At 67.3% G+C, this 57671-nt stretch carries 6 protein-coding genes (2 of these 6 only partly in view); all 6 read left to right on the top strand.

What is annotated here, in order from left to right; translation table 11 throughout:
- Positions 1-7224 carry the 3' portion of an amino acid adenylation domain-containing protein gene (locus tag ACQP1G_RS42170; protein ID WP_433195712.1) on the top strand. Its footprint begins 192 nt before the window's first position, so only the last 7224 of its 7416 coding nucleotides appear in the window; its start codon lies off the left edge, out of view; its stop codon occupies positions 7222-7224.
- A 94-nt stretch (positions 7225-7318) separates the two neighbouring features.
- Entirely contained in the window at positions 7319-21721 is a 14403-nt protein-coding gene (locus ACQP1G_RS42165) for an amino acid adenylation domain-containing protein (protein WP_433195710.1), read from the top strand.
- A gap of 212 nt (positions 21722-21933) precedes the next feature.
- Entirely contained in the window at positions 21934-29358 is a 7425-nt protein-coding gene (locus ACQP1G_RS42160; RefSeq protein ID WP_433195708.1) for an amino acid adenylation domain-containing protein, read from the top strand.
- 196 nt (positions 29359-29554) lie between these two features.
- Positions 29555-45190 carry an amino acid adenylation domain-containing protein gene (locus ACQP1G_RS42155; RefSeq protein ID WP_433195706.1) on the top strand — a complete coding sequence of 5212 codons (15636 nt, stop codon included), beginning with the start codon at positions 29555-29557 and terminating at the stop codon, positions 45188-45190.
- A 222-nt stretch (positions 45191-45412) separates the two neighbouring features.
- Positions 45413-56500, top strand: coding sequence for an amino acid adenylation domain-containing protein (locus tag ACQP1G_RS42150; RefSeq protein ID WP_433195704.1), 11088 nt, complete (start codon positions 45413-45415; stop codon positions 56498-56500).
- Positions 56501-56776: 276 nt separating this feature from the next.
- Positions 56777-57671, top strand: the 5' portion of a protein-coding gene (locus tag ACQP1G_RS42145; protein WP_433209296.1) for an alpha/beta hydrolase. 95 nt of this gene lie beyond the right edge of the window; 895 of the gene's 990 nt are visible here — the first part of the coding sequence; it begins with the start codon at positions 56777-56779; its stop codon lies beyond the right edge, outside the window.

Here is a 57671-nt window from a genome sequence, read left to right as displayed (position 1 = left end):
GCCAGGGAGCTGATCGCGCGCGGCATCGGCCCTGGTGACATTGTCGCCACCGCACTGGCCCGCTCGATCGAATCCGTCCTCGCGGTGTGGGCGATCGCGAAGACGGGTGCGGCCTATGTTCCGGTCGATCCGGCCTATCCCGCGGAGCGGATCGCGCATATGGTGTCGGATTCCCGCGCCGTACTCGGTCTGACCACAGCGGCGCATCGGGCGGCGCTCGGCGACGCGGTCGACTGGATCGAACTGGACGATCCGGTGATGGCCGCGCGGATCGCCGCCCGGCCCGAACGGCCGATCTCCTATGCCGATCGGGTGCGTCGCCTGGATGAACGGCATCCGGCCTATGTCATCTACACCTCGGGATCCACCGGTCGGCCGAAGGGCGTCGTGGTGACGCACGCCGGATTGGCCGGATTGGCCGCGGTCGGGCAGCGGTACGCGCTGACCGATACTTCGCGGGTCACCCATCTGAGCTCGCCGAGCTTCGACTTCTCGCTGATGGAACTGCTGTTCACCTTCTCGGCGGGTGCGACGCTGGTGATCGCGCCGCCGACGGTGTTCGGCGGTGTCGAACTGGCGGATCTGCTGCGCCGGGAGCGGGTGACACATCTGCTGATTACCCCGGGTGCGCTGGAATCGGTCGATCCGGTCGGGCTGGACGAGCTGCGGGTCGTGGTCGCCGGTGGCGACAAATTGGGCACCGAACTCGTCGACCGTTGGGCTCGCGATGGGCGGGCCGTCTTCAATGCGTATGGCCCGACCGAGGTGACGGTCATGGTCACCACCGGGGAGATGATGCCCGGTGCGCCGGTCACCCTCGGCGGCACTGTCGCGGGCGTCGCGGCTTTTGTGCTGGATTCGCGCCTGCGTCCGGTGCCATCGGGGGTGGTCGGTGAGCTGTATCTGGCCGGACCCGCGCTCGCGCAGGGCTATCTCGGACGGCCCGGACTGACCACGGAAAGGTTCGTGGCCAGCCCGTTCGGTGCGGAAGCCGATAGTCCGGGCGCGCGTTTGTATCGCACCGGAGATCTGGTGCGGCGCAGCGACGGCGGCGTCCTGGAGTATCTGGGCCGCACCGATTTCCAGGTGAAGATTCGCGGCCTGCGGATCGAACTCGGTGAGATCGATAACGCGCTCACCGCGCATCCGGATGTGGACTTCGCGGCCACCCTCGGCCGGAGTTTGCCATCCGGTGCGACCGCGCTGGTGTCCTATGTACTGCCGTGCACCGGGGCCGTCGTGGATACCGCCGATCTCGTGGCCGCGCTCGAGCGGTCGCTGCCCGCGTACATGGTGCCCGCGGCCATTGTGGTGCTCGACGAGATTCCGTTGACGCCGGTGGGCAAGCTGGATCGGGCCGCACTACCGGATCCGGTCTTCGAGTCGCGCGCATTCCGCGCGCCGTCGACGCGGGCGGAGCAGGTCGTCGCCGAGGTGTTCGCGACGCTGTTGCTCGCCGACGGTGCCGCGGCGCGCGCGACGGGCACGGAGGCGGCTGGTGGTGGGGGGCCGTCGACGCCGGGTACCGGAGGGGATACGCGCATCCACGCAGGGCACCGGGAGCGCCGCGAATCGGACACCGTCGCGCGCGTCGGTGTCGACGACGACTTCTTCGCGCTCGGCGGTAACTCGCTATTGGCCGCGCAGGCCGCCGCTCGCATCGGTGCCGCATTGGGGACGCGGGTACCGGTGCAGTTGGTGTTCGAGGCACCCGGCGTCGCTCAACTCGCGCAGCGCGTCGCGGCACATATCGGTGCCTCGGCCGGACACATCCTGCGTGCGCAGCCGCGCCAGGACCGGATTCCGCTGTCCTATGCGCAGCAGCGCATGTGGTTCCTGAACCGTTTCGATCCGGCCAGCGGTGTCGACAACATTCCGCTCGCGGTGCGGTTGTCCGGTGCGCTCGACATCGAGGCATTGCGGGCCGCGGCGCGCGATCTGGTGCTGCGGCACGAGGTATTGCGGACGGTGTACCCGGAGATCGATGGTGCTGGCACCCAGCTGGTATTGCCCATCGACGACGCCCGCGCGGTGCCGGAACTCGAGATCGCCGCCGCGACCGCGGCGGAGTTGCCTCGGCTGGTGACCGCAGCGGCCGTCGCCGGTTTCGATGTCAGCGCCGCGCCGCCGATTCGCCTGCGACTGGTGCGGCTCGGCGAATCCGACCACGTGCTGGTGTGCGTGGTGCACCACATCGCGGCCGACGGATTCTCCATGGGGCCGCTGGCGCGTGATCTGATGTCCGCCTATTCGATTCGGGCGGGCGGTGCGCGGCCACAGTGGGAACCACTCGAGGTGCAATACGCCGACTACGCGATCTGGCAGCGGGAGATACTGGGTGCGCAGGACGATGCGCAATCGCTGCTCGCTCAGCAGATCGGCTTCTGGCGCACCGAATTGGCCGGACTGCCCGAACAATTGGCGCTGCCCACCGATCGGCCGCGACCCGCGGTGTTGTCCAGCCGCGGTGCGGTCGTCGCCTTCGACATCGATGCCGACGTGCATGCGGCGCTCGACCGGCTCGCGCGGAGCCATAATTCGACACTGTTCATGGTGGTGCACGCCGCGCTGGCGGTGCTGCTGTCGCGACTGGCCGGAACCACCGATATCGCCGTCGGCACCCCTATTGCCGGGCGCGGGGAGACCGCGCTCGACAATGTGATCGGGATGTTCGTCAATACGCTGGTGCTGCGCGGCGATGTCGATCCCGAACTGTCGTTCGACGAGTTGCTACGCACCTTCCGGCGCGCCGATATCGCGGCCTTCGGACATGCCGACGTGCCATTCGAGCGACTGGTCGAACTGCTCGATCCGGCGCGGTCGATGGCGCGGCATCCGCTGTTCCAGGTGATGTTGACCTTCCAGAACATGCCCCAGCCGGAGCTGGAACTGCCCGGACTGACCGTATCGGGCATCGATCTCGGTGTGGTGCAGGCGAAGTTCGACCTCGAACTGACCGTGGTGCCACGCGAGGACAATGGCGCGGCGAACGGTCTGGCGGCGTCGTTCACCTATGCCACCGATCTTTTCGACGAGACAACCGTGGCGGGCTTCGCGCAGCGCCTGAACCGGGTGCTCGCCACCGTGGCCGACGATCCGCACCGGGCGGTGGGGGAGATCGAGTTGCTGGCGCCCGCGGAGCGGCAGCGAATCCTGCGGGATCGGAACGACACCGCGCACCCGGTTGCTCCGGAACTCTTGCTCGACGGGTATCGACGTGCCGCGCTGGCGTATCCGGATGCGGTCGCGGTGGCCTACGAGGGGACCGAACTCACCTATCGGGAATTCGACGAGCGCGTCAACCGGCTCGCGCGACTGTTGATCCAGCGCGGTGTCGGCGCGGAATCCCTGGTGGGACTGGCGGTTCGGCGTTCGGTCGACCTGGTGGTCGGCATGTATGCGATTGTCACCGCCGGTGGCGCGTACGTGCCGTTGGATCCGGATCACCCACGGGAGCGGATCGCGCACATCCTCGACACGGCCGCACCCCTGTGCGTGCTGACGACCTCGGATATCGCTGTGGTCTCCGACGATATCCCGGTTGTGTACCTGGATACCGTCGAGCTGGGGGCATTCTCGGGAATTCCGGTGGCGGCGCGGGAGCTACGGCGACCGGTATCGCAACACAACCCGGCCTACGTCATCTTCACCTCGGGATCCACCGGCCGCCCGAAAGGTGTTGCGGTCACCCACGCGGCCATCGACAACCAGATCGAGTGGATGCTCGCGCACTACCCACTCGGTCCCGATGATGTGTACCTACAGAAGACCGCCACCACGTTCGACGTATCGCTGTGGGGGTATTTCATGCCGCTGCGGGCCGGTGCGAAGCTGGTGGTCGCCACGCCCGAGGGTCACCGCGATCCGGCCTATCTCGCGGAAATGATTGCCGCGCAACGCGTTACCGTCACCGACTTCGTGCCGTCGATGCTGACCGTATTCGCCGCGCACCTGAGGTCCGGATCCTGTCCGACGTTGCGCGAGGTCTTCGTGATCGGCGAGGCACTGCCGCCGGAGACGGTGAGCGCACTGCGCGCGGTCTCGGATGCGGCCGTGCACAACCTGTACGGGCCGACCGAGGCCGCGGTATCGGTGACCGCATGGCGGGCGCAGGCGGTCGAGCAGACCAGTGTGCCGATCGGCCTGCCGCAGTGGAACTCTCGGGTCTACGTGCTGGATTCACGATTGCGGCCGGTGCCGGCCGGTGTCGTCGGTGAGCTGTATTTGGCAGGCACCCAGCTGGCGCGCGGCTATGTCACCCGACCTGATCTGACGGCGGACCGCTTCATCGCCGATCCGTTCACCTCGGGTGCGCGGATGTACCGCACCGGTGACCTCGTCGTCTGGCGTGAGCGCCCGCACAGGTTGGAGTACTTGGGCCGCACCGACTTCCAGGTGAAGTTCCGTGGCCAGCGCATCGAACTCGGTGAGATCGAAACGGCGCTGCTCGCCCAGCGTGCGGTCAGTCAGGCGGTGGCCGTAGTCACCCCGACAGGTGATCAGCTGGTCGGGTATGTGGTGCCGCTCCCGGGACAGCGGGTCGAGCCGCAGGAATTGCTGACCGCGGTGGCCGAAGTGCTTCCGACGTACATGGTTCCGGCCGCCGTCGTGGTGCTGGACGCCTTCCCGCTGAACACCAGCGGCAAGCTGGATCGTAAGGCGCTGCCCGCTCCGACATTCACCGCGCGCGAGTTCCGCGCTCCGATCACTCCTGTGCAGGAGATCGTCGCGGCCGTCTTCGCCGAGGTGCTCGGTGTCGAGCGGGTCGGTCTCGACGACGACTATTTCGCGCTGGGCGGTAATTCGCTGCTGGCCACCCGGGTCGTCGCGCGGATCAACGATGCGCTCGATACGAATGTCGCGGTGCGCGACCTGTTCGAGACCTCCACGGTCACCGCATTGGCGGCCGGGATCGTCCCCGGCAGCGGCCGCGACGCTGCCGCCCGCCTGCCGCTGACCCGGGCCGAACGACCTGGACGGGTGCCGCTTTCCCTTGCCCAGCAACGGATGTGGGTGCTCAACCGGATCGACCCGCGGTCCCCGGCGTACAACCTGCCCTTCGCGATCCGGCTGACCGGCGCGCTCGATATCGCGGCGCTGCGCCGGGCCGTCGAGGACGTGCTGGTACGGCACGAAGCGCTGCGCACCCGGTTCCCGACGGCGGGCACCGGCGGGCAGGCGTATCAGGAGATATTGCCCGCCGCCGAGGTGCTGCCCGGCGGACTCGAAGTCGAGCACACCGCCGATATCCTCGGTCGGGTCGTCGAGCTGACATCGGCCGGATTCGATGTCACCGAACAGGCGCCGGTGCGGGCTCGGCTGCTGGCCGATGTCGCGGCCGACGAGCACGTACTTGTCGTTGTCGTGCACCACATTTCGGCCGACGGCGCCTCCCTCGCGCCGCTGGCCCGGGATCTGGTGACCGCCTATCTCGCCCGCATCGGCGGCACTGCGCCCGGGTGGTCACCGCTCGCGGTGCAGTATGCGGATTTCGCGCTCTGGCAGCGCGCGGTCATCGGTACCGATGACGAGGAAAACTCGGTGGCCGCACGGCAATTGGCGTACTGGCGCGAGCAGCTTTCCGGACTGTCGACGGCACAGGTGCTGCCGCTGGATCGCCAACGCCCGCCAGCACCGTCGGGTCGTGGTGCCTCGGTCGGCTGGACCGTATCCGCCGGGGTGCACGAAGGTCTCGTCCATATCGCGCGCGAGCACCGATCCTCGCTGTTCATGGTGGTGCACGCCGCACTGGCGGTACTGCTCGCCCGGCTGTCGGGCGGTTCGGATATCGCGATCGGCACGCCGATCGCCGGTCGCGGTCAGCGGGCGCTGGACGATCTGGTCGGCATGTTCGTCAACACACTGACCTTGCGCACCGCGGTTGACCGTGGCATGGCCTTCGACGAGCTCGTCGAGCGGACGCGTGCGACGGATCTGACCGCGTTCGCGCATGCGGACCTGCCGTTCGAGCGGGTGGTCGAGGCGGTCGCGCCCGGCCGGGGTGCGGCGTCGCAGCATCCGCTGTTCCAAGTGATGCTGGCCTTCCAGAATCTGGAACAGCCCGGTCTGGAACTGCCGGAGCTGACCGTCGCGGCCTTGGATGCGGGCGAGATCGCCGCGAAATTCGATCTGCAGGTGGTCGTCGAACCGCGTCGGCTCGCGGACGGAACGCCCGGTGAGCTGGTCATCGTATTCACCTATGCCACCGACCTTTTCGAGGAATCGACGGTGCGTGGGCTCGGGCGCATGTTGGAGCGCATTCTGGCCGCGGTGGTCGCGGATTCGGGGGCGCGCATCGGCGGCATCGATATTCTCGACGCCGACGAGCGGGACGAAGCGCTGACCGCGGGCGGTGCCGCGCAGGCCGACGCATCCACTGGCGGCACCGAGCTGACCCACCTGCTGACCGCCGCGATGGAGGACGATCCGGACGCACCAGCACTGGTGTGGGGCGAGCAGGAAATGCCGTATCGGGACCTCGACGCCCAATCGTCGCGGCTGGCCAGGGTGCTGATCGGATACGGCTGCGGACCGGGCACCGGTGTCGCGATCCGGTTGGATCGTGGTGCCGACTGGGCGGTGGCGGCCTGGGCGGTGCTCAAGGCGGGCGCGGCGCTGGTGCTGCTCGCCTCGGCCGAGGAAGCCATGCCCGCCGGGCCCGCGGTGCGGATCGGGTTGACCACCGGTGCCGATCCGGTCGGCGGTGACGGCGTCGAATGGCTGCGGCTCGACGATCCCGCGATCAGCGCCGATATTGCCGCGCAGTCGTCGCGACCGGTCAACCACGCGAATCGGACCGAGGTGTTGAGCGGGTCCGATCCGGCCCTCGTCATCGCGGCGACCGGGGAGCGGATGAGCTATGACGAAGTGGCGACCGCGGCGGACCGCTTGCGCATCCGCACCGGGCTGACCTTCGAATCACGCACCTTCCAACACGGTCGCTCCGATTCGGCGGCGGCGCTGCTCGAGGTGGTGGTCGCGGGCGCGACCGGGGCCGGTCTGATCGTGGTACCGGGTGCGGAGACCGATCTGGGTGCGTCGCTCGCCGAAGAGTGGGTGACGCATCTGATCGCCGATCGGGCCGGGCTGGATGCCATCGATACGACCCAGCTCGCGGATCTGCGGGCGGTGGTGCTCGAGCGAGGATCATCCGCCGGGGTCTCGCTGCCGGGGTCGTCCGAGGTGGTTCTGTTGGACGAGTTGCTGTCGGTGGGGTGGCGCTAGGGGTTCGACAAGCGTGGGGGTGGTGATCTTGCGCGGGGGTGGCGATGTAACGACAAACCCTAGGAAGTAGCTCCCTGATGGTCGGCCTGTTCGAATGTGTGTTGGTGGCGCTCACGCGCGGTGCGCGGCAGGGGTTCGGCGCATGACGCGGCCGAATCGCGAGCGGCCCAACCGGACTCGACGCCCACGGATCAAAACCCTGCCGCAGTTGATGACCACCGCCGTCGAGGCCAATCCGGCCGGAGCCGCGGTTGTCCTCGCGGCTGCGACAACGACATTGGCGCAGGTGAGCTATGCCGAACTGGATGATCGCTCGACCCGCTTGGCGCGCTTGCTGATCGACCGCGGCGTGGGTCCGGAGGATCTGGTCGCGGTCGGTATTCCGCGGTCGGTGGAGTCGGTCGTCGCGGTGTGGGCGATCGCGAAGACAGGCGCCGGATTCGTGCCGGTCGACCCGAACTATCCGGCGGATCGCGTCGCCCATATGCTGTCGGACTCCGGTGCGGCACTCGGTCTTACCGTCGCCTCGGTCGGCGCGCAGCTGCCGGGCGGGCTCGAATGGCTCGCGATCGATAGCGTGGAGTTCGGGCAGCGGGTCGCGGCGTATTCGGCGGAGCCGATCACCTACGCGGACCGGGTCCGGCAATTGCGTGCCGAACATCCGGCCTATGTCATCTACACCTCCGGATCGACCGGCACACCCAAGGGCGTGGTCCTCACCCAGGCCGGTCTCTCGAATTTCTGCGATGAGCAGCGCGAACGCTATCGGCTGACATCCGATTCGCGCACACTGCATTTCGCCTCGCCCTCGTTCGACGCATCGGTGTTGGAATTGCTGCTCGCGCTGAGCCGGGGCGCGACCATGGTGGTCGCCGCGCCCACGGTTTACGGCGGTGCGGAACTGGCCGCGCTGCTGGGCCGGGAGCGGGTGACCCACGCCTTCATCACCCCGGCCGCGCTCGCCTCACTGCCGCCCGAGGGGTTGGACGAGTTGCGAGTGGTGGTCGCGGGTGGTGAGGCATGTCCGCCGGAGTTGGTGCAGCGCTGGGCAGTGCCGATCGCGAATGGCGTGACTCGGGAATTCTTCAATGGATACGGCCCCACCGAGACCACCATCATGACCAATATCAGTGCACCGATGGCACCCGGGCAGCCGGTGACCATCGGTGCGCCGATCCGCGGGATCACCGAATATGTGTTGGATGAGGAGCTTGCGCCGGTACCCGGCCGGGTCGTCGGCGAACTGTATATTTCCGGTGCGCAGGTGGCCCGCGGCTATCACGAACAGCCGGGACTGACCGCCGCCCGGTTCGTGGCCGATCCGTTCGGCGCGCCCGGCGCCCGGCTCTACCGCACCGGCGATCTGGTGCGCTGGACCGCGGAACGAGAGCTGGAATACCTGGGGCGCAACGATTTCCAGGTGAAGATCCGCGGGTTCCGGATCGAACTCGGTGAGATCGATGCGGTGCTGGCCGGGCACGACAGTGTCGGATTCGTGGTCACCACCGGATACGAACGCGACAGCGGCGCAACGATTCTGGTGTCGTATGTGCGCGCCGCCGACGGTATGTCGGTCGATACCGCGGAATTGGCCGCGCTGGCCGCGCAGAAGTTGCCCGCCCATATGGTGCCGAGCGCCATTATGGCGCTCGATGAGATTCCGCTGACCCCGGTCGGCAAGTTGGATCGGCGGGCGCTGCCCGCACCTCGATTGGGTACCAAGACCTTCCGCGCGCCATCGGGTGCGGTGGAGCCGGTGCTCGCCGAGCTCTTCGCCGAGGTCCTGGCACTGGATGTGCCGGTCGGCGCGGATGACGACTTCTTCGCACTCGGTGGCAACTCGCTGATCGGCACGCAGTTGATGGCACGTGTCGGGGAGGCGCTGGATGCCCGGGTGCCGGTGCGCCTGCTTTTCGAGGAGCCGACCGTCGCCGGGCTCGCCGCTGCGGTGGCGCAGTACGCGGGAACCGGCGACGGCAGGGCGTTGCGCGCCGGTCCGCGACCGGAGTCCATTCCGCTATCGCTGGCCCAGCAGCGGATGTGGTTCCTGAACCGCTTCGATACGGCGTCGGCGGCCTACAACATTCCGATCGCGGTGCGGCTCACCGGTGCGCTCGATGTGGCGGCGTTGCGGGCGGCGGTCACGGATCTCGTCGCACGTCATGAGGTGCTGCGGACGGTGTATCCGCAGACCGAAGCCGGTCCGGTACAACGGATCCTGCCCTCGGACGAGGCGGTACCCGAGCTGATGGTTCGCACGGTGGTGGTCGAGCAGCTCGAATCCGCCGTACGCGAACTGCTGTCGACAACCTTCGATGTGACCGCCGAAGTGCCGCTGCGGGCCGCGCTCTTCGCGGTCGAGAACACGGACGCGCCAGTCGAATTCGTGCTGGCGCTGGTGGTGCACCATATTGCCGGTGACGGCAGCTCGATGGGGCCGTTGACCAGGGATCTGATGACCGCCTACGCCGCTCGCTCGGCGGGTTCGGAGCCGGGCTGGGAGCCGCTGCCGGTGCAGTACGCGGATTACAGCATCTGGCAGCGCGAGCTATTGGGCAGTGAGGACGATCCGGAGTCGTTGGCGGCCGCGCAGATTGCCTATTGGCGTGACGCGCTCGCGGAGCTGCCGGATCAGCTGGAGTTGCCGACAGATCGGCCACGGCCCGCGGTGCAGTCCTTTGCCGGTGGCAAGGTCGCGGTGCACATCGATGCCGAAACCCACCGGGCGCTGGTCGAATTGGCGCGCGCCGAGGGTGCGACGCTGTTCATGGTCGTGCATGCGGCATTGGCGGTATTGCTGGCCCGATTGTCGGGCACCGATGACATTGCCGTCGGCACGCCGATGGCCGGTCGCGGTGCGGCGGCGTTGGACGAGCTGATCGGCATGTTCGTCAATACCCTGGTGTTCCGGACCCGGGTGCAGGAGTCCGCGCCGTTCACCGAACTGCTCGCGCGGCAACGCGAGACCGATCTCGCGGCCTTCGCGAATGCGGATGTGCCGTTCGAACGACTCGTCGAGGTGCTCAATCCGGTGCGCTCGACGGCGCGACATCCGCTGTTCCAGGTGGGATTGTCGTTCCAGAATCTGGCCGCGACGAATGTGGAGCTACCCGGACTGGCCGTCTCGGGGGTGGATTTCGATGCCGCGGTGTCGCAGTTCGATCTGCATTGGATCATCGGCGATCACTACGACGAGGCCGGTCGGCCCGCCGGTATCCGGGGTGCTGTCACCTACGCGCAGGATCTGTTCGACGAGCAGACGGTGGCGCGTTTCGTGGCGTGGTTCGCGCGGTTGTTGCGCGAGATCAGCGCCGCGCCCAGCGTGGTCGTCGGTGACCTGGCATTGCTCGACGCCGCCGAATGGACCGAGTTGGTGTCCGGACGGAACGCGACCGACCACGCGGTGGATGCGACGACGACGCTGGTGTCGCTGCTCGATGCGACCGTCGCCGCGACACCGGGGGCGGTGGCGCTGATGGGTGCCGACGGTGAGCCGGTGACCTATGCCGAGTTGGACGCCAGGGCGAACCGTCTTGCGCGGCATCTGATTTCGCGAGGTGTCGCACCGGAGTCCCGGGTGGCGCTCGCGTTGCGCCGGTCGGTGGATCTGGTCGTGGCGATGTACGCCGTGGCCAAATCCGGTGCCGCGTACGTGCCGGTGGATCCGGACCAGGCCGCCGCGCGGACCGACTACATACTGGGCACCGCGGCACCGGTGTGCGTGTTGACCAATGCCGAGTCATCTTTCGATACCGGGATCGCGCCGATGGTTCGACTGGACCGGCTCGACCTCGGCCGGTTGGCTGCGACACCGATCGAGGACGGCGATCGGATCGCCCCGCTGCGCGCGACGAATACCGCGTATGTGATCTTCACATCGGGCTCGACGGGGCGCCCGAAGGGCGTCGCCGTATCGCACGGCGCGATCGTCAACCAATTGCTCTGGAAGACCGGTGAATTCGCGCTCGGTCCGGGTGATGCGGTGTTGTTGAAGACGGCCGCCACCTTCGATCTGTCGGTGTGGGAGTTCTGGTCGGCGGCCGTCTGCGGCGGCCGATTGGTGCTCGCCGCGCCGGACGGGCACCGCGACCCCGCCTATCTCAACGACCTGATGGCACGGGAATCGGTGACCACCCTGCACACGGTGCCGTCGATGTTGGATGCGCTGCTGACCGGTCGGCTGCCGTTCACGCTGCGGCGGTTGCTGGTGATCGGTGAAGCGCTGCCCCCCGCGCTGGCACAGCGGTTCCGTGCGACCTATCCGCAGAAGGAACTGTTCAATCTGTACGGTCCGACCGAGGCGGCGGTGTCGATCACCAGCCATCGGGTGACCGATGCCGATGTGGTGTCGGTGTCGATCGGTGCTCCGGAGTGGAACAGCCGTGTCTACGTGCTGGATTCGCGTCTGCATCCGGTGCCGGTGGGTGTTTCGGGTGAGTTGTATCTGGCCGGGGCGCAATTGGCGCGCGGCTATTTCGGGCGGGTCGATCTGACCGCGGAGCGGTTCGTGGCCAACCCGTTCGAGTCCGGTGTGCGCATGTACCGCACGGGTGACCTGGTGGCATGGAATGCCATCGGGGAGTTGGAGTATCGCGGCCGCACCGACTTCCAGGTGAAGATCCGCGGGTTCCGCATCGAGTTGGGCGAGATCGAGGCGGCATTGACCGCCATGCCGGAGGTCGCGCAGGCGGCGGTCATCGCCGATGCCGATCCGCGGACCGGCGACCGGCTCGTCGCGTACCTGGTTCCCGCGACGACCGATGTCGATGTGACGCGGGTGAAGTCGGCGTTGGGCGGTGCGCTGGCGTCTTATATGGTGCCCGCCGCATTCGTAGTCTTGGCCACGCTCCCGCGCACCGCCAACGGCAAGCTGGATCGAAAGGCATTGCCCGCACCGGAGTTCGAGACTCGGGTATTCCGTGCGCCGTCCACGCCGATCGAGGAGATCGTCGCCCGGGTGTTCACCGATGTGCTCGGGGCCGATCGCGTCGGGATCGACGATGATTTCTTCGCGCTCGGCGGCAATTCACTGATCGCCACCCAGGTGGCGGCGCGTCTCGGTGCGGCGCTGGATACGCAGGTGCCGGTGCGGATGTTGTTCGAGGCGACCACCGTCGCCGCGCTGGCGGTCCGGGTCGAGCAGCGGGTGGGGACCGGTCGGCCGCCGTCACCGACGGCCGGTCCGCGGCCGGAGCAGGTGCCGTTATCGCTGGCACAGCAGCGAATGTGGTTCCTGAACCAGTTCGATACCGCCTCGTCCGCGTACAACGTGCCGGTGGCGGTACGGCTGACCGGCGCACTGGATATCGACACACTGCGGTTGGCCGTCGCCGATGTCGTGGCCAGGCACGAGGTGCTGCGTACCGTGTACCCGGCCCGCGACGGTGTCGCTCACCAGGTGATCCTGCCCGCCGGGCAGGCGGTTGCCGACCTCGTTGTGGACGATGTCACGGCGGATGAGCTGCGGGATCGGATCGCCGGTCTGGTCGGTGCCGGCTTCGATGTGACCGCCGAGGTGCCGGTGCGCGCCGCCCTGCTGCGCTGCGACGGCGAATACGTGCTGGTGCTGGTGGCCCATCACATCAGCGCCGATGGTTGGTCGATGGGCCCGCTGACCCGTGATCTGATGCTCGCCTATGTCGCGCGCGGCGGCGGATCGGCTCCGGCATGGGCACCGCTGCCGGTGCAGTACGCCGACTTCGCGATCTGGCAGCGCGCCGTACTCGGCTCGGAATCGGATCCGGATTCCCTTGCCGGACAGCAGGTGTCGTACTGGCGGCAGACGCTCGCGGAGCTACCGGACGAGCTCAGTGTGCCGTCGGATCGGCCCCGGCCCGCGGTCCGCTCGTTCGTCGGTGGCCACTGCGATATCGCGATCGATCCGCACTTGCACCGGGCGCTGACCGATATCGCCCGCCAGCACAATGCCACGTTGTTCATGGTGGTCCACACCGCCCTCGCGGTATTGCTCGCGCGACTGTCGGGCACCGACGATATCGCCATCGGTACACCGGTCGCCGGACGCGGTGCGGCCGAACTCGACGACGTCATCGGCATGTTCGTCAATACGCTGGTGCTGCGCACCGAGGTGCCGGGCTCGAGCACCTTCACCGAACTGCTCGCGCACGTCGAAGACGTTGACCTACAGGCATTCGCACATGCGGATATCCCTTTCGAGCGTCTGGTGGATCTGCTGGAGCCGCAGCGATCGACGGCGCGGCATCCGTTGTTCCAAGTGGCGCTGTCGTTCGAGAATCTGCCGGACAGCTCCTTCGAGCTGCCCGGATTACGGGTCGCCCCGGTCGATTTCGATATCACGACCGAGAAATTCGATCTGTCGCTGGCAATTCGCGAGTCGAGTGCGGGCATGGTGGCCGCGTTCTCCTACGCGCGTGACCTTTTCGACGATGCGACAGTGCGGGTGTTCGCGAATCGGTTCGTGCGGCTATTGGCGGGGATTGTCGCAAGCGCGGACGTTCCGGTGGGTGAGCTGCCGATCCTCGCCGAATCCGAGGTCGAGTCGCTGACCCGGGTGCATCCGGATCAGGTGATGGCCGGTGGATTGTTGCCCGATCTGCTGGTGCGCGGACTGCGTCACGGTGCCGATCGCACAGCGGTTCGCTATCAGGGTCACTCGATCAGCTACCGCGAGCTCGATGCGTATTCGTCGCGGTTGGCCAGGGTGCTGATCGATCGAGGTGTCGGGCCGGAAAGCCTGGTGGCGGTTGCGCTGCCGCGGTCCTATGCGATGGTCGCGGCGGCGTTGGCGGTCGCGAAGGCCGGTGGTGCGCATGTGCCGGTCGATCCGAATTATCCGGTGGATCGGGTGCGGTACCTGTTGATCGATTCGGCCGCGGTCATCGGGCTCACCACCGCCGATCACCTATCCGGCCTACCCGATGACGTGCAGTGGCTCGCGCTGGATGACGCCGAGACGGATGCGTTGTGTGCCAGCCGATCTGCCGCACCGCTCACCGATGCCGACCGGATCGCGCCGCTACGGCTGCATCACCCGGCCTACGTCATCTACACATCCGGTTCAACGGGTATGCCCAAGGGTGTCACCGTAACCCACGCCGGACTCGGCGGCCTGCTCGATCACGCGGTGAAGCTGTACCGGCTCGAGCCGCACCATCGCTTCCTGCACATCTGCTCGCCGAGCTTCGACCCATCGGTGCTCGAATGGCTGTGTGCCTTCTCGACCGGCGCGACACTGGTCATCGTGCCGTCGAATGTGATCGGTGGACACGAACTCGGCGACCTGCTGCGCGTCGAGCAGGTGACGCACGCGATCATCACTCCGGCGGTGTTGGGTACGGTGGATCCGGCGGGGTTGGATCGGCTCGAAATGCTGTCGGTTGGTGGTGATGTCACCACGTCGGAGTTGTTGGGCAAGTGGCAGCCGGGTCGTCGGTACTACAACGGGTACGGCCCGACCGAAACGACCATCATCTCCTCGTACGCGGAACTGACCGCAGGACAGCACATTACGATCGGCGAGCCGGTACACGGCATGTCCGCCCTTGTGCTCGACGCACGGCTGAATCCGGTTCCGCCCGGTGTGACGGGTGAGCTGTATCTGGCTGGCGGTGCGCTGGCGCGCGGATACCGGAATCGAGCCGGACTCTCCGCGGAACGCTTCGTCGCCAACCCGTGGGGCGCACCGGGCGCACGGATGTATCGCACCGGTGACCTGGTCCGCTGGTACGCGCCAGCCGGTGCTGCCGCGACCGAGTTGGATTATGTGGGGCGCAGCGACTTTCAGGTGAAGGTCCGCGGCTTCCGCGTCGAACTCGGTGAGATCGATGCGGCGCTCGGCGGACACGACGATGTCGAATTCGTCGTCACCATCGGCCGCGAAACGGCGGCGGGTGCCACGGTGCTGGTGTCCTACGTGCTCGCGGCGACCGACCGCATTGTCGATCCCCAGGGGCTCACGGAGTTCGCGGCGCACGTGCTGCCGTCGCATATGGTGCCGTCCGCCATCGTCGTCCTCGACGAGATCCCGTTGACCTCCAACGGCAAACTCGACCGTGACGCATTGCCCGAACCGCGGTTCACGGCCACGGTGTCGCGGGCACCGTCCGGTCCGGTGGAAGTCCGGATCGCCGAGCTGTTCGCCCAGGTCCTCGGCGTACCGCAGGTCGGCGCCGACGACTCCTTCTTCGCCATCGGCGGCGATAGCATCGTCTCGATCCAGCTGGTCGCACGGGCCAAAGCGGCCGGAATCGGATTCACCCCGCGCGAGGTGTTCGAGCAGAAGACCGTGGCCGGGCTGGCCCGGATCGCGATCCTCGGGACCGCATCGGCGCCAACGGTATTGGCCGAGCTACCCGGCGGCGGTATCGGCGAAATCCCGCTGACCCCGGTACTCGCCGGATTCCTGGAAGCCGGTTCGTTCGGCCGATTCGCCCAGACCATGGTGCTCGCGCTGCCGGAGGGTATCGATCACGCCAGACTGGTCGCCACACTCACCGCCGTGCTGGACCACCACGACATGCTGCGCGCCCGAGTATGGCGCAGCGAGGGCCGGTGGCGGCAGGAAGTACCCGCACCGGGCACCCTCGACGCGTCGGCACTGGTATCGCAGATGCGCGTGCCCGGCGATGCCGACCTGAATCGAATCGGCAACGCCGCCATGGCCGCCGCGCTGGCGGCCCTGGATCCGACTGCTGGCCGGATGGTCGCGTGCACCTGGCTGCACCGGCCGCACGCGCGCGATCTGCTCGTCGTCGCGGCGCACCACTATGTGATCGACGGGGTGTCGTGGCGGATCCTGATCCCGGATCTCATCACCGCGTGGGCACAGCGCGCAGCCGGGATGACGGTCGCGTTGCCCGCGGTCGGCACCTCCTTCCGACGCTGGGCACACGGTCTGGCCGAGGCATCGGGCGAGCCATCGCGGACCGCTGAACTCGACTACTGGCGTGACGTGCTGGCCACCCCGGATCCTTTGCTCGGCGACCGCGCACTCGATCCCGCTGTCGATATCCATGCGACCGTGCGACAGTTGACGGTCGACGTGCCCGTCGAGGTCGCCGACGCGGTGTTGACCACGGTGCCCGCGCGCTACCGGGGCGGCGTCAACGACGGTCTACTCGCGGCACTGGTCATGGCGGTGCGGACTTGGCGGGCGCGCCGCGGCATCGATGCCCCGGTCACCAGAGTGCGGCTGGAGGGCCACGGCCGCGAGGAAGCCACCGTGCCCGGCGCCGATCTGACGCGCACGATCGGCTGGTTCACCAGCGTGTACCCGGTGGCGCTCGATCTCACCGGTATTGCCGAGGAGACCGCGGCGGTATTGCGGTCGGTGAAGGAACAACTACTCGCGGTGCCGGATCGGGGCATCGGCTTCGGTCTACTGCGCCAACTGAATTCGGCGACCGCCGATGCCTTGGCCGGTGATCTCGGACAGATCGGCTTCAACTATCTGGGCCGAGTCGCCACCGGCGGTGCGCCGGAGGGGCTGACCGATCCGGGCTGGCTGCCATCCGGTGAGCTGGGGGAGTTGGACGGCGGCCAGGATCCCGCACTGCCAGCGAACGCCGTGATCGATATCAACGCGATCGTCGTCGACACCGATGCGGGACCACGTATGGATGTGGTGTTCCGGTACGCGGGCGAGATCCTCGGCGAGGCGGCGGTGCGCGAACTGGCCGACGACTGGCTGGCCGCGCTGACCGCGGTAGCCCGGCATATATCGGACCCGTCCGCCGGTGGCCTGACGCCATCGGATGTGCCGCTGATCCGCGCCACCCAGCACGAGCTCGACACCTGGCGCGCGGACTATCCGCACCTGGCCGACGTGCTGCCATTATCGCCGCTGCAAACCGGCCTGCTGTTCCTGATGGAAATGCTGGCGGATTCGGTGGACCCGTACGTCATCCAGGTATCGGTCGAGCTCGCGGGCGAATTCGAACTCGATCGCCTGCACCGCGCGGCCCAGGCGGTACTCGACCGGCACGCGAATCTGCGCAGCGCCTTCACCATCGGCGCGGACGGCAAACCGGTACAGCTGATCGCCGATGACGTGCGGGTGCCGTGGCGCGTGGTCACCGAGGTGCCCGATGCCGATCTGTCAGATCTGCTCGCCGCCGACCAGCGCACCGGATTCGACCCCGCCATCGCGCCACTACTGCGATTCACGGTGTACCGCACCACATCCGGGGACACCCACCTGGTGCTGACCGCACATCACATCCTGCTCGACGGCTGGTCGATGCCGCTACTGATGAAGGATCTGCTGGTCCTCTACGCGACCAGGAGCGATACCTCGCTGCTGCCCGCTGCGCGGCCGTACCGCGACTACCTGACGTGGTTGACGCGCCAGGACCGCGAGACCACATTGCGCGCGTGGGATACCGCGCTCGCGGGCGCCGAGCCGACGCTACTCGCCCCCGGGCTGGTGCGACCGGCGGTTCCGGACAACGGTTTCGGCAGATCCGCATTCGAGCTGTCGGCGACGGAAACGGCGGCGCTGACCGCCTGTGCCGCCGCCGCCGAGGTCACCGTCAATACGGTGCTGCAGGCGGCGTGGGGTGTGGTCATCGCGGGTATCACCGACCGCGACGATGTCGTCTTCGGTGTCACCGTATCGGGACGGCCGCCGCAGCTCGACGGGGTCGACGCGATGGTCGGCCTCTTCGTGAACACCATCCCGGTGCGGGTTCGATTCGATTCGGCGACGACGGTTTCGCGGCTGCTCACCGATCTGCAGGCGGAGCAGGCGGCACTGCTCGAGCATCACTATCTCGGTTTGGCCGAGGTCCAGGGTGTCGCGGGCGGGAACGAGCTGTTCGATTCGCTGCTGGCCTACGAGTCGTATCCGATCGACGCCGATGGCCTGCGTCAGGCGGGCAGTGCCGTCGACGGGCTGCAGGTCACCGGAGTGCATTCGGTCGACTACACCCACTATCCGGTCACGGTGCGGGCCGAACTGGGCGCTGGGCTGCGGGTGGAGGTGCTGTACCGCAGCGACACCGTCGCCGAATCCGCGGCGCGGGCGCTGACCCGCCGGTTGCGCGGTGTGCTCGGCGAATTCGTCGCCGCGCCACAGCATTCGATCGCGGCGGTGCGCGATGGTGTCGGCGCCGACGTGCTCACCCAGGTTCGGTACTGGCGCGCCGCATTGGCGGGTCTGCCGGATGAGTTGACGCTGCCCATGGACCGACCGCGCTCGACCGTGCCGTCCAGTGCCGATGCACAGGTCGGGTTCGAGATCGGCGTGCACCTGCACCACGGGCTGCGTCGACTCGCCGAGACCCGCAACACCTCGATGTTCGTGGTGACGCACGCGGCATTCGCGGTGCTGTTGGCGCGGCTGTCCGGTACCACCGATATCGCGATCGGTACCGCGGTGCGCGGTTGCGCTTCGGCCGAAACCGATAATGCCGCAGGCGCTTTCGGCAACACCGTCGTGCTGCGGACCGAATATGACGCCGGTGCGACCTTCGACGAGCTGCTCGCCGCGATCGGTCCGGTCGACGCCGCGGCATTCGAATATGTCGATGTGCCGTTCGACCAACTCGTCGAGGTGCTCGACCCGGTCCGGGTTCCCGGCCGGCATCCGCTGTTCCAGGTCGCGATGGGCTTCCACGATGACGCCGATCCGATCGCGGTGGATTTGCGCCTCGCACTCAGCGAGCGGGTCGGTCCGCGCGGTGACACGCGGGGCATCCTGGCCGAATTCACCTACGCGACAGATCTGTTCGATGCCGCGACCGCGCAGGGTTTCGCCGATCGCTTCGGCCGGATCCTTACCGCGGTCGTCGCCGATGCCACGGTGACCGTTGGCGATATCGATCTGCTCGGCCCGGATGAACGTGGCAGCGTACTGCGCGCATGGAATTCGCGCGGCGCGTGGGTGCCCGCCGCGACGCTGCCCGAGCTGATCGCCGATCAGGCCCGGCGCAGACCGGATGCGGTGGCGGTCCGCTTCGGCGAGACCACACTGAGTTTCGCCGAGTTGCGTCGGCGCGCGAACCGGGTGGCCAGGGCGCTGATCGCCGCCGGTGCCGGACCGGAATCGCTGGTGGCCGTCGCGGTTTCGCGCACGGAGGAGCTGCCGGTCGCCCTACTCGGCGTACTTACCGCCGGTGCGGCCTATCTGCCGATCGATATCACCTACCCGGCGCAGCGACTGACCTTCGTCCTGTCGGACGCGGCTCCGGTCTGTGTGCTCACCACTGCGGCGCAGCGCGCCGATGTGCCGGTCGGCGACCAGCCGGTGATATTGCTCGAAGAGACAAGGGAATTCGCCGACGGTCCGATCAGCGATGCCGACCGCATCGCCCCGCTGCTCCCGGATCACCTGGCCTACGTCATCTACACCTCGGGGTCGACCGGTGTGCCCAAGGGCGTCGGTGTGGCACATCGCAATGTGGTCGAGCTGTGCGCGAATACCCAGCCGCTATTCGGTTTCGACGGGACCGATGTGTGGACGCTGTTCCACTCCTTCGCGTTCGACTTCTCGGTGTGGGAACTGTGGTGCGCGCTGGCGACCGGCGGCACCGTCGTCGTGGTCGACTATGCGACCTCGCGCGCACCGGAGCTGTTCCGCGAGTTGCTGATTCGCGAGCGAGTGACGGTGCTGAATCAGACGCCGTCGGCGTTCTACCAGCTCATCGAGGCCGACCGGGCCGCACCGGATTCCGACGGTGACTACGCACTGCGCCACGTCGTATTCGGCGGCGAGGCACTGGATCTGCGCCAGTTGCGTCGCTGGTACGACCGCCACGGCGCGGATGCGCCGCGGCTGGTCAATATGTACGGCATCACCGAAACCACGGTGCACGTGTCGTTCCTGGCGCTGGACAAGCAGATCGCGGACGACCCGAACAGCCTGATCGGGCGCGCACTGCCCGGACTCGACGGCTATGTCCTCGACGGGCGGTTGCATCCGGTGCCGGTCGGCACACCGGGCGAGATCTATGTGGCCGGGGCCCAGCTGTCCAGGGGATACCTCGGCAGGCCGGGGCTGGCCGCCGCGCGGTTCGTCGCGAATCCGTTCGGCGCGTCGGGTTCTCGCATGTACCGCACCGGTGACCTCGGGCGCTGGGGCCACTTCGATGAGGTGACTGGGCTGGCCTACGCCGGACGCGGCGATCAGCAGGTCCAGTTGCGCGGCTTCCGCATCGAGCTCGGCGAGATCGAATCGGCATTGCTCGCCCAGCCTTCGGTCAGTCAGGCCATCGTACTGGTCCGTTCGACCGAACGCCTCGGCGATCAGCTCGTCGGCTATGTGGTGCCCGCCTCCGGTACTCGCCTCGATCCGGATGAACTGCGCACGCAGGTGGCCGAATTCCTCACCGGCTATATGGTTCCCGCCGCGATCGTGGTGCTCGATGTGATGCCGCTGACACCGAACGGCAAGCTGGATCGACGCGCACTGCCCGATCCGGCATTCGCGGCACGCGAGTACCGCGCGCCGGCCACCCCGATCGAGGAAACCGTCGCCGCGGCCTTCGCGCAGGTGCTCGACCTCGATCGATTCGGTATGGACGACAACTTCTTCGAACGCGGCGGCAACTCGCTGATCGCTACGAAGCTGACCGCGCGGCTGAGTTCGGCCCTCGGCGAAAAGATTCCGGTGATGCGGGTGTTCACTGCGCCGACGCCGGGCGAGTTCGTCGCCGAACTGGCGCGCCGGGCCAGCGGTCAGGTCGAGGGCGAGGCGGCCTTCGACGTGGTGCTGCCGCTGCGCGCGACGGGTTCGGCCGAACCGCTGTTCTGTATCCATCCGGTGTCCGGTATCGCGTGGTCGTTCGCCGGTCTGGCCGCCTACCTCGATCCGGACCGGCCGATCTACGGCGTGCAGGCGCCGACGCTGGCCGCGGCGGCGGTCTTGCCGGACACCATCGAAGAATGGGCGCGGATCTATGTCGAGGCGATCCGCTCGGTCCAGCCACAGGGGCCGTATCACCTCATCGGTTGGTCGATGGGCGGTGTCTTCGCGCACGAGATCGCGGTCCAGTTGCAGCGCGCGGGACAGCAGGTGGCCACGCTCGCGGTGATGGACAGTTATATGGCCGATCCGCCCGACGAACGCGCCGAAGGGGCGGGCGCACCGGTGCCGGTGGCCGAGTTGATCGGCGGATTGCTCGGTGAGCAGGCCGGTGACCTCGGCTTCGATACCGATGTGGACTGGGACGCGCTGGCCGAACGACTGGTCGAGCTGCCCGAGCCGTTCGCCTCCTTCGGCTCCGACCGGTTCACCAGGGTGCTGGATACCGCCGTACATTCGGTCGTCCTGCGCAATGACTATCGCCCGGCGCGGTTCCACGGCGATGTCATCTACTTCACTGCGGCGCTCGACGACGCCACCGGTTCGATCGGCGCGTCGATCTGGGCCGAGGTGGTGGACGGCGCGGTGGACAATCGCGCGGTGCCGACCACGCACTGGCGGATGACGGCCGCCGCAGGTCTCGCCGAAATCGGCAGCGTATTGACCGCAGTATGGCGCGAACGGGTGCTCGCCACCGGCTCCGGAGGGCGATGAGGAATGTGAGCTAGTTCACCCGCGAACCGCTGGTTCGCAACATCATCGGGTCGAGTCCGATACACATCTGTCACGCCTGCGCCCATGTGGCGGAGGCGCGACCGTGCATGCTGCAGGCTTATATGATGGCTCGGACTGTGCCCCCGGCGCTTTATGCCCTTGAAGGAGGGCGGGGCACGTCTTAGCTCGACGCGAGAGGTAAATGCACTCGAATGGAAACTGCCCGTCGTTCCGTCCGTGGTAGTCGTCGCCGCAGGTCGGGCAGCCCGCTGTTCGCTCAGCTGCTCACCGCTGCGGTGGAGTCCGCGGCCACCTCGGTCGCGCTCCGGTTCAACCCGACCGGCGATACGGCCGATCAGCGTGAACTCACCTATCGCGAACTCGACGCCACATCCTCGCGGGTGGCGCGCGAGCTGATCGAGCGCGGGATCGGTGCGGGCGACTACGTCGCGATGGGCATTACCCGTTCGGTCGAATCGATCGTCGCGCTCTGGGCGATCGCGAAGACGGGTGCGGCCTATGTGCCGGTCGATCCCAACTATCCGCCGGAGCGGATCGAGCACATCGTGACCGATTCGGGCGCCGAATTCGGCCTGACCACCTCGGCGCATCGCGCCAAGCTCGGCACCTCGACGTATTGGATCGAACTGGACGATCCGGTGGTATCCGAGCGGATCGCCGCCAAACCAGACCATCCGGTCTCCTATGCGGACCGGGTACGCGCGGTGAACGAACAGCACCCGGCCTATGTCATCTACACCTCGGGTTCCACCGGTAAGCCGAAGGGCGTCGCGGTCACCCACACCGGTCTGGCCGGTCTGGCGGCGGTCGGTGAGCACTATCTGATCGATGCGGATGCGCGCGTCTCACATCTCAGCTCGCCCAGCTTCGACTTCTCGATCATGGAGACATTGTTCACCTTTTCGGTGGGTGCGACGCTGGTCATCGCGCCGCCGACGGTGTTTGGCGGTGTCGAACTCGCCGATCTGCTGCGCCGCGAGCAGGTTAGCCATCTGCTGATCACACCGGGTGCGCTGGAATCGCTGGATACCGACGGTCTCGATGATCTGCAGGTCGTGGTGGCCGGTGGCGACCGGCTCGGCGCGGATCTGGTCGCCCGCTGGGGCGATCACGGCCGATCCATGTTCAACGCCTATGGGCCCAGCGAGGCGACCGTCATGGTCACCAGCACCGCGGCGCTGCAGCCCGGTGAGCCCGTCACCGTCGGTTCTGCCATTTCCGGCGTCGGCGCCTTCATTCTCGACGCGCGATTGCGTCCGGTGCCCACGGGTGTCGTCGGCGAGCTCTATGTCTCGGGTGCGGTGCTCGCGCAGGGCTATCTCGGCCGACCGGAGCTGAGCGCGGAACGCTTCGTCGCCAGCCCGTTCGGCACGGAGGCCGATAACCCGGGCGCACGCCTGTACCGCACCGGTGATCTGGTGCGGCGCACCGAAACCGGAGTTCTGGAGTATCTCGGCCGCTCCGATTTCCAGGTCAAGATTCGCGGCCTGCGTATCGAACTCGGTGAGATCGACAATGTGCTCACCGCGCATCCGGATGTCGACTTCGCGGCCACCCTCGGCAAGACACTGCCCTCCGGCACGACCGCGCTGGTGTCCTATGTGCTGCCGCGCGCCGGTACCACCCTCGATACCGGTGAGCTGGCGGCCCATATCGGGGAATCATTGCCCGACTACATGATTCCGGCCGCCATCATGGTGCTGGACGAGATCCCGCTGACCCCGGTCGGCAAGGTGGACCGCGCGGCGCTGCCCGAACCGGTCTTCGCGGCACGGCAGTTCCGTGCACCGTCGACCCCGGTCGAGGAGATCATCGCCGAGGTATTCGCGGCCCTGCTGCTGGGCGGTCGTGTTGTTTCGAGCGACCTGCAAGCAGTCGCCAGCGGCGAGGACGCGCGCGTCGGCGCGGATGACGATTTCTTCGAACTCGGCGGCAACTCGCTACTGGCCGCGCAGGCGGCCGCACGCATCGGTTTCGCACTCGACGCGCGGGTGCCGGTGCAGCTGATCTTCGAGGCATCCACGGTATCCGCACTGGCCGAACGGGTTGAACAGCATGCGGGTTCGGCCAGCGGCCGGGCGCTCACCGCGCAGATCCGCCCCGACCGGATTCCGCTGTCCTACGCGCAGCAGCGCATGTGGTTCCTGAACCGGTTCGATATCACCAGCGCGGTCAACAACATTCCACTCGCGGTGCGGCTGTCCGGGCGACTGGATATCGATGCGCTGCGCGCCGCGGCGGGTGATCTGGCCGATCGGCACGAGGTGCTGCGCACCATCTATCCGGATATCGACGGCGAGGGCTTCCAGGTGGTGCTGCCCGCCGGTGCGCCGCACGCGGTGCCGGAACTCGCGGTGACCACCGCTGCCGCACCCGAACTTTCCGATCTCATCGGTGCGGAGGTGCTGGCCGGATTCGATGTGACGACCGCACCGCCGGTGCGCCTGCGGCTGTTCCAACTCGGCGAATCCGAATACGTGCTGGTGTGCGTGGTGCACCACATCGCCGCGGACGGCTTCTCGCTCGGCCCGCTGGCCCGCGATCTGATGTCGGCCTACTCCGATCGCGCACGCGGCGAGCGCCCGGAATTGCCGCCACTGGCGGTGCAATACGCCGACTACACCATCTGGCAGCGCGAAACCCTCGGTAGCGAGGATGATCCGGAATCGGTCTTCGCGCAGCAGATCGCATTCTGGCGCGACGAATTGGCCGCGCTGCCCGAACAATTGGATCTGCCCGCGGATCGACCGCGTCCGGCCACGGCGTCCAACCTCGGCGCCGTCGTCGCCTTCGATATCGACGCTGTGATCCACGCGCGACTGAACCACATCGCGCACGAACACAATTCGACGCTGTTCATGGTCGTGCACGCGGCGCTCGCCGCGCTGCTCGCCCGGCTGTCGGGCACCCGCGATATCGCGGTGGGCACTCCGGTGGCCGGTCGCGGCGAGGCGGCGCTGGACGATCTGATCGGCATGTTCGTCAACACCCTGGTGCTGCGGACCGAGATCGATCCCGCCATGACCTTCGACGACCTGCTGCGCGCGGTGCGCGAGGTCGACGTCGCGGCCTTCGGACATGCCGATGTGCCGTTCGAACGGCTGGTGGAGCTGCTGGATCCGGTGCGCTCGGCCGCGCGGCATCCGCTGTTCCAGGTGATGCTGGTCTTCCAGAATCTGGCGCGCACCGAACTGGAGTTGCCGGGGCTGACCGTCTCGGGTGTGGATCACGCGGTATCGCTCGCCAAGTTCGATCTGCAGCTGGAGATGGCCGAGAAGACCGACGCATACGGTGCGCCACAAGGGATGTCGGCGACCTTCACCTATGCCACCGATCTGTTCGACGCCGCGACCGTGCAGGACTTCGCCGATCGCTTCCTGCGCGTGCTGTCCGCGGTGGCGGCCGACTCCGATGCGGTGCTCGGCGATATCGATCTGCTGGCCCCTGGCGAGCGCGATCTGGTACTGCACGAATGGAATTCGGACGGCGCGACGGTGCCCGACGTGACGTTGGTCGACCTCATTCAGGAGCAGGCGCGCCGCCGTCCGGATGCGATCGCGGTCCGATTCGGCGATACCCCACTGAGTTTCGGTGAACTGCAGCGGCGCGCGAACCGGGTGGCACGGGCGCTGATGGCGCGCGGTGCGGGTCCGGAATCGCTGGTGGCCGTTGCCGTCGGACGGACCGAGCAACTGCCCATCGCACTGCTCGGTGTACTCACCGCCGGTGCCGGATACCTGCCGATCGACACCACCTACCCGGCACAGCGGCTCGAGTTCATGCTCACCGACGCACAGCCGACCTGTGTGCTGACCACTGCCGATCTGCTGGCGGACATTCCGGCGACGGACGTTCCGGTCGTGCTGCTCGAGGACACCGCGGGCTTCGGCGAATCGTCGATCACCGATATCGAGCGCACGGCCCGTCTGCGTCCGGACAACCTGGCCTACGTCATCTACACCTCGGGCTCCACCGGTGTCCCGAAGGGCGTCAGCGTGGCCCACCGCAATGTGGTCGAGTTGTTCGCCAATACCCAGCTGATGTTCGAATTCGACGAGACCGATGTGTGGACGCTGTTCCACTCCTTCGCGTTCGACTTCTCGGTGTGGGAACTGTGGTGCGCACTCGCCAATGGCGGCACCGTCGTGGTCGTCGACTACCTGACCTCCCGCTCCCCGGAACAGTTCCGCGAATTGCTGATTCGCGAACAGGTCACGGTGCTGAACCAGACGCCGTCGGCGTTCTATCAGCTCGCCGAGGCCGACCGCGCCTCGCATGCGGGCGATCAGGGCAAATTCGCGCTGCGCTATGTCGTATTCGGCGGCGAGGCACTGGATCTGCGTCAGCTGCGGCGCTGGTACGAGCGGCACGCCTATAACGCGCCGTGGCTGGTCAATATGTACGGCATCACCGAAACCACGGTGCACGTATCGTTCCTGGCGCTGGACGAACAGCTCGCCGAGAATCCGGCAAGTGCCATCGGCCGCGCGCTGCCCGGCCTCGAGAGCTACGTGCTCGACGATCGCCTGCATCCGGCACCGGTCGGGGTGGCCGGTGAAATCTATGTCAGCGGTGCGCAGTTGTCCCGCGGCTACCTCGGTCGGCCCGGACTAGCCGCGACCCGCTTCGTGGCGAATCCGTTCGGTGCGCCCGGATCGCGCATGTATCGCACCGGCGACCTCGGCCGCTGGGCCGGTTTCGGTGGCAAGGCGAATCTCGAATACGCCGGTCGCAGCGACCAGCAGGTGCAGTTGCGCGGCTTCCGCATCGAACTCGGTGAGATCGAAGCGGCGCTGCTCGCCCAGCCTGCGGTCAGTCAGTCCGTCGTACTGGTGCGCTCCGACGAACATGCCGGTGACCGGCTGGTCGGATACGTGGTGGCCGAGGCCGATGCGCAGGTGGACGCTACCGAACTGCGCGCCGCGGTCGCCGAATTCCTCACCAGCTATATGGTTCCCGATGCGATCGTCGTCCTGGACGCGCTGCCGCTGACGCCGAACGGCAAGCTGGACCGAAAGGCGCTGCCCGCACCGGAATTCGTCGGCAGCGCCAGCTATCGCGCCCCGCAGACCCCCATCGAGCAGGCCGTGGCCGGGGTATTCGCCGGATTGCTCGGTGTCCGCGATGTCGGCCTCGACGACGACTTCTTCGGCCTCGGCGGCAACTCGCTGCTGGCGACCAGGGCGGTCAGCCGGATCAACGAGGCGCTGGACGCGAATGTCTCGGTGCGTGAACTGTTCGAGGCCTCGTCCGTCGCGGCGCTGGCCGCGCGGATCGTGCCCGGGTCGTCCACCGGTTCCCGGGCGCCGCTGGTTGCGGCGGTGCGCCCCGACCGGGTGCCGCTGTCGCTGGCCCAGCAGCGCATGTGGGTGCTCAACCAGTTCGATCCGCGGTCGTCGGCCTACAACATCCCGTTGGCCATCGGCCTGAGCGGTGTACTCGATGTGCAGGCGCTGCGCGACGCGGTCGCCGATGTCCTGGATCGGCACGAGGCGCTGCGCACCCGCTACCCGGCAACGGGTCCGGGTGGGCTGCCGTATCAGCAGGTTCTGCCGGTCGCCGAGGCATGGCCGGGCGGGCTCGCGGTCGAGGCGACCACCGAACCCATCGTCCGCATCACCGAGCTGATGTCGGCCGGATTCGATGTGACCGAACAGGTTCCGGTACGCGGTGTGCTGCTGCGCGGCGAGACCGAGAACCGTCATCTGCTCGCCATGGTGGTGCACCACATTTCGGCCGACGGCGCCTCGATGGCCCCGCTGGCCCGTGACCTGATGCTCGCCTACGCCGCGCGCTGTGCGGGCGATGTCCCGACGTGGACGCCGCTGGATGTGCAGTACGCCGACTTCGCGATCTGGCAGCGCGAGGTCATCGGCACCGACGATGACGAAGACTCGGTGGCCGCACAGCAATTGGCCTACTGGCGTGACCAGCTGGCCGGACTTTCCGGCGCGCTCGAGCTGCCGCTGGACCGGCCGCGTCCCGCGGTGCCCTCCATGCGCGGTGCGTCGGCCGGCTTCACGCTCTCGCCCGAGGTCCATGCCGGGCTGATCCGCATTGCCCGCGAACATAATTCGTCGCTGTTCATGGTCGTGCATGCCGTGCTGGCGGTGCTGCTCGCGCGGTTGTCGGGTAGTTCCGATATCACGATCGGCACTCCGATCGCTGGTCGCGGTGAGCGCGCGCTCGACGATCTGGTCGGCATGTTCGTCAACACCTTGGCGCTGCGCACCACGACCGAATCGGCGACCACCTTCGACGCACTGGTCGAACATGTTCGCGAGACCGATCTTTCGGCCTTCGGCAATGCCGATATCCCGTTCGAGCGGGTGGTCGAGGTGGTGCTGCCGAACCGCGCGACCTCGCACAATCCGCTGTTCCAGGTGGTGCTGTCGTTCGACAATATCGAGCAGCCGAAGCTGGTACTGCCCGGTCTGACGGTCGAGGCATTGGATACCGGTGCGGTCGCGGCGAAGTTCGACCTGCAGCTGACCATCGAGCCGCGCCACCGCGAGGACGGCGCGCCCGGCGAACTGGTCGCGGTATTCAATTACGCGACAGACCTTTTCGACCAGTCGACGGTACAGGCGTTCGGGCGCAGGCTGGATCGGATCTGCACCGCGGTGGTGGCGGATCCGCAGGTCAGCGTCGGCGATATCGACATACTCGATGCCGCCGAACGTGATCGGGCACAGGCCGTACCGGACAGCGCGCTGGAGCCCGCCGCCGACGGTATTCCGGTCACCAGCGGTGCGGTGCTGACCCAGGCGCTGGCCGCCGCGGTGGAGGACGATCCGGATGGGCCCGCAGTGGTCTTCGGTGCGGACGCCATCTCCTTCCAAGAGCTCGATGCCAGGTCATCGCGACTGGCTCGGGTGCTGATCGGCCGCGGCTGCGGGCCGCGCACCGGTGTCGCGCTCCGGCTCGATCGTGGTGTGGACTCGGTGGTCGCCACCTGGGCGGTGCTCAAAGCTGGTGCCGCGCTGACCCCGGTCACCGCATTCGACGGACCGTCGCTATCGACCGCACTGCGGTCCGGGTTGGAGATCAAGGTCGGCCTGACCACCGGCCGGGCTCCCGCCGATACGGGCGGTATCGACTGGCTCACCCTCGACGATCCGGCCGTGCTCAGCGAGATCGCCGCCGAATCGCCGCGTCCGGTGACCTATGCGAACCGGACCCAGGCGCTGCGCGGCGAGGATCCGGCCTTCGTCGCCGCGGTGACGTTGTCCTACAACGACATCGCGGTGGCGACCAAGCGACTGCGGGCGCGCACCGAGTTGACCTTCGAATCCCGTTTGTTCCGGTACGGCCGCGCGGATTCGGCGGCGGCGCTGCTGGAAGTTGTCGCGGCCGGTGAGAACGGTGCGTCGGTGGTGGTGACGGCCGGCGGTGAGCTGGACAACGTAACGCTGTCGGCGCTGTTGGCCGACGAATGGGTGACGCATCTGTTCATCGATCGATCCGGTCTCGGTACCGTCGACGTGACGGGGCTGGAGGATCTGTACGCCGTGGTGCTGGATGACGGCGCACCCGCGCCGGAATTCGGCACTATCGCTGCGGTCGTCGAAGTCGGTGCGTTGCTGGGCGTCCCGATGCCGGGCGACCCGAGTTGATCTTCCATCCGGAAGATTCATCGGCCTGTGCGCGCACAGGCCGGCACCGGCGGCGACCGGTCTGCGTAGTGACGATGGGCGAGGTGAGGAAAGTTCCTATGGTTGGGGTGCCGGGACATCGGGTGCTTGAACAGGATCGGGCGCGGACAGAGTCGTATGCCGCGACCCGCGAGCAGTCGCTCGGGGGGATGTTCGCGTGACGCGCCCCACTCGCACTCGCCCGGTCCGGACCCGGCAGCCGCGGGTCACCACTCTGCCGCAGCTGATGGCCACCGCGGCCGAGGCGAATCCGGACGGTATCGCCGTCGTCTTCGCCGATGCCACCGCGACACTGGGTCAGCTCAGCTATGCCGAACTCGACGACCGCTCCACGCGGCTGGCCCGGTTGCTCATCGAACGCGGTGTCGGTCCGGAAGATCTGGTGGCCGTTGGTATTCCGCGGTCGCTGGAGTCGGTGGTCGCGGTGTGGGCGGTCGCGAAGACCGGTGCCGGATTCGTACCGGTCGATCCCAACTATCCGGCCGAGCGTGTCGCGCATATGGTGACCGATTCGGGTGCGGTGCTCGGCCTCGCCGTCGCCGAGGTGGCGCAGCGCCTGCCGGATCAGGTCGAGTGGCTCGTCATCGATACGCCCGAATTCGCGGTGCGTCTCGAGGATTACTCGGGCGAGGCGATCACCTATGTGGACCGGGTCCGCGCCGTGCGGGCGGAGCATCCGGCCTATGTCATCTACACCTCCGGGTCCACGGGTAAGCCGAAGGGCGTTGTCGTCACACAGGCCGGATTGTCGAGCTTCTGTGATGAACAGCGCGAGCGCTATCGCGTCACGAACCAGTCGCGCACACTGCATTTCGCGTCGCCGTCCTTCGACGCGTCGGTGCTCGAGCTGCTGCTCGCGCTCGGCGGTGCGGCCACCATGGTGGTGGTGGCGCCGAATATCTACGGCGGCGAGGAATTGGCGAGGCTGCTGCGCAGGGAACGGGTTACCCACGCGTTCATCACCCCGGCCGCGCTCGCCTCCGTCGATCCGACCGGGCTCGACGATTTCCGGGTCGTGGTCGCCGGTGGTGAGGCCTGCCCGCCGGATCTGGTGCGGCGCTGGGTATTGCCGATCGCAGGTGGTCACACCCGTGAGTTCTTCAACGGCTACGGGCCGACCGAGACCACGATCATGACCAATATCAGCGCGCCGCTGACACCCGGTGCGACGGTGACGATCGGCGGTCCGATCCGAGCCATCACCGAATATGTGCTCGACGATCGGCTGAATCGGGTGCCCAGCGGTGTGCTCGGCGAGCTGTACATTTCGGGTTCGCAGGTCGCGCGCGGCTATCATGATCGCCCCGCACTGACCGCGTCGCGTTTTGTGCCGAATCCGTTCGACCCCAGTGGTTCTCGGCTCTACGCCACCGGCGATCTGGTGCGCTGGACCGCCTCCGGCGAGATCGAATATCTGGGCCGCAACGACTTCCAGGTGAAGATCCGCGGTTTCCGCATCGAACTCGGCGAGATCGATGCGGTGCTCGGTGCGCACGACAGCGTGGACTTCGTCGTCACCATCGGGCACAAACTCGAGACCGGCGCAACGATTCTCGCGTCCTACGTCCACGCCGCGGGCACGGCGGTGGTCGATACCGACGAGCTGATCGCCTTCGCCGAACGCTCGTTGCCCGCGCATATGGTGCCGACCGCCATTACGGTGCTCGACACGATCCCGCTGACCCCGGTCGGCAAGCTGGACCGCCGCGCCCTGCCCGCCCCCGTGCTCGAGACCAAGCAGTACCGGGCGCCGGAGACCGAAATAGAACAGGCCATCGCCGAGGTGCTCGGCGAGGTGCTCGATATCGAGCGGATCGGTCTCGACGACGACTTCTTCGCACTCGGCGGCGACAGCATTACCTCCATTCAGGTGGTGTCGCGGGCCAGGGCGCGCGGTGTGATCTTCACGCCCAGAGACGTTTTCGAAGCGCGCACGGTGGCCGCCCTGGCACCATTGGCCACCTTTGGCGAACCGACCGAGGCCGGCGTACAGCTGGCGACGGGTCCGCTGGTCGAGCTGTCGCAGGCCGATACCGACCGCTTGGCCCGGGAATACCCGAAGCTGGCCGAGGTCTGGCCGTTGACGCCGCTGCAGTCGGGCATGCTGTTCCACGCGCAGCTGGCCGAATCGTCGGTCGATGCGTACATGACCCAGTTCATGGTCGATCTCGGCGGCGATGTCGACACCGAGCGGCTGCACGCCGCGGCTGTCGCCGTGGTGGGTCGGCATGTGAACCTGCGCGTTGCCTTCGCCGAGGACGCCGCCGGCAATCCCGTGCAGGTCGTGCTCGACGAAGTCGAAGTGCCCTGGCGCGCTATCGATCTCATCCATCTCGGGGCGACCGATGCCGCAGCCGAGGTGCGGCGGATCATGGCCGCGGATCTGGCCGACCACTTCGATATGCGCACCACGCCGCTGCTGCGGTTCACCTTGATCCGCTCGGCGGCGGACGCATATCACTTGCTGGTCACCAGTCATCACATCCTCATCGACGGCTGGTCGATGCCGCTGCTGACACAGGATCTGCTGACGCTGTATGTGCTCGGCGGCGATGCGACCGAGCTGCCGCGGGCCCGTTCCTACCGTGACTATCTGGCCTGGCTCGGCGCACAGGACCACAGCGCTGCGCGCGCGGCCTGGCGCGAGGTGCTGGCCGGTATCACCGAGCCGACGCCGCTGGCCTCGGTCGACCCGGCGCGCGAGATCTCCGCTGGCGTCGGCGAAGTCGAGTTCGAGCTGTCCGAAGACGACACCAAGGCGCTGAGCCGGTTGGCCGCCGACGCCGGGGTCACCGTCAATACCGTTATCCAGGCCGCCTGGGGTCTGCTCATCGGCCGCACTGTGGACCGCGACGATGTCGTCTTCGGTGCCACGGTCTCCGGGCGGCCGCCGCAGCTGGACGGCATCGAAACCATGGTCGGGTTGTTCCTCAACGCGATTCCGGTCCGCGTGCGGCTCGATGCCGACGACACCCTCGCCGGACTGCTGCGCCAACTGCAGTCCGAACAGGCGGCGCTGCTCGATCACCATTACGTCGGGCTGAGCGAAATCCAGGAAATCGTCGGCGTCGAAGGGCTTTTCGATTCGCTGGTGGTCTTCGAATCCTTCCCGGTCGACGGTAAGGCGCTCAGCGCGGCGGCGGGCGCGATCGATGGCATGAATATCACCGGCGCGGTCGCGGTGAACGGCACGCACTATCCGGTGACCGTTGTTGTCGTGCCCGATGTCAGCATGCACATCACCCTCAAGTACCTGCGCGATATCTATGACGAGACGGCGGCACAGGCACTGGCACAGCGCTTCTCGGCGCTGATCGGCCGGTTCGTCACCGATCCGCGCGCCAAGATCGCCGAAGTGGATGCGCTGACCGACCTCGACCGGGCCGTGCTCGACGCCGCCAATGCCACCGAAGTGGCCGAGCTGCTGGATGATTCGACGCTGCTGTCGCTGTTCGACGCGCAGGTCGCCCGCACGCCCGAGGCACCGGCGGTGATCTTCGGCGACACCACGCTCAGCTACGCCGAACTCGACACCCACTCGCGTGCGCTGGCCCAGGATCTGGTCGGTCGTGGCGTCGGCTCGGAATCGCCGGTGGCCGTGGCGATGCGACGCAGTATCGAGATGGTCGTCGCGATCTACGGTGTGCTGCGCGCGGGCGGTGCGTACGTGCCGATCGATCCCGACCATCCGGCCGAGCGCAGCGAATACGTGCTGTCCAGCGCGGCTCCGGTGTGTGTGCTGACCACGACCGCAACCGGCTTCGAATCCGAGACCGACGCACCGCTGGTCTACGTCGATGCCGATCGTTTCGAGCGACCTGCGAGCAGTCGCTACGGAGCGAACTCCGCCGATGCGTTGATCTTCGGGGATCTGCTGGCCGATACCGTCGCGGCGCCGCATCCGGACAATATCGCCTACGTCATCTACACCTCCGGTTCGACCGGTCGGCCCAAGGGCGTGGCGATCACCCATCGGCAGATGGCGAACCAATTCCGTTGGGCGCAGCGCACCTATCCGCACGGTCCCGGCGATGTGGTGCTGCACAAAACGCCGATCACCTTCGATATCTCGACGTGGGAACTGTTCTGGACCTTGCAGACCGGTGCCGCGGTGGTCATCGCCGAACCGGACGGGCATCGTGATCCCGCGTATCTGGCCCGGGTGATCGACGAATACGGCGTCAGCACGGTGCATTTCGTACCGTCGATGCTCGATGCGTTCCTCGATGGCGCACCAGCGGGGGAGACCGCGTTCCCGTCGTTGCGGCGGGTGTTCGCCGCCGGTGAGGCACTGTCCGCGGAGACCGCGACGCGCTTCACCGGCTTCGTGCCGGATGCGGACCTGTTCAACTGGTACGGGCCCGCCGAGGCCACCGTCGTCACCGCCTACCCGGCCGAAGCCAACGGGGGTGTTGCGATTCCGATCGGCACCTCGGTCGCCAACACGCGGGTGCATGTCCTGGACCGGCAGCTGCGGCCGGTGCCGGTCGGCGCGGTGGGCGAGTTGTATATCGCCGGTGTGCAGTTGGCGCGTGGCTATGTGAACGCGGCGGCGCTGACCGCCGAACGGTTCGTCGCGCACGCCGGTGGTGCGCGTCTGTACCGGACCGGCGATGTGGTGCGGTGGGTGCCCGGCCGCAGCGGCCATGCGCTGGAATATCTGGGCCGCAGCGACTTCCAGGTGAAGCTGCGCGGCCAGCGCGTCGAACTCGGTGAGATCGAGACGGTGCTGCTCGGACTGGACGCGGTGCAGCGTGCGGCGGTGACCCTGGTCAAGGGGAGCGCCGGCGATCGGCTGGTCGCCTATGTGGTGGCCGCGCCCGGTGCCCAGATCGACGACGATGCCCTGCTCGACCACGCGCGTGCCGCGCTGCCCTCGTACATGGTGCCGTCGGCCATTGTTCGGCTCGATGCCTTGCCGCTCAATGCCAGCGGCAAACTCGACCGTAAAGCGCTGCCCGTACCGGAGTTCATCGGGCGGCCCTATCGCGAACCGGCGACCCCGCTGGAACGCACCGTCGCCGAGGTGTTCGCCGACGTGCTCGACATCGAGCGTGCGGGCGCCGACGACGATTTCTTCGACCTCGGCGGCAACTCGCTCGTCGCCACCCGTGTGGTGGCCCGGCTCGGCACCGCGATCGGCAGCCGCGTGCCGGTGCGCGCCGTCTTCGAGGCGCCGACGGTGGCCGCGCTGGCGGCCGCGATCGCGCCGAGCGCGGGTCGGCGTCGCGAGGTGCCGCTGCTGGCCGGTCCACGGCCGGAACGGATTCCGCTGTCGCTGGCGCAACAGCGGATGTGGTTCCTGAACCAGTTCGACACCGAATCGGCGGTGAACAATCTGCCGGTCGCCGTGCGGCTCACCGGCGCACTGGATATCGCCGCATTGCAGCAGGCCGTCGCCGACCTGGTGGAGCGGCACGAAACCCTGCGCACCGTCTATCCGGCCGATCGGGACGGTATCGCGCACCAGGTGATCGTGCCCGCGGCGCAGGCGGTTCCGGATCTGACGCCGCAGCCCGTTGCGGCGGATGCGTTGCGCGCGAAGGTTGTCGAGATCATCGCGGCCGGATTCGATGTCACCGATCAGGTGCCGTTGCGCGGTGCGCTGTTGCAGGTCGTCGCGTCCGAGGGCCCGACGGATGAGTATGTGCTGGTCTTCGTGGCCCATCACATCAGCGCCGACGGCTGGTCGATGGGACCGATGACCCGCGATCTGATGCTGGCCTATGCCGCGCGTGCGGCCGGTGTGCTGCCCGCGTGGCAGCCGCTGCCGGTGCAGTACGCGGATTTCAGTCTCTGGCAACGGGAGGTGCTCGGTTCCGAGGACGATCCGCAGAGCCTGATTGCGGCGCAGACCGAGTTCTGGCGTACCGCACTGGCCGGACTGCCCGATGAGCTGAACCTGCCCGCCGATCGGCCCCGCCCGACGACGCAGTCGTTCGCCGGTGGCACCGTCGGCTTCACGGTCGACCCGCGGGTGCACCGCAGGCTGCAGGAGATCGGCCGCGAGCAGAACGCGACGATCTTCATGGTCGTGCACACCGCGCTCGCGGTGTTCCTGGCGCGCCTGTCGGGCACCGAGGATATTGCCGTCGGCACCCCGGTCGCCGGTCGTGGCGCGGCCGAATTGGACGATGTCATCGGCATGTTCGTCAATACCCTGGTGTTGCGGACCCCGGTGCGCGGCGGCGTGACCTTCGCCGAACTGCTTTCCGTGGTCAAGGATCGCGACCTGCAGGCCTTCGCGCACGCCGATATTCCGTTCGAGCGCCTGGTCGATCTGCTGAATCCGGAGCGGTCGACGGCGCGGCATCCACTGTTCCAGGTGGCGCTGTCCTTCCAGAACCTGCCGGACAACTCCTTCGAGCTGCCCGGATTGCGAATCGGTGCCGTCGATCTCGATATCGACACCGCGAAATTCGATCTGTCACTGGCGATTACCGAACTGGCGCAGACCGCTGAGACCAGCGGCGGTATGTATGCCGAGTTCTCCTTCGCGCGTGACCTGTTCGACGAATCCACCGTTCGGGTATTCGCGGACCGGTTCGTCCGCCTACTCGAGGTGATCACCACGCTGCCCGAGCTGCCGGTGGGTGATCTGCCGCTGCTCGCCGAATCCGAGGCGAAATTCCTGACTCGGGTGCATCCGGATCATGTGATGGCCGGTGGGTTGCTGCCCGATCTGCTGGTGCGCGGACTGCGCCGTGGCGCCGACCGCACGGCGATCCGCTACCAGGGTCGCTCGATCAGCTACCGCGAGCTCGATGCGTATTCGTCGCGGTTGGCCAGGGTGCTGATCGAACGTGGCGTCGGGCCGGAAAGCCTTGTCGCGGTTGCTTTGCCACGCTCCTACGAGATGGTCGCCGCCGTACTCTCGGTGTCCAAGGCCGGTGGCGCGCATGTGCCGGTCGATCCGAATTATCCGGTGGATCGGATGCGGCACATGCTGACCGATTCGGCCGCCGTCGTCGGACTGACGACTGCCGAATACCTCGGGCAGTTGCCCGACGATGTGGAATGGCTCGCACTGGATGACGCCGAGACGGATGCGTTGTGCGCCGGCCGATCCGCCGCACCGCTCAGCGATGCCGACCGGATCGCGCCACTGCGGCTGCATCATCCGGCATATGTCATCTACACCTCGGGTTCAACGGGTATGCCCAAGGGCGTCACCGTAACCCACGCGGGACTCGGTGGCCTGGTCGATCACGCGGTCGGTCTGTACCGGCTGGAGCCGAAACACCGCTTCCTGCACATCTGCTCGCCGAGCTTCGACCCGTCGGTGCTGGAATGGCTCGTGGCCCTTTCGGTCGGCGCTACCTGCGTCATCGTGCCGTCGAACGTGATCGGTGGACATGAACTCGGCGACCTGCTGCGCGTCGAGCAGGTGACGCACGCGATCATCACTCCGGCGGTGTTGGGTACGGTGGATCCGGCGGGGTTGGATCGGCTCGAAATGGTGTCGGTTGGTGGTGATGTCACCACGTCGGAGTTGTTGGGCAAGTGGCAGCCGGGTCGTCGGTACTACAACGGGTACGGCCCGACCGAGACCACGATCATCTCCTCCTACGGCACGCTGCAGGCGGGTAGGCCGATCACCATCGGCACCCCGGTGCACGGCATGTCGGCACTGGTATTGGATTCTCGGCTGCACCCGGTGGCCCCCGGCGTCGCGGGTGAGCTGTATCTGTCCGGTGGTGGACTCGCGCGCGGCTATCACCAGCGTCCCGGTCTGAGCGCGGAGCGCTTCGTGGCGAATCCGTGGGGTGAGCCGGGTGCGCGGATGTACCGCACCGGTGACGTGGTGCGCTGGTTCGCCGAACCCGACGTGCGGGCCGGCAATGCGGCGCTGCCGTCGGTGCCGTGGGTGCTCGACTACGTCGGGCGCTCGGACTTCCAGGTGAAAATCCGCGGCTACCGCATCGAACTCGGCGAGATCGACGCCGTCCTCGGCGGGCACGCCGATGTCGAGTTCGCGATCACCCTGGGCAAACAAACCGACGCTGGCGTCACGATTCTGGTGTCGTATGTGCTGCCGGTGCCCGGCCGGGTCGTCGAGCCGAGTGTGCTGACCGACCACGCGGCGCGCAGTCTGCCACCGCATATGGTGCCAGCGGCCGTTGTGGTGCTGGACGAGATCCCGCTGACCCCGGTCGGCAAACTCGATCGAAAAGCGTTGCCGGAACCGGTCTTCGAACAGGTCGCCTTCCGGGCGCCGAAGACCCATACCGAACAGATCGTGGCGAGCACCTTCGCCGCGGTGCTGCGCATCGGCACCGGCGCGGATGACAGCCGCTACCTCGGTCTGGACGACGACTTCTTCGCACTCGGCGGAAATTCGCTGCTGGCAACGCAACTGGTGGCGCGCCTCGGTGCGGCACTGAATACCCGCGTGCCTGTTCGGGTGCTCTTCGAGGCGTCCACGGTGGCCGAACTCGCGACCGAACTCGACAAGCTCGCGGGTACCGGCGGCCGCAAGGCATTGGCCGCGGGCGAACGGCCGGAACATATTCCGCTGTCGCTGGCCCAGCAGCGGATGTGGTTCCTGAACCGCTTCGATACCGACTCCTCGGCCTACAACATCCCGATCGCGGTACGGCTCACCGGCGCGCTCGATGTGGATGCGCTGCGGCAGGCGGTCGCCGATCTGGTCGAGCGGCACGAAATCCTGCGCACCATCTACCCGCAGACCGATGCGGGTCCGGTGCAGCTGATCCTGGCCTCGGCCGAGGCTGCGCCGAAACTCGAGATCCGCGAGGTGCTGGCCGATGAGCTCGAATCCGCTGTCGTCGAGCTGACCTCGACGATCTTCGATGTCACCAGCGAGGTGCCGGTCCGGGTCGCGCTGTTCGATATCGGTGGTGTGGCCGCTGGTGACTGCTCGCAGGTCGCTCGAGACAACGCCGCTGGTGACTGCTCGCAGGTCGCTCGAGACAACACAGCCGAGTATGTGCTGGCGATGGTGGTGCACCACATCTCCGGCGACGGTTCCTCGGTCGCCCCGCTGACCCGCGATCTGATGATGGCGTACGCGGCCCGTTCCGCGGGGGCCGCGCCCGGCTGGGCGCCGCTGACCGTGCAGTACGCGGACTACAGTGTCTGGCAGCGCGAGTTGCTCGGCAGCGAGGACGATCCGGAATCGCTGGCGGCCGAGCAGGTCGCCTATTGGCGCGATGCGCTGGCGGATCTGCCCGAACAGCTGGATCTGCCAGCGGACCGACCGCGTCCCGCGGTGCAGACCTTCGCGGGCGGCACCGCCGAGGTGCGCATCGATCCCGAAATCCACCGGGCGCTGATCGAATTGGCGCGCGCCGAAGGTGCGACGCTGTTCATGGTGGTGCACACCGCACTCGCCGTGCTGCTTTCGCGGTTGTCGGGCACCGATGACATCGCCATCGGCACACCGATGTCCGGTCGCGGTGAGGCCGCTCTCGACGATCTGATCGGCATGTTCGTCAACACCCTGGTGTTCCGTACCCGAGTCGACGCCGGTGCGGCGTTCACCGAACTGACGGCGCGTCAGCGGGAGGCCGATATCCAGGCGTTCGCGCATGCGGATATCCCGTTCGAGCGGCTGGTCGAAGTCCTCAACCCGGTTCGCTCGACCGCGCGGCATCCGCTGTTCCAGGTCGGGTTGTCGTTCCAGAATCTGGAGCAGTCCACCCTCGAGCTGTCCGGCCTCACCATCTCCGGTGTCGGCATAGATACTCAGGTGGCGCAGTTCGATCTGAACCTCAATGTCAGTGATGCCTACGACGAGCACGGCGTACCCGCCGGTATCGCGGGCCAATTCGTTTACGCGAAGGACCTTTTCGATCAGGCGACCGTCGACGGCTTCGCCGAGCGGTTCGTGCGCCTGCTCGGCGCGATCATCGCCGCCCCGCGTACCCCCGTCGGCGAACTCGACCTGCTTGCTCCGGCAGAGCGGGAGCGAATCCTGCTGGACTGGAACCGGACCGGCCATCCGGTCGCCCCCGAACTACTGCTGGACGGCTATCGCCGTGCGGTGGCCCAACATCCGGACGTTATCGCGGTCGCCTACGAAGGCACCGAGCTCACCTATCGGGAATTCGATCAGCGCGTCAACCGGCTGGCCCGACTGCTGATCGAGCAGGGTGTCGGCGCCGAATCCCTGGTCGGCCTCGCGATTCGGCGTTCGCTGGATCTGGTCGTCGGCATGTACGCCATCGTGACGGCCGGTGGCGCGTATGTGCCGCTCGACCCGGATCATCCGGCGGAGCGGATCGCGCACATTCTCGATACCGCCCGGCCGGCGGCCGTGCTGACGACCACCGCGGATGCCATCGCGGTGCCGGGTGATACGCCATTACTGCACCTGGACGCGTTGGAGCTGGACCGATTCGATGCGAACCCGGTGCGTGCCGACGAACTGCTGCGCCCGGTGCGCCCGGAGAATCCGGCCTACGTCATCTTCACCTCGGGCTCGACCGGACGCCCCAAGGGTGTCGCGATCTCGCATGCGGCCATTCACAACCAGACCACCTGGATGCTGGAGCAGTACCCGCTCGGCCTCGGCGATGTGTATCTGCAGAAGACCGCGACGACCTTCGACGTATCGCTGTGGGGCTATTTCATGCCGCTGCGCACCGGTGCGAAACTGGTCGTCGCCACCCACGACGGCCATCGCGATCCAGCCTATGTCGCGGAAACCATTGCCGCACAGGGCGTGACGGTTACCGACTTCGTCCCGTCGATGCTGACGGTCTTTGCCGCGCACACCCCGGCGGACTCCTGCCCGACGCTGCGCGACATCTTCGTGATCGGTGAGGCACTGCCGCCGGAGACGGTCGACGCGGTGCGCGCGATGTCCGACGCCAGGGTGCACAACCTCTACGGCCCCACCGAGGCCGCCGTCTCGGTGACCTACTGGGAGGCGCGCGGCACCGACCGCCCCGGCGTACCGATCGGCCTGCCGCAGTGGAATACCCAGGTGTACGTGCTGGATTCGCGGCTGCGGCCGGTGCCAGCGGGTGTCGCCGGTGAGCTGTACCTGGCCGGAGACCAGTTGGCGCGCGGTTATGTGTGCCGACCTGATCTGACCGCCGATCGGTTCGTGGCCGATCCATTCGGCGACGGCGCGCGCATGTATCGCACCGGCGACCTGGTCGTCTGGCGCGATACCGCGGCGGGCGGTGTACTCGACTACATCGGCCGCACCGACTTCCAGGTCAAATTCCGCGGCCAGCGCATCGAACTCGGCGAGATCGAAACCGCGCTGCTGGCCGAGGCTTCGGTGAGTCAATCCGTTGCCATGGTGCTGTCATCGGCGCTGGGTGACCAGCTGGTCGCATACGCCGTGCCCGCGCCCGGTCACGAGATCGATCAGGCCGAACTGCTCACCGCGATCGCGGAAACCCTTCCGGCGTATATGATTCCGGCCGCGATCGTGGCGCTCGACGGCTTCCCGTTGAACACCAGCGGCAAACTGGATCGCAAGGCGCTGCCGGAACCCACCTTCGCCAGCCGCGAATTCCGTGCTCCGGCCACGCCGGTCGAGGAGATCGTGGCGGGCATCTTCGCCGATGTCCTCGGCATGGATCGCGTCGGCGTCGACGACGACTTCTTCGCCCTCGGTGGCAACTCGCTGATCGCCACCCAGGTGGTGGCCAGACTGGGTGCCGCGATCGGCGGTCGGGTGCCGGTGCGTGCGCTGTTCGAGGCATCGACGGTCGGCGGACTCGCGATCAAGATCGAGCAGCACGCCGGATCCGGCGGTCGGCGGGCACTGACGGCCGGCCCACGCCCGGAACGGATTCCGCTGTCGATGGCGCAGCAGCGGATGTGGTTCCTCAACCAGCTCGATCCGTCGTCGGCGGTGAACAATATCCCGGCCGCGGTGCGCCTGACCGGTGCGCTGGACCTGGCCGCGCTCGAGCTGGCCGTGCTGGACCTGATCGAACGGCACGAGGCGCTGCGCACCGTCTACCCGCAGACCGATGACGGTCCGGTACAGCTGGTCGTGCCCGCCGAGCAGGCAGTGCCGGATCTGACGCCGGTGGCGGTGGGTGCGGCCGAGTTGCCCGCCCGGGTCATCGCGACGGCCTCGGCCGGATTCGATGTGACGACCGAAGTTCCGGTGCGGGCCGAGCTTTTCCGAGTCGAACCCACCGAACATGTGCTCGTGCTGGTGGCGCATCACATCAGCGCGGACGGCTGGTCCATGGGCCCGCTGACCCGCGATCTCATGATCGCCTACGCCGCCCGCTCGGCCGGTGCGAGTCCGGCCTGGGCGCCGCTGCCCGTGCAGTACGCCGATTTCAGCATCTGGCAGCGCGAGGTGCTCGGATCGGAAGCCGATCCGGACAGCGTGATCAGCGCACAGGCCGCTCACTGGCGAAACACGCTGGCTGGCATGCCGGACGAGCTGAATCTCCCCGCGGATCGACCGCGCCCGACGACGCAGACCTTCCGCGGCGGACGGGTCGTCTTCCCGATCGGCACCGAACTGCACCGCGGGCTGGGCGAGCTCGCCCGCGCCAATAGCGCGACCATGTTCATGGTCGTGCATACGGCGTTTGCTGTCCTATTGTCCCGTTTGTCCGGCACGGACGATATCGCCATCGGTACCCCGGTCGCCGGTCGCGGTGAGGCCGAACTCGACGATGTGATCGGCATGTTCGTCAACACCCTGGTGCTGCGTAGCGAGGTGTCCGGCGAGCTGAGTTTCGGTGCGCTGCTCGCCCAGACGAAGGATGCGGATCTGCAAGCCTTCGCGCACGCCGACATTCCGTTCGAGCGGTTGGTCGACCTGCTGAATCCGGTGCGCTCGACGGCACGGCATCCGCTGTTCCAGGTGATGCTGTCGTTCCAGAATCTGCCGGACAGTTCGTTCGAGCTGCCCGGATTGCGCATCGGCGCGGTCGATCTGGAGATCGATACCGCGAAATTCGATCTGTCACTGACCGTTCAAGAGGCCGCACCGGGCGCGGACGCGGGCATGGTTGCCGAATTGTCCTTCGCCAGGGATCTTTTCGACGACGCCACCGTGCAGCGCTTCGCGGACCGGTTCATCGGTCTGCTCGAGCAGTTCGTGGCCCGGCCGGATACGCCGGTGGGCGATATCGATCTGCTCAGCGACGCCGAACGGGCCGCGGTGCTCTGGCGGTGGAACGACACCGGCCGTGAGCTGGGCGCGGTCGGCACGCTGGTGGACGAATTCGCCAGGCAGGCGGCGGAAACGCCGTATGCGATCGCGGTCGTCGACCCGGCCACCGGAACCTCGTTGGCCCACCCGTCGCCCGACCAGCACCCCGCATCGAGTCGGTCCGCGACGCTGACGTATGCCGAATTCGGTGCCCGCGTGCACCGGTTGGCACGGCGATTGATCGAGGCCGGTGTCGGTCCGGAGAAACTTGTCGCGCTCGGTCTGCGGCGTTCGGTGGATCTGGTGGTCGCGGCGTACGCGGTGCACGAGGCCGGTGGCGGGTATGTGCCGCTCGACCTCGACCAGCCCGCGGAGCGGATCGGCTATGTGCTCGATTCGGCCGCACCGGTGTGCGTACTCACCACCGCCCGTGACGAATTCGACGGTGGTGTGCTGCCCACATTGACCCTCGATGAGCTGGACCTGTCCGGATACTCGGACGAGCCGGTCACCGATGCGGAGCGGATCGCACCGCTGCGGCCGAGTAACCCGGCGTACGTCATCTTCACCTCCGGTTCGACGGGTCGCCCGAAGGGTGTGGCGGTGCCGCATTCGGCGGTGGTGAACCAGATCCGTTGGATCACTGGCGAATACGGTATCGGTGTCGATGATGTGGTGTTGTTCAAGACTCCCGCCACGTTCGATGTGTCGGTGTGGGAGCTGTTCGGTCCGTTGAGCACGGGTGGCCGGATCGTGGTGGCGAGCCCGGATGGTCATCGTGATCCGCAGTACTTGGCGGAAGTCATTGCGGCCGAGCGGGTGACCATGACCTCGTTCGTGCCTTCGATGCTGACCGTCTTCGCCGGTGCGGTCGACGGCTCCGCACTGACATCGCTGCGCACGCTGCTGGTCGCCGGTGAGGCCTTCACCAGCGACACGGTGCAGGCCATCCGCAAGATCAGCTCGGCCGAGCTGTACAACCTCTATGGCCCAACCGAATTCGCCGTGCACGCGACCCACAGTCCGGTGGCCGCCGACATCCAGGGCGCGGTCCCGATCGGCCTGCCGGTATGGAATGCCCAGGCGTACGTCCTGGATTCCAGGCTGCACCCGGTGCCGTCGGGTGTGGCGGGTGAGTTGTACCTGGCCGGTGCGCAGTTGGCGCGCGGCTACGCCGGTCGCACCGACCTGACCTCGGATCGCTTCGTGGCCGATCCGTTCGGCGCTGCGGGCGCGCGCATGTACCGCACCGGTGACCTGGTCACCCGCAATGCCGACGGTTCGATCGTCTACCTCGGTCGTACCGACTTCCAGGTCAAGCTGCGTGGTCTGCGCATCGAGCTGGGCGAGGTCGAAACCGCGCTCACCGCGCATGATTCGGTGGCACAGGCAGTGGCGCTGGTGCGTGCGGATGCACGGACCGGCGATCAGCTGGTCGCCTACGTCGTGCCCGCGAACAGCGCAACGGTCGATGCCGAGGAGCTGCGAACCCAGCTGGCCGAGCACTTGCCGTCCTATGTGGTCCCCGCGGCCATTGTGGTGCTCGAGGTTATGCCGCTGAACCCCAACGGCAAGCTGGACCGGCGCGCACTGCCCGAACCCGTCTTCGCGGCGAGGGCATTCCGCGCACCATCGACCCCGCTCGAGGCCACCGTCGCCGATGTCTTCGCCGAGGTCATCGGCGTCGATCGAGTCGGCATCGACGACGACTTCTTCAGCCTCGGCGGCAATTCGCTGTTGGCCGCACAGGTCGTCAGCCGATTGCGCAAACTGACCGGTGCGCAGATCAAGGTCGCCTGGTTCTTCACCGAACCAACGGTTCTCGGCATTTCCGAGCAGATCACCGCGGTACTCGAAGCCGGACACGATTTCGAGTCCAGCTCCGGGGCCGCGCTCGGTGTGATCCTCCCGATCCGCGCCGCGGGCACCAGGGCACCACTGTTCTGTGTGCATCCGCTGGCCGGGCTGTCGTGGTCCTACGCCGGACTGGCTCGGGTGCTCCCGCCGGATCAGCCGATCCTCGGTATCCAGTCGCCCGCGCTCTCCGAGGACGACTACCAGCCGGACTCGGTGGCCGAGATCGTGCGCCGCTATGTGGCCGAGATCCGAGCGGTGCAGCCGCAGGGCCCGTACCGGGTGCTCGGCTGGTCGCTCGGCGGCAAATTGGCCCACGCGGTGGCGACCCAGCTGCAGGCCAACGGCGCACAGGTCGAGCTCTTGGCGATCCTCGACGCGTACCCCGGCGGCGACTTCACCGATTTCCGGACCCAGATCCGCCAGGCCTTCACCGAATTGGGGTTGGACGCGGCGGCACTGCCCGAAGCGGAGAATCTGCAGGAAATCGGCGACGAGGCGCTGGCCGCGCTACAGGCGATGGTCGTCGGCGCGGGCCTGGACGTGCTGACACCGGACCGGCTACGGCTGATCTACCGCACCGCGATGCGCACGGTCGAGTTGGAGTCGCAGTACCGGCCGCAGGTATTCGACGGGCGGCTCGAATTCTTCAGCGCGACGGGTGACGCCGAGGCGCGCAGTGGTCGCACACCTGCCGACTGGCAGCCTTTCGTTTCCGGTGAGATCATCGATCGCCCGATCGGGGCGACGCACGAGTTGATGACCTCTGCCGAAGCGTTGGACGAGATCGGTCCCAGGCTCGCTGAGCTGCTCGAAACCCCTGAGCGGCGGTGATCAGCCGGGAAACGCGGGTGGATCGTCGGCGTGAACAAGCGGCCAATGCGGTAACGATCGGCGTCTGACCATGCGATGCTTCTGAGTAAGCGCTGGGTGGGGGAGCACTTTAGGGATTACAGGGTAGGTGAGCTCCTTCATGTTTCGGGTGGTTGGACAACGTCGGCATGAGGAAGCAGCGCTTTTTCGAACGACCTGCGAGCAGTCGCAAGCGGTGAGCGCGTGACGCGCCAGGCTCGCGTGCGTCCGGCACGGGCACAGCGGACGCGCGTCATCACCCTGCCGCAGTTGATGGCGGCTGCCGTGGAGGCCGACCCCGGCGGCCTCGCCGTCGTATTCGCCGATGCGAACCGCAGTTCCGCACGGCTGAGCTACGCCGAGTTGGATGAGCGTTCGACCCGGTTGGCCCGGCTGCTCATCGATCGTGGTGTCGGTCCGGAGGATCTGGTCGCCATTGCCATTCCGCGCTCGGTGGATTCGGTGCTCGCGGTGTGGGCGGTCGCCAAGACCGGCGCCGGATTCGTTCCGGTGGATCCGAACTATCCGGCGGAGCGGGTGGCGCATATGCTGACCGACTCCGGTGTGAGCATCGGGCTGAGTGTCAATGCGGTACGTCGTGGCCTACCCGACTACGCCGAATGGCTGGTGCTCGACGACGCCGTAACCGCGCAAGTGCTCCAGCGATATCCGGTGGACCGGGTGACCAATCAGGATCGGGTGCGGCCGCTGCACGGCGCGCATCCGGCCTACGTGATCTACACCTCGGGAACGACCGGTGTCCCGAAGGGAGTGGTCGTCACCCACCAGGGATTATCCGGCTTCTGCGATGAGCAGCGCGCCCGGTATCGGGTGACGAGTGCCGCGCGGACACTGCATTTCGCCTCGCCGTCGTTCGATGCGTCGGTGCTGGAGTTGCTGCTGGCACTGGGCGGTGCGGCCACCATGGTGGTGGTGTCGCCGACCGTCTACGGTGGTGCCGAACTGGCCGCGGTCTTGCGGCGCGAGCGGGTGACGCACGCGTTCGTGACGCCCGCGGCGCTGGCCTCGGTGGAACCCGACGGATTGGATGAGCTGCGGGTCGTGGTGACCGGCGGTGAAGCGTGTCCGCCACAGTTGGTGCGACGCTGGGTATTACCGATCGCTGGCGGATTGCTGCGCGAGTTCTTCGACGCCTACGGACCGACCGAGGCCACCGTCGCCACGAATATCACCGCGCCGATGGTGCCCTGGCAGCCGGTCACTCTCGGTCCGCCGATCCACGGCATCACCGCCTATGTGCTCAACGATCGGCTGGTGCCGGTGCCGAACCGGGTGGTCGGCGAACTGTATATCGCTGGGGCGCAGCTGGCGCGCGGTTACCTCGGCCAGCGGGCCCTCACCGCCGCCCGCTTCGTGGCCAATCCATTCGAGCCGGGCACCCGGCTCTACCGCACCGGCGATCTGGTGCGCTGGACCGCGACCGGTGAAATGGAGTATCTGGGCCGCAACGACTCCCAGGTGAAGATCCGCGGCTTCCGGATCGAACTCGCCGAAATCGACACGGTGCTCGGCTCGTCGGCGAGCGTGGATTTCGCGGTGACCGTCGGGCACGAACTCGACAGCGGGACCACCGTGCTGGCGTCCTACGTGCATCCTGCGCATGGGCACACCATCGATTCGGTGGAGTTGAAGGCGCTGGTCGGGCGGAAGTTGCCAGCGCATATGGTGCCCGCCTGCCTTACGGTGCTCGACCGGGTGCCGCTGACACCCATGGGCAAACTGGACCGCAAAGCGTTGCCGGCACCGGTTTTCGAGGCCAAGGTATTCCGCGCCCCATCGACGCCGGTCGAGGAGATCGTCGCGGGCACCTTCGGCGATGTGCTCGGCGTCGCGCGCGTCGGCCTGGATGACGACTTCTTCGAACTGGGCGGCAATTCGCTGCTCGCCACCCAGGTGACCGCGCGGCTGGATGCGGCGCTGGATACCGAGTTGGCGGTCCGCGATCTGTTCCACGCCGCGACGGTCGCCGCCTTCGCCGCGGTGGTCGAACGCACTGCCGGATCCGGCCGGGGTCGGCCGCGGCTGATCGCGGGCGAGCGACCCGAGCTGATCCCACTGTCACTGGCCCAGCAGCGGTATTGGTTCCTCAACCAGTTCGATACCGATACCTCGGCGGTGGACAATATTCCGCTCGCTGTGCGGCTCACGGGTGAGCTGGATACCCTCGCACTCGGTCTGGCGATCGGCGATGTGCTGACCCGCCACGAGGTGCTGCGCACCACCTATCCGAGCGCGGGCGGGCGGCCGCATCAGGTCGTGCATCAGGTGCCGGAGAAGCCCTTCGCGCTGGTGCCGATCGAGGTGACCGAGGACGAACTGGTACCCCGGATCGTCGAATTCGCCGTCATCACCTTCGATGTCACCATCGAGGTGCCGGTCGCGGTCGCACTGTTCCAACTAGCGCCGCGCGAGCATGTGATCGCACTGACCGTGCACCACGTGGCGGCCGACGGTGCGTCGATGGGCCCGCTCGCCCGCGATCTCGTGATCGCCTATACCGCCCGGGTGCAGGGGCAGCTGCCGCAGTGGACCGCGCTGCCGGTGCAGTACGCCGACTACGCGCTCTGGGAGCGCGCGGTACTCGGTGCCGAGGACGATCCGGAATCGCTGGCCGCGCAGCAGATCGCGTACTGGCGGACGACGCTGGCGCAGCTGCCGGACCAATTGGAGTTGCCAGCCGATCGCCCGCGCCCGCCAGCACAGTCCTTCCAGGGCAGGTCGGTGCGGTTCGAGATCTCCGCGGAACGGCATGCGCGGCTGCACGCGCTGGCACGGGCCAATCACGCCTCGCTGTTCATGGTCGTGCACGCGGCCCTGGCGGTGCTGCTGTCACGGCTGTCGGGCACCGACGATATCGCTGTGGGTACGCCCATCGCCGGTCGTGGTGAACGCGAACTCGACGATCTGATCGGAATGTTCGTCAATACCCTGGTATTCCGGACGCGGGTGCGGCCCGCCGACAGCTTCGCCGAGCTGCTCGCCGACGTCCGGGAGCGGGATCTCGAGGCCTTCGCGCACGCCGACGTGCCGTTCGAGCGCATCGTCGAGGCGCTGAACCCGGTTCGCTCGATCGCCCGCAATCCGCTGTTCCAGGTGAGCCTTTCGTTCCAGAACCTGGCCGACACCCGCTTCGAACTGCCCGGACTTTCGGTCGACGCGGTCGATTTCGATCTGCAGTTGGCCAAGACGGACCTACATATCTCGCTGGCGGACCGCTACGGTCCGGACGGTACGCCCGCCGGAATGGTGACCGACTTCGGTTATGCCACCGACCTGTTCGACGAGACCACGGTGCAGGGTTTCGCGGATCGGTTCCTGCGGGTGCTCGATGCCGTCGTCGCCGATGTTTCGGTACCGGTCGGCGAGATCGAGCTGCTCGCCGTTGACGAGAGTTCGCGGATTCTGGCGGACTGGAACAACACCGCGCATGCCATCGACCCGGTACTTCCGGGTCACTCCGCAGGCTCCGCTGCCGTCGTGTCGGGTCACTCCGCAGGCTCCGCTCCCGCCACGACCCTGGTGTCGCTCCTGGATGCGACGGTGGCGGCGGCACCGGATGCGGTGGCGCTGGTATCGGATCAGCCGGGGAGCAAGCTCACCTACGCCGAACTCGATTCTCGGGTGAATCAGCTGGCACGGTATCTGATCGAGCGTGGTGTGCGGCCGGAAGACCGGGTCGCGCTGGGTATTCGCCGATCGGTCGATCTGATCGTCGCCATGTACGCGGTGGCGAAATCCGGTGCGGCGTATGTGCCCGTCGATCCGGATCAACCCGCCGAGCGCGTCGAACACATCCTGCGGACCGCGCGACCGATCTGTCTGTTGAGCACCGTCAACGACGGATTCCGCACCGATGCGGTCGATTCCGTGACGATCGACGACCTCGACCTGTCCAGGTACCCGGACACACCGGTCACGGCGCGCGAACGCCGCTGGGCACTGCTACCCGCGAATACCGCTTACGTCATCTTCACATCGGGTTCGACCGGGCAGCCGAAGGGGGTTGCGGTCCCACACGGTGCGATCGTCAACCAGTTGCTGTGGGAGACGGCCGAGTTCGGTCTCGGTGCCGATGACGTGATGCTGCTGAAGACGGTCGCCACCTTCGACCTGTCGGTCTGGGAGTTCTGGACGGCGGCGGTGTGCGGTGGCACCTTGGTCATCGCCGCACCGGATGGCCATCGGGATCCGGCCTATCTGAACGAGTTGATGGCGCGCGAGTCGGTGACGACATTGCATGTCGTGCCATCGATACTGGACGCATTGTCGACGGGACAGCTTTCCCCATCGTTGCGGCGGGTACTGGCGATCGGTGAGACGCTGCCCGTTTCGACCGCACAGCGGTTCCGCCAGGACAACGCCGCCGCGCTGTTCAACCTCTATGGCCCGACCGAGGCGGCGGTATCGATCACCAACCATCGGGTGACCGATGCGGACACGGTATCGGTGCCGATCGGTGCCCCGGAGTGGAACAGCCGTGTCTACGTGCTGGATTCGCGTCTGCGTCCGGTGCCGGTCGGCGTATCCGGTGAGTTGTATCTGGCCGGTGCGCAATTGGCGCGCGGCTATTTCGGGCGGTCGGATCTGACGGCGGAACGGTTCGTGGCCAACCCGTTCGAATACGGCGGGCGGATGTACCGGACCGGCGATCTGGTGGCCTGGAACGAACAGGGTGAGCTGGAGTACCACGGCCGCACCGACTTCCAGGTGAAGATCCGCGGTTTCCGCATAGAACTCGGTGAGATCGAGACCGCATTACTAGCCAGGCCCGAGATCGCGCAGGCCGCGGTGCTCGTCAAATCCGATCCGCGGATCGGCGATCGGCTGGTGGCCTACCTCGTTCCGGCGACCCAGGTGGTGGTCGCCGACGTCAAGGCGGCATTGAGCTGGGTGCTGCCGTCGTACATGGTGCCCAATGCCTTCGTGACGCTGGAGTCATTGCCGCGCACCGCGAATGGCAAACTGGACCGCACCGCGCTACCCGAGCCCGAATTCGAGACCCAGGTCTTCCGCGCGCCGTCGACCCCGATCGAGGAGATCGTGGCGGGCGTCTACGGTGACGTACTCGCCGTGGAGCGCGTCGGCCGCGACGACGATTTCTTCGCCATGGGCGGTAATTCGCTGCTGGCGACGCAGGTGGCGGCGCGGATCGGTGACGCACTGGACACCAAGGTGCTGGTGCGCGCACTCTTCGAGACGCCGACCGTGGCCGGACTGGCGGCCAAGGTCGAGGGCCATATCGGTTCGGGTCGGCGGCGGCCGCTGCTGGCCGGATTGCGGCCGCAGCAGGTGCCGCTATCGCTGGCGCAGTTGCGGATGTGGTTCATCAACCAGTTCGATCCCAGCTCGGCGGCCTACCACATCCCGGTGGCGATCCGGCTCTCCGGCCAGTTGGATGTGACCGCACTCGGCCTGGCCGTAGAAGATGTGGTGACCCGGCACGAGGTGCTGCGCACCGTCTACCCGCAGACCCCCGACGGTCCGGTGCAGGAGGTGCTCGCTCCGAACGAGGTGCCGATCGATCTGGTGCCCATACCGATCACGGAAGCGGCCGCGGCGCAGGAGGTTCAGCAGGTCGTCGCGGCGGGCTTCGATGTCACCGTCGAGGTGCCGTTCCGCGCCACCCTGTTCCGGCTCGATACTGCCGCTGGCGACGGGTCGCAGGTCGCTCGAAACGACACCGATCACATCCTGGTCTTCGTCGCGCATCACATCGGCGCGGACGGCTGGTCCATGGCGCCGTTGGTCCGCGACGTCATGCTCGCCTACTCCGCCCGCAGTGCGGGTGAACCGCCCACATGGGCGCCACTGCCGGTGCAGTTCGCGGATTTCAGTGTCTGGCAACGCAATGTGCTCGGATCCGAGGACGATCCGGACAGCCTGATCTCGGTGCAGGCCGACTACTGGCGCAGCGCGCTCGCCGATCTACCCGACGAACTCGATCTGCCAACGGATCGACCACGCCCGGCGATCCGGACCTTCGCGGGCGGACGCACCGAATTCGCAATCGACCCGCAGGTGCATACCGGTTTGGCGCGGCTCGCCCGCGAACACAACGCCACCATGTTCATGGTGGTGCACGCCGCGCTGTCGGTATTCCTGGCGCGCATGTCCGGCACCGGCGATATCGCCATCGGCACACCGGTGGCCGGTCGCGGCGCTGCCGAACTCGACGACATGATCGGCATGTTCGTCAATACGCTGGTGCTGCGGCTCGAGGTACCCGGCGAGATCACCTTCGCCGACCTGCTCACCCGGGCCAAAGACACCGACCTGCACGCCTTCTCACACGCCGACCTGCCCTTCGAGCGCTTGGTCGAACTGCTGAACCCGCCGCGCTCGACGGCGCGGCATCCGCTGTTCCAGGTGTCGATGTCATATCTGAACCTGCCGACCAGCACCTTCGAACTGCCCGGATTGCGGGTGGATACCGTCGATTTCGCGGTCGACACCGCGAAATTCGATCTATCGCTGACCATGTGGGCGCCGGGTACCGCAGCGGACAGCCTGCGCGGTGAGTTCACTTTTGCACGGGATCTGTTCGACGACACCACGATCGAGCGATTCGCCGCTCGGTTCACCCGACTGCTCACCGAAATCGTCGCGCATCCGGATACCCCGGTGGGTGATCTGCCGCTGCTCGACGCGGCCGAGGAGTATGCCCTGACTCCAGTGCGGCGCGGCGAGACGCCTGCCGTCCGCCTGCTGCCGGATCTGCTGACCAGTGCCGTCGGAGTCGATCCCGAGCACGTCGCGGTGCGCTCTGCCGGTCGCTCGATCAGCTACCGCGAACTCGACGAATATTCGTCGCGGCTGGCGCGGGTGCTCATCGATCGCGGTGTCGGCCCAGAGCGTCTTGTCGCACTTGCCTTCCCGCGCTCCCTGGAGATGGTCGCGGCCTTCTGGGCGGTCGCCAAGGCCGGTGGCGCGCATGTGCCGATCGACCCGTCCTATCCGGCGGACCGGATCCGGCACATGGTGACCGACTCGGGTGTTGTCCTCGGCATCACCACCTCGACCTACTTGGAGCAGTTGCCCAACGGTTCGAGCGGAACCGATTGGCTGCAGCTCGACGATCCCGCCATCCACGCCGCGGTGGCCGGCAAGTCGGCGGCTCCGGTCACCGATGCCGACCGGCTGACGACGCTGCTGCCACAGCATCCGGCCTACCTGATCTACACCTCGGGCTCGACGGGTATCCCCAAGGGCGTCACCGTCACCCATGTCGGCGTCGGCGGCGCGGTCGAGTACGCGAGCGCCATATTCCAGATCGCCGCGCACCACCGCTTCCTGCACCTGTGCTCGCCGAGCTTCGATCCGTCGATCCTGGAGTGGCTCTGCACCTTCCACAACGGCGCGACGCTGGTGATCGCGCCGGCCACGATCCTGGGCGGACCTGAGCTGACCGCGGTGCTGCGCACCGAGCGGGTCACCCACGCGATCTTCACCCCGGCCGTACTCGGCACCGTCGACTCGGCCGGACTGGACGAGTTCCGGTTCCTGTGCTGCGGCGGCGATATCACCTCGCCGGAGCTGGTCGCCAAATGGCAGCCGGGGCGCCACTTCTTCAACGGCTACGGTCCGACCGAGGCGACCGTCGCCGCGTCGTGGAGCGAGATGATCGCCGGGCAGCGCATTACCATCGGCGCGCCGGTACCGGCAACGCCGATGCTCGTACTGGATTCGCGGTTGCGTCCGGTGCCTCCCGGCGCGGTCGGGGAACTATATCTGGCGGGCACCGCACTGGCGCGCGGCTACCACAACCGTCCGACGATGACCGCGGAGCGCTTCGTCGCCGACCCGTGGGGGCCACCCGGTACCCGGATGTATCGCACCGGCGATCTCGTGCGCTGGGTCGGCGAACCGGGAGACTGGGAGGTCGAATACGTCGGGCGCGCGGACTTCCAGCTGAAGATCCGCGGCTTCCGCATCGAACTCGGTGAGATCGACGCGGTACTCGCTGGCCACGACGACGTCGAATTCGCCGTCACCATCGGCCGGGAAACCGCGACGGGCGAAAAGATTCTCGTCGCCTACGTACTTCCGGTAATCGGACGGACCCTCGATACCGCCGAGCTCACCGAATACGCGGCGCGCAGCCTGCCGCGGCATATGGTGCCCGCGGCCGTCGTGGTCCTGGACGCGGTGCCGGTGACCCCGGTCGGCAAGATCGATCGCGCGGCCCTGCCCGAACCCGAACTGGCCCAACGCCCCTACCTCGCGCCATCGACGCCGCAGGAACGGGCCGTCGCCGAGGTATACGCCGAGGTGCTCGGCATCGACCGAGTCGGCGCCGACGACGACTTCTTCGCACTCGGTGGCAGTTCGCTGGTCGCGATGCGTGCCGTGCGCAAACTGCGCGAGCTGACCGGTATCGCGGTCCAGGTGCAGTGGTTCTTCACCGATTCCACCGTGGCGGCCCTCACCCGGCGCATCATGGCGTCCGACGAATCCGCGGACGACGACTACGGATTGAATGCCGAAGCCGCCCTCGACACGCTACTGCCGATCCGCCACGGCACCGCGGCACCGCTGTTCTGCATCCATCCGATGGCCGGATTGTCCTGGTGCTACACCGGTCTCGCCCAGTATCTGCCCGCGAACACCCCGATCTTCGGAGTGCAGTCGCCCGCACTGTCCGAACTGGATTTCCGACCGGATTCGGTGGACGCGATCGCGCGCCGCTACGTCGAGGAGATCCGTGCGGTGCAACCGGACGGGCCGTACCGGCTGCTCGGGTGGTCGCTCGGCGGTGCGCTCGCGCACGCCGTCGCGGTCGAATTGCAGTCCGCCGGTGCCGAAGTCGCATTGCTCGCCATGCTGGACAGCCGCACCGGCGGCAATATCGCCGATTTCTGGGCGGAGCTGCGCTCGGCCTTCGCCGAACTCGGCATCGGCCCGGAGCTGCTGGGCGACAGCAACATCCGCAACCTCACCGAAGAGGCCCTTGCGACCCTGTACGCCAATATCCCGCCGGAACTGGCCCTGCTGACCCCGGAACGCCTGCGCCAGAGCTACCGCGGCGCGGTGCGTTCGGTGGAGCTCGGCATCAACCATCAGCACAAGGTCTTCCACGGCACGCTCGACTTCTTCAGCGCCACCGGCCACACCGCCGAATCCCGGGCCTGGCGGCCCTATATCGACGGTGTGATCACCGAGCATCGGGTCGCCGCGCCGCACGAGCTGATGACGACTCCGGCGGCCTTCGCCGAGATCGGACCGGTCATCGCGGCATTGCTCGCGCCGCAGTCCCGGCTTCCGGTCGAGGACGACGTCGAGCCCGCAGTGGAGTCGATCGAGGAATTGGTCGACAATGCCACGGCGGCAACCGGAGCCGAGGCGTTCCTCGATGCGCCCGCGCCGGTCGAAGCCGAGCATCGACCACCGGTCGGCATCGACTCGGCGGCGTCGGTCGGCCGTGAGTACGCGGGGTCGGTCGAGCGTGCGGCTGCAAGGTCGGTCGGCCACGAGTACGCCGGGTCGATCGAGCGTGAGTCTGCGGGGTCGATCGAGCGTGAGTCTGCGGGGTCGGTCGAGCGTGAGTCTGCGGCGTCGGTCGGCCACGAGTCTGCGGGGACGGTCGGCCGTGAGTACGCGGGGTCGGTCGGCGACGAGTCTGCGGGGACGGTCGGCCGTGAGTACGCGGGGTCGGTCGGCGACGAGTACGCAGGATCGGTCGATAGCCCGACCGCATACGAGTACGAGCACCCGACATCGGTCTACGAATACCCGACATCGATCCTTGTCCCGGTACAGGTCGACGCACCAGCACCAGTTGACGTCTCAGCACCGGTCCATGACCCGACCTCGATCGATGACCTGCCCCCCACGGTCGAGGCTCCGGCACTGGCCTTCGGCGACGAATCCGAACCCGCCTACCAGGCCCCCGAGGTCGACCGGACCCAGCACGTCGCATTTTCGGTCGACGCGACGGCACATGCTGACCCGATCGAACTCGCGGTCCCACACCGCCCGACGGAACCCGACGACGCGCCCATCCCGCTGTCGCTGACCCCGAATGCCGTGCGGCTGTTGGACTCCGGAGCCGAACTGCGCGTTGTCACCATCGATATCCCGCCCAACTTCTCACCGGAGGCGGTGCAATTCGCCGTCGATACGGTCCTCGAGCAGCATCCGATGCTGTGGGTTCGCCTGCACCGCGACGACGACGGCAGCCATCCGGTCTTCCAGATTCCGGCCGAGGCCGAGCGACTCGACGAGGCCTTCCTCAGTCTCGAGTACACCATCGACCAAACCCCACCGTCGATCGATGACGTGGTGCGGGCCGTCGCCACCGAACTGGACCCGGCGCATGGCCGCAATATCCGCTTCGTCCTGGTCGGCGGCCCAGAGGTGCCCTCGACCATGGTCGTGGTCGCCAACGGCCTGGTGGTGGACGACACCTCGTGGCGCACCATCATCGACAAGCTGTCGCTGGCCTGGTCGCGCGGCAGGCACCGGACACCCGCCGTGCCCGAGGCCGGGCTGGCCGATCTGCTCGGTGTGCTGTCGGAGCGGGCGAGCGGCCCGGCCGCTATCGAGGAGGTGGCGTGGTGGCACCACACATTGAGCGTGGTCCCCGCGGTGACGGCCGGTGCCACCGGCAAGAATCTGCGGTCGCGTCGTCGCGTATCGCTGACCATCACCACCGAGGGCACCGCGGCCATCGTCTCGGCGGCCGCCGCGCACGGCGCGAGCGTCGATGAGGTGCTGCTGACCGCCGTTGCCATCGCGCGGACCACCTCCGCAGGCGAAACCGTGACCGACGCCATCGGTCCAGTGGTCCGCCTGCTCGCCGACAGCCGGGGGATGGCCGAGACCGATACCCTCGTCGGCGCGTTCACCACCGACTACCCGCTCCCGCTCGGGCTGGAGGGCATCGATATCGAGGAGGCGCTGATCGGTGGCCGCGCCGCGGGTATCGCGATTCAGCAGATCAAGCGGCTCACCAGTGCGGTGCCGTCCTATGGCGTCGGTTACGGGTTGCTGCGCTATCTGAATCCCGATACCGCCGCCGCGCTGGCCGCGCTGCCCTCCGGCCGGTTCGCGCTGCGCTATCGGGATCTGCGCCCGGCGCGTGTGCACACCGACGCACCGGTCGCCGATCTGCTGCTCGATATCACCGCCGATGCCACGGCGGACGGTCTGCTCGTTCGCTTCGACTACGCGGCCGAGGTGTTCGGTGGGGACGAGGTCAAGACCTTCGCCGAACACTGGATCCGAGCGCTCGGCGGACTGGCCGAACACGGTCAGCAGGTACGCGTCCGATGACGTCGGTCGCAGCCTCGGAACCGATGGCGACCATAATCACATTCCGGCTGTTCAGGCATGGTCGAGCAACATTGCGGTAACGATGTCCACTATTGTCACGAATACATAGGCCGTATGGTCGGGCATGGTGCCGTTGGTACGGACCCCGACGGCCGGGGAAGCCCTCCCGTAATCCCGATACGAAGTGAAGGTGTGAAATTGATGCGTAGTCTGATCCGGCGTCGCGGCACACGTGCAGCGGCGGTGATCGCGGCAACCGCGGTTTTCGCGGGAGTCATGTCCGGCTTCGGCGCATCCACGGCGACTGCAGATCCGATCATGGATTCGAAGACACTGCTGGCGAATCCGACCGCACCCGACGGCTCGAAGATCACCAAGGCCGAGTACAAGGACGACCGCAGCATTCGCATCCAGGTCTACTCCGCCTCCATGGACCGGACCTTCCCGGTCGATGTGCAGCGCCCCGCCGACGCCTCGGTGCCGCGCCCCGTCCTGTACCTGCTCAACGGTGCGGGCGGCGGCGAGGACGACGCGTCCTGGGTGGCCAAGACAGACGCGCTGAAGTTCCTCGGTGACAAGAACGTCAACGTGGTCCAGCCGATCGGCGGCAAGTGGAGCTACTACACCGACTGGATCAAGGACGACCCCACGCTCGGCCGCAACAAGTGGAAGACCTTCTTCACCGAAGAGTTGCCGCCGCTGATCGACGGCGCGCTGGGCACCAACGGCATCAATGCCATCGCTGGCCTGTCCACCTCGGGCACCACCGTGCTCGCGCTGCCGATCGCCAAGCCGGGCCTGTACAAGGCCGCCGCCGCCTACAGTGGCTGCGCCCAGACCAGTGATCCGGTCGGCTCGGAGTTCGTCAAGCTGACCGTCGAGACCTGGGGTGGTGGCAATATCGACAACATGTGGGGCCCCATCGGTTCGCCGGATTGGAAGGCCAACGACCCGTACGTGAACGCCGAGGGTCTGCGCGGCATGGATCTGTACATCTCGACCGGCAACGGTCTGCCCGGCCCGTACGACACCCTGAACGGTCAGTACGCCCTGCCCGGCGCCTACGGTCTGGCCAACCAGATCCTGATCGGCGGCGTCATCGAGGCAGGCACCAACTACTGCACCAACAACATGAAGACGAAGCTGGATTCGCTCGGCATCCCGGCGACCT

It is taken from the genome of Nocardia sp. CA-107356, from assembly GCF_050946365.1.
GTDB lineage: Bacteria > Actinomycetota > Actinomycetes > Mycobacteriales > Mycobacteriaceae > Nocardia.
Note: the sequence above shows the minus strand (reverse complement) of the source record. Positions and strands in the feature narration are given on the sequence as shown.

Excerpts from the sequence above, each read along its gene's own strand:
- ACQP1G_RS42160 (WP_433195708.1), top strand. The coding sequence starts at position 21,934 with ATGGAAACTGCCCGTCGTTCCGTCCGTGGTAGTCGTCGCCGCAGGTCG.
- ACQP1G_RS42165 (WP_433195710.1), top strand. The coding sequence starts at position 7,319 with ATGTGTGTTGGTGGCGCTCACGCGCGGTGCGCGGCAGGGGTTCGGCGC.